The 56,350-nt window shown below is 62.3% G+C and carries 54 protein-coding genes and 2 pseudogenes (1 of these 56 cut by a window edge); 19 read left to right on the forward strand and 37 right to left on the reverse strand.

Going from position 1 to position 56,350, the window contains the following annotated elements; translation table 11 throughout:
• The coding region (locus AC30NL_RS00345) for a DUF484 family protein (protein WP_489462025.1) at nt 1–337 on the reverse strand (337 nt) is incomplete at its 3' end.
• The gene (gene dapF, locus AC30NL_RS00350) at nt 334–1,185 is read right to left on the reverse strand and encodes a diaminopimelate epimerase (protein ID WP_489462026.1); all 852 of its coding nucleotides are present in this window, start codon (nt 1,183–1,185) and stop codon (nt 334–336) included. The genes AC30NL_RS00345 and dapF, both read right to left, overlap by 4 nt.
• 414 nt (nt 1,186–1,599) lie before the next feature.
• Here dapF and AC30NL_RS00355 point away from each other — a divergent pair, with 414 nt between their 5' ends.
• Nucleotides 1,600–2,709: a TIGR03118 family protein gene (locus tag AC30NL_RS00355; protein ID WP_489462027.1), complete on the forward strand. Its 1,110-nt coding sequence runs from the start codon at nt 1,600–1,602 to the stop codon at nt 2,707–2,709.
• 336 nt (nt 2,710–3,045) lie between these two features.
• Here the strand turns inward: AC30NL_RS00355 and AC30NL_RS00360 are convergent, their stop codons facing one another.
• Genes AC30NL_RS00360 through AC30NL_RS00370 form a run of 3 tightly spaced genes read right to left on the reverse strand, consistent with a single transcriptional unit; the run spans nt 3,046 to nt 6,421 of the window.
• The gene (locus AC30NL_RS00360; RefSeq protein WP_489462028.1) at nt 3,046–4,032 is read right to left on the reverse strand and encodes a 2-dehydropantoate 2-reductase; all 987 of its coding nucleotides are present in this window, start codon (nt 4,030–4,032) and stop codon (nt 3,046–3,048) included.
• 32 nt (nt 4,033–4,064) lie between these two features.
• A complete protein-coding gene (locus AC30NL_RS00365) occupies nt 4,065–5,177 on the reverse strand; it encodes a YbdK family carboxylate-amine ligase (RefSeq protein ID WP_489462029.1) in 1,113 nt (370 codons plus the stop codon).
• Nucleotides 5,174–6,421 carry a cation:proton antiporter gene (locus AC30NL_RS00370; RefSeq protein ID WP_489462030.1) on the reverse strand — a complete coding sequence of 416 codons (1,248 nt, stop codon included), beginning with the start codon at nt 6,419–6,421 and terminating at the stop codon, nt 5,174–5,176. Before AC30NL_RS00370 ends, AC30NL_RS00365 begins: the two co-directional genes overlap by 4 nt.
• A 291-nt stretch (nt 6,422–6,712) precedes the next feature.
• Here AC30NL_RS00370 and htpG point away from each other — a divergent pair, with 291 nt between their 5' ends.
• Nucleotides 6,713–8,593 (forward strand): molecular chaperone HtpG, encoded by a 1,881-nt coding sequence (gene htpG / locus AC30NL_RS00375; RefSeq protein WP_489462031.1) that lies wholly within the window; start codon nt 6,713–6,715, stop codon nt 8,591–8,593.
• A 110-nt stretch (nt 8,594–8,703) separates the two neighbouring features.
• On the opposite strand, the gene AC30NL_RS00380 is transcribed toward htpG, so the two are convergent.
• The 3 genes from AC30NL_RS00380 to AC30NL_RS00390 all read right to left on the reverse strand — a co-directional run bounded on the left by AC30NL_RS00380 (nt 8,704) and on the right by AC30NL_RS00390 (nt 11,318).
• Entirely contained in the window at nt 8,704–9,315 is a 612-nt protein-coding gene (locus AC30NL_RS00380) for a PEP-CTERM sorting domain-containing protein (RefSeq protein WP_489462032.1), read from the reverse strand.
• Between the two features lie 132 nt (nt 9,316–9,447).
• Nucleotides 9,448–10,491 carry a serine/threonine protein kinase gene (locus tag AC30NL_RS00385; protein WP_489462033.1) on the reverse strand — a complete coding sequence of 348 codons (1,044 nt, stop codon included), beginning with the start codon at nt 10,489–10,491 and terminating at the stop codon, nt 9,448–9,450.
• A gap of 35 nt (nt 10,492–10,526) precedes the next feature.
• Entirely contained in the window at nt 10,527–11,318 is a 792-nt protein-coding gene (locus tag AC30NL_RS00390) for a DUF2726 domain-containing protein (protein WP_489462034.1), read from the reverse strand.
• 436 nt (nt 11,319–11,754) lie between these two features.
• Here AC30NL_RS00390 and rplM point away from each other — a divergent pair, with 436 nt between their 5' ends.
• From rplM to erpA, 5 genes are all read left to right on the forward strand, one after another.
• Entirely contained in the window at nt 11,755–12,183 is a 429-nt protein-coding gene (gene rplM / locus AC30NL_RS00395) for a 50S ribosomal protein L13 (protein WP_489462035.1), read from the forward strand.
• A 9-nt stretch (nt 12,184–12,192) separates the two neighbouring features.
• Nucleotides 12,193–12,585, forward strand: coding sequence for a 30S ribosomal protein S9 (gene rpsI, locus AC30NL_RS00400; protein ID WP_489462036.1), 393 nt, complete (start codon nt 12,193–12,195; stop codon nt 12,583–12,585).
• 294 nt (nt 12,586–12,879) lie between these two features.
• A complete protein-coding gene (locus tag AC30NL_RS00405) occupies nt 12,880–13,605 on the forward strand; it encodes a DUF6776 family protein (RefSeq protein ID WP_489462037.1) in 726 nt (241 codons plus the stop codon).
• 41 nt (nt 13,606–13,646) lie between these two features.
• Nucleotides 13,647–14,042, forward strand: coding sequence for a bactofilin family protein (locus AC30NL_RS00410; RefSeq protein ID WP_489462038.1), 396 nt, complete (start codon nt 13,647–13,649; stop codon nt 14,040–14,042).
• A 31-nt stretch (nt 14,043–14,073) separates the two neighbouring features.
• Complete coding sequence (erpA, locus tag AC30NL_RS00415; RefSeq protein WP_489462039.1) at nt 14,074–14,454, forward strand: iron-sulfur cluster insertion protein ErpA; 381 nt, start codon at nt 14,074–14,076, stop codon at nt 14,452–14,454.
• Nucleotides 14,455–14,518: 64 nt separating this feature from the next.
• Here erpA and AC30NL_RS00420 read toward each other — a convergent pair whose 3' ends face one another.
• The gene (locus tag AC30NL_RS00420; RefSeq protein ID WP_489462040.1) at nt 14,519–15,640 is read right to left on the reverse strand and encodes an anhydro-N-acetylmuramic acid kinase; all 1,122 of its coding nucleotides are present in this window, start codon (nt 15,638–15,640) and stop codon (nt 14,519–14,521) included.
• 74 nt (nt 15,641–15,714) lie between these two features.
• On the reverse strand, nt 15,715–16,923 hold the full coding sequence (locus tag AC30NL_RS00425; protein WP_489462041.1) for a M23 family metallopeptidase: 1,209 nt from the start codon (nt 16,921–16,923) through the stop codon (nt 15,715–15,717).
• A 423-nt stretch (nt 16,924–17,346) separates the two neighbouring features.
• Between AC30NL_RS00425 and tyrS the strand changes: the two genes are divergently transcribed.
• From tyrS to dtd, 3 genes and pseudogenes are all read left to right on the forward strand, one after another.
• A complete protein-coding gene (tyrS, locus tag AC30NL_RS00430; RefSeq protein ID WP_489462042.1) occupies nt 17,347–18,609 on the forward strand; it encodes a tyrosine--tRNA ligase in 1,263 nt (420 codons plus the stop codon).
• Between the two features lie 34 nt (nt 18,610–18,643).
• The gene (locus AC30NL_RS00435; protein ID WP_489462043.1) at nt 18,644–19,561 is read left to right on the forward strand and encodes a cation diffusion facilitator family transporter; all 918 of its coding nucleotides are present in this window, start codon (nt 18,644–18,646) and stop codon (nt 19,559–19,561) included.
• Nucleotides 19,562–19,566: 5 nt separating this feature from the next.
• Nucleotides 19,567–20,006 (forward strand): annotated as a pseudogene (dtd, locus tag AC30NL_RS00440) (D-aminoacyl-tRNA deacylase).
• A 57-nt stretch (nt 20,007–20,063) separates the two neighbouring features.
• On the opposite strand, the gene AC30NL_RS00445 reads toward dtd, so the two are convergent.
• The 9 genes from AC30NL_RS00445 to AC30NL_RS00485 form a co-directional block, all read right to left on the reverse strand.
• The gene (locus tag AC30NL_RS00445; protein ID WP_489462044.1) at nt 20,064–21,032 is read right to left on the reverse strand and encodes a tripartite tricarboxylate transporter substrate-binding protein; all 969 of its coding nucleotides are present in this window, start codon (nt 21,030–21,032) and stop codon (nt 20,064–20,066) included.
• A gap of 102 nt (nt 21,033–21,134) precedes the next feature.
• Nucleotides 21,135–22,394 carry a phenylacetate--CoA ligase family protein gene (locus AC30NL_RS00450; protein WP_489462093.1) on the reverse strand — a complete coding sequence of 420 codons (1,260 nt, stop codon included), beginning with the start codon at nt 22,392–22,394 and terminating at the stop codon, nt 21,135–21,137.
• Nucleotides 22,395–22,408: 14 nt separating this feature from the next.
• Nucleotides 22,409–22,699 (reverse strand): hypothetical protein, encoded by a 291-nt coding sequence (locus AC30NL_RS00455; RefSeq protein WP_489462045.1) that lies wholly within the window; start codon nt 22,697–22,699, stop codon nt 22,409–22,411.
• A 23-nt stretch (nt 22,700–22,722) separates the two neighbouring features.
• Nucleotides 22,723–23,538, reverse strand: coding sequence for an ABC transporter ATP-binding protein (locus AC30NL_RS00460; RefSeq protein ID WP_489462046.1), 816 nt, complete (start codon nt 23,536–23,538; stop codon nt 22,723–22,725).
• A gap of 36 nt (nt 23,539–23,574) precedes the next feature.
• A complete protein-coding gene (locus AC30NL_RS00465) occupies nt 23,575–24,849 on the reverse strand; it encodes an ABC transporter substrate-binding protein (protein WP_489462094.1) in 1,275 nt (424 codons plus the stop codon).
• A gap of 180 nt (nt 24,850–25,029) precedes the next feature.
• A complete protein-coding gene (locus tag AC30NL_RS00470; RefSeq protein WP_489462047.1) occupies nt 25,030–26,106 on the reverse strand; it encodes a branched-chain amino acid ABC transporter permease in 1,077 nt (358 codons plus the stop codon).
• A 14-nt stretch (nt 26,107–26,120) separates the two neighbouring features.
• Complete coding sequence (locus AC30NL_RS00475) at nt 26,121–27,050, reverse strand: branched-chain amino acid ABC transporter permease (RefSeq protein WP_489462048.1); 930 nt, start codon at nt 27,048–27,050, stop codon at nt 26,121–26,123.
• Nucleotides 27,051–27,060: 10 nt separating this feature from the next.
• On the reverse strand, nt 27,061–27,846 hold the full coding sequence (locus AC30NL_RS00480) for an ABC transporter ATP-binding protein (protein WP_489462095.1): 786 nt from the start codon (nt 27,844–27,846) through the stop codon (nt 27,061–27,063).
• Between the two features lie 83 nt (nt 27,847–27,929).
• Entirely contained in the window at nt 27,930–29,876 is a 1,947-nt protein-coding gene (locus tag AC30NL_RS00485) for an AMP-dependent synthetase/ligase (protein WP_489462049.1), read from the reverse strand.
• Nucleotides 29,877–30,020: 144 nt separating this feature from the next.
• On the opposite strand from AC30NL_RS00485, the gene AC30NL_RS00490 reads away from it, so the two are divergent.
• Nucleotides 30,021–30,740 carry a Crp/Fnr family transcriptional regulator gene (locus tag AC30NL_RS00490; protein ID WP_489462050.1) on the forward strand — a complete coding sequence of 240 codons (720 nt, stop codon included), beginning with the start codon at nt 30,021–30,023 and terminating at the stop codon, nt 30,738–30,740.
• Nucleotides 30,741–30,858: 118 nt separating this feature from the next.
• Here AC30NL_RS00490 and AC30NL_RS00495 read toward each other — a convergent pair whose 3' ends face one another.
• Complete coding sequence (locus tag AC30NL_RS00495) at nt 30,859–31,764, reverse strand: 5'-nucleotidase (protein ID WP_489462051.1); 906 nt, start codon at nt 31,762–31,764, stop codon at nt 30,859–30,861.
• A gap of 214 nt (nt 31,765–31,978) precedes the next feature.
• On the opposite strand from AC30NL_RS00495, the gene AC30NL_RS00500 reads away from it, so the two are divergent.
• Nucleotides 31,979–32,671, forward strand: a complete 693-nt coding sequence (locus AC30NL_RS00500; protein ID WP_489462052.1) for a choice-of-anchor K domain-containing protein — start codon at nt 31,979–31,981, stop codon at nt 32,669–32,671.
• A 68-nt stretch (nt 32,672–32,739) separates the two neighbouring features.
• On the opposite strand, the gene AC30NL_RS00505 is transcribed toward AC30NL_RS00500, so the two are convergent.
• The 12 genes from AC30NL_RS00505 to gspG form a co-directional block, all read right to left on the reverse strand.
• Nucleotides 32,740–33,735 carry an AAA family ATPase gene (locus AC30NL_RS00505; RefSeq protein ID WP_489462053.1) on the reverse strand — a complete coding sequence of 332 codons (996 nt, stop codon included), beginning with the start codon at nt 33,733–33,735 and terminating at the stop codon, nt 32,740–32,742.
• A gap of 337 nt (nt 33,736–34,072) precedes the next feature.
• On the reverse strand, nt 34,073–35,287 hold the full coding sequence (gene gspF, locus AC30NL_RS00510; protein WP_489462054.1) for a type II secretion system inner membrane protein GspF: 1,215 nt from the start codon (nt 35,285–35,287) through the stop codon (nt 34,073–34,075).
• A gap of 125 nt (nt 35,288–35,412) precedes the next feature.
• Nucleotides 35,413–36,834 (reverse strand): type II secretion system ATPase GspE, encoded by a 1,422-nt coding sequence (gene gspE, locus AC30NL_RS00515; RefSeq protein ID WP_489462055.1) that lies wholly within the window; start codon nt 36,832–36,834, stop codon nt 35,413–35,415.
• Nucleotides 36,835–36,847: 13 nt separating this feature from the next.
• Nucleotides 36,848–39,031, reverse strand: a complete 2,184-nt coding sequence (gene gspD, locus AC30NL_RS00520) for a type II secretion system secretin GspD (RefSeq protein WP_489462056.1) — start codon at nt 39,029–39,031, stop codon at nt 36,848–36,850.
• Nucleotides 39,032–39,033: 2 nt separating this feature from the next.
• Complete coding sequence (gspN, locus tag AC30NL_RS00525; protein WP_489462057.1) at nt 39,034–39,933, reverse strand: type II secretion system protein N; 900 nt, start codon at nt 39,931–39,933, stop codon at nt 39,034–39,036.
• Nucleotides 39,930–40,445, reverse strand: coding sequence for a type II secretion system protein M (locus AC30NL_RS00530; protein ID WP_489462058.1), 516 nt, complete (start codon nt 40,443–40,445; stop codon nt 39,930–39,932). The genes gspN and AC30NL_RS00530 overlap by 4 nt, the downstream gene beginning before the upstream one ends.
• On the reverse strand, nt 40,442–41,716 hold the full coding sequence (gene gspL / locus AC30NL_RS00535; RefSeq protein ID WP_489462059.1) for a type II secretion system protein GspL: 1,275 nt from the start codon (nt 41,714–41,716) through the stop codon (nt 40,442–40,444). The genes AC30NL_RS00530 and gspL overlap by 4 nt, the downstream gene beginning before the upstream one ends.
• Nucleotides 41,717–41,817: 101 nt before the next feature.
• Nucleotides 41,818–42,783, reverse strand: a complete 966-nt coding sequence (gspK, locus tag AC30NL_RS00540; protein WP_489462060.1) for a type II secretion system minor pseudopilin GspK — start codon at nt 42,781–42,783, stop codon at nt 41,818–41,820.
• Nucleotides 42,780–43,454, reverse strand: a complete 675-nt coding sequence (locus AC30NL_RS00545) for a prepilin-type N-terminal cleavage/methylation domain-containing protein (protein WP_489462061.1) — start codon at nt 43,452–43,454, stop codon at nt 42,780–42,782. Before AC30NL_RS00545 ends, gspK begins: the two co-directional genes overlap by 4 nt.
• Nucleotides 43,451–43,822, reverse strand: a complete 372-nt coding sequence (gspI, locus tag AC30NL_RS00550) for a type II secretion system minor pseudopilin GspI (RefSeq protein WP_489462062.1) — start codon at nt 43,820–43,822, stop codon at nt 43,451–43,453. The genes AC30NL_RS00545 and gspI overlap by 4 nt, the downstream gene beginning before the upstream one ends.
• Entirely contained in the window at nt 43,819–44,256 is a 438-nt protein-coding gene (locus AC30NL_RS00555; RefSeq protein WP_489462063.1) for a prepilin-type N-terminal cleavage/methylation domain-containing protein, read from the reverse strand. Before AC30NL_RS00555 ends, gspI begins: the two co-directional genes overlap by 4 nt.
• Before the next feature lie 49 nt (nt 44,257–44,305).
• A complete protein-coding gene (gene gspG / locus AC30NL_RS00560) occupies nt 44,306–44,740 on the reverse strand; it encodes a type II secretion system major pseudopilin GspG (RefSeq protein WP_489462064.1) in 435 nt (144 codons plus the stop codon).
• 63 nt (nt 44,741–44,803) lie between these two features.
• On the opposite strand from gspG, the gene AC30NL_RS00565 reads away from it, so the two are divergent.
• On the forward strand, nt 44,804–45,445 hold the full coding sequence (locus AC30NL_RS00565; protein ID WP_489462065.1) for a type II secretion system protein N: 642 nt from the start codon (nt 44,804–44,806) through the stop codon (nt 45,443–45,445).
• A 27-nt stretch (nt 45,446–45,472) separates the two neighbouring features.
• Here AC30NL_RS00565 and AC30NL_RS00570 read toward each other — a convergent pair whose 3' ends face one another.
• Together AC30NL_RS00570 and ilvA are read right to left on the reverse strand one after the other, a co-directional pair.
• Nucleotides 45,473–46,516, reverse strand: coding sequence for a nicotinate-nucleotide--dimethylbenzimidazole phosphoribosyltransferase (locus AC30NL_RS00570; RefSeq protein WP_489462066.1), 1,044 nt, complete (start codon nt 46,514–46,516; stop codon nt 45,473–45,475).
• 109 nt (nt 46,517–46,625) lie between these two features.
• Complete coding sequence (gene ilvA / locus AC30NL_RS00575; RefSeq protein ID WP_489462067.1) at nt 46,626–48,206, reverse strand: threonine ammonia-lyase, biosynthetic; 1,581 nt, start codon at nt 48,204–48,206, stop codon at nt 46,626–46,628.
• Nucleotides 48,207–48,543: 337 nt separating this feature from the next.
• Between ilvA and AC30NL_RS00580 the strand changes: the two genes are divergently transcribed.
• Nucleotides 48,544–48,966, forward strand: a complete 423-nt coding sequence (locus tag AC30NL_RS00580) for an OsmC family protein (protein ID WP_489462068.1) — start codon at nt 48,544–48,546, stop codon at nt 48,964–48,966.
• A gap of 18 nt (nt 48,967–48,984) precedes the next feature.
• On the opposite strand, the gene coq7 is transcribed toward AC30NL_RS00580, so the two are convergent.
• The gene (gene coq7, locus AC30NL_RS00585; protein ID WP_489462069.1) at nt 48,985–49,608 is read right to left on the reverse strand and encodes a 2-polyprenyl-3-methyl-6-methoxy-1,4-benzoquinone monooxygenase; all 624 of its coding nucleotides are present in this window, start codon (nt 49,606–49,608) and stop codon (nt 48,985–48,987) included.
• A gap of 292 nt (nt 49,609–49,900) precedes the next feature.
• On the opposite strand from coq7, the gene AC30NL_RS00590 reads away from it, so the two are divergent.
• From AC30NL_RS00590 to AC30NL_RS00605, 4 genes and pseudogenes are all read left to right on the forward strand, one after another.
• A complete protein-coding gene (locus AC30NL_RS00590; protein ID WP_489462070.1) occupies nt 49,901–50,962 on the forward strand; it encodes a porin in 1,062 nt (353 codons plus the stop codon).
• Nucleotides 50,963–51,125: 163 nt separating this feature from the next.
• Nucleotides 51,126–52,358, forward strand: coding sequence for a porin (locus tag AC30NL_RS00595; protein ID WP_489462071.1), 1,233 nt, complete (start codon nt 51,126–51,128; stop codon nt 52,356–52,358).
• Between the two features lie 320 nt (nt 52,359–52,678).
• Nucleotides 52,679–52,846, forward strand: a pseudogene (locus AC30NL_RS00600) (ABC transporter permease); the annotation flags it as partial.
• A 13-nt stretch (nt 52,847–52,859) separates the two neighbouring features.
• A complete protein-coding gene (locus tag AC30NL_RS00605) occupies nt 52,860–54,080 on the forward strand; it encodes a M20 aminoacylase family protein (RefSeq protein WP_489462072.1) in 1,221 nt (406 codons plus the stop codon).
• Nucleotides 54,081–54,251: 171 nt separating this feature from the next.
• Here the strand turns inward: AC30NL_RS00605 and lysA are convergent, their stop codons facing one another.
• Nucleotides 54,252–55,532 carry a diaminopimelate decarboxylase gene (gene lysA, locus AC30NL_RS00610; protein ID WP_489462073.1) on the reverse strand — a complete coding sequence of 427 codons (1,281 nt, stop codon included), beginning with the start codon at nt 55,530–55,532 and terminating at the stop codon, nt 54,252–54,254.
• Between the two features lie 227 nt (nt 55,533–55,759).
• Here lysA and cyaY point away from each other — a divergent pair, with 227 nt between their 5' ends.
• Nucleotides 55,760–56,119, forward strand: a complete 360-nt coding sequence (gene cyaY / locus AC30NL_RS00615) for an iron donor protein CyaY (RefSeq protein ID WP_489462074.1) — start codon at nt 55,760–55,762, stop codon at nt 56,117–56,119.
• Nucleotides 56,120–56,149: 30 nt separating this feature from the next.
• On the opposite strand, the gene AC30NL_RS00620 is transcribed toward cyaY, so the two are convergent.
• Nucleotides 56,150–56,350, reverse strand: the 3' portion of a protein-coding gene (locus AC30NL_RS00620) for a penicillin-binding protein 1A (protein ID WP_489462075.1). 2,169 nt of this gene lie beyond the right edge of the window; only the last 201 of its 2,370 coding nucleotides appear in the window; its start codon lies beyond the right edge, outside the window; it ends in the stop codon at nt 56,150–56,152.

Here is a 56,350-nt window from a genome sequence, read left to right on the forward strand (position 1 = left end):
ACTGGTGCATCAACTCCGACAACAGCACGCTCGGCAGATCGGCCACATTGGCCGTGAGCATGATGGCTCGCGTGAAGCGATGCAGGCGATCGGCGATGGCGACGTTCTCTTGTCCGTGACGGATCATCTCCATCACTTTCAGCTCCATGGCCTTGAGCTTGTCGCGCAGCATTTCCATTTGCCGCTCCTGCAGCGACACCGCCCGCTGGCCATGCGGGCTCGTGAGCTGGATGCTTGCGAGCAGCTCTGCCTGCCGCTCGAAAAATCCGGGCGTGTTGGCAAGATAGTTGGCGATGTCCAGCTCGGTGATCCCTTGTATGCCTGATGCCGTGCTCACAGTTCGATTTCTCCTTCAAAGACGGTTTGTGCGGGGCCGGTCATCAGCACATGGCTGTCGCCGCCTTGCCATTCGATGGTGAGGCGCCCGCCGCGCGTGTCGACGTCGACACGCTGGTTCAAGAGCCCGAGGCGGATTCCCGCGACCACGGCCGCGCAAGAACCTGTGCCGCAGGCGAGTGTTTCGCCGGCGCCGCGCTCATGCACGCGCAGCTTGATGTGATCGCGGTCCACGATCTGCATGAAGCCCGCGTTGACGCGTCGCGCGAATCGCGTGTGCGCTTCGATCATCGGGCCTTGCGACGCGACCACGCCGGAATCCACGTCCGCCACCACCTGAACCGCGTGCGGGTTGCCCATGGATAGCACGGCCAGGTCGACGTCGTAATCGCCGAGCGACACGGGCCATTGCTCGAAATTGCCCACGCGCCGCGGCGTGAGACCCGTGGGGTCGAAGGGAATCTTGTCGTGCGCGAACACCGGTGCATTCATATCGACCGTCACACGGCCGTCGGGCTGCAGGCGCAACTCGAGCAGGCTGTTCATGGTCTCGACGCGGATCGTGTCCTTGTCCGTCAGGCCCTTCGAACGCACGTAGCGCACGAAGCAGCGTGCGCCGTTGCCGCATTGCTCGACCTCGTCGCCGGTGTTGTTGAAGATGCGATAGCGGAAGTCGACGCCCGGCGTGTTGCTGCGCTCGACGACGAGGATCTGGTCCGCGCCTATGCCGAAACGGCGGTCGCCCAGGATGCGGTATTGCTCGGGGGTTAGATCGATGCGTGTATGTGTTGCATCGAGCACGACAAAGTCGTTGCCCGCGCCGTGCATCTTTGTGAAGTGGAGTCGCATGCCTGGATTATCCGGGAGCGACGCGGCCAGAGGGGGGCACGTGCGTCGCTTCAACGCATCGCACGGACTCGCTCCCTCTTTCCCGGTTGGGGTGAGGGCTGCGGCCGTTGAATCGATGGCCTCGTTCGTTCCACCTCCATCGCCCTCACCCCCGCCCTCCCAGAGGGTCCCAGAGGGAAAGGGAGCAATACAGGTCGATGGCTTGTCCGAGCCCATCTTTTTGATGGCTGCATGACAGCACGCGCGGGCATTCGACATGCCCGCCGAGCCCCCTCTCTTAGGGGGCCGGCATCCGGACAGCCGGTTTGACAGGGGTTCTCGCTGCCACTATTCATTGAATGTGGGGGCACGAACGGCAGCGAGCCGGTTGTGCTCCCTTTTTTGCCTGTGGGGTTTCGACAGGAGGAGAGCAACATGACATCACATCGATTGATCCAACTCGCCCTCGCCATGGGTGGCCTGTGCTGCCTGGTCGCGCCGGCCTACGGTGTCGAGTTCAGGGCCGATGGGCTCGTGAGCGATGACATCGCGTTGCACCCGGCCCAGGTGGAGGACAAAGGCCTTGTGAACGCCTGGGGAATGTCCTTTTCACCGATGAGTCCCTTCTGGGTCTCGTCCGCCGATGGCGGCAACTCCGGGGTCTACCGTGTGAATCCGACGACGCAGGCCACGACCAAGGAGCCTCTTACCGTCAGCATCGTCGGCAACCCGACCGGGCAGGTGTTCAACGGCAACACTGCAGCCTTTCATAACGATCGCTTCCTCTTCGTCAGTGAAGATGGGACCGTGTCCGGGTGGCGAGGTGCGCTGGGTACGACCGCCGAAACCCTTGTGGCGGGGAGTGCTGGCAACAGCTACAAAGGCGCGGCCTACGCCACGATCGGCCTCAACAGCTATCTGTACGCCACCAATTTCTCTGCAGGAAAGATCGACGTCTTCAAAGGCGACGGCGGGTCGCCGACGCTCACAGGCAACTTCACTGATCCGACAGTTCCCGCGGGATACGCGCCCTTCAACATCCAACTCCTGGGCAGTAGCCTGTACGTGACCTACGTAAAGCAAACCGCCGACAAAGCCGACGAGGTCGCCGGCGCGGGATTGGGGATGGTCGACGAGTTCGATCTGCAAGGCAACCTGGTAGGACGTGTCGCAACCGGCGGCACGCTCAATGCGCCCTGGGGTCTGGCTATCGCGCCCGGAACTTTCGGCTCCTGGGCCGGTGCGCTGCTCGTAGGCAACTTCGGTGACGGCCGCATCAATGCGTTCGATGCGAGCACACATTCCTTCCTGGGCCAAGTGCTCGCTGACGGTGGGGCGCCGCTCGAAATCGACGGTCTGTGGGCCATCTCTCCCGGCAACGGCATCGGGGCAGGAAGCATTCAATCGCTGTACTTCACCGCGGGGCCGGCCGAGGAAACGCATGGCTTGTTCGGCGTGCTCACGCTAGTGCCCGAGCCGTCGACCACCGCGATGGTCGCCTTGGGCCTGACGCTGATCGCCGCTTTCGCGCGACGTCGGCACTGACATGCCCGCATGGCGCGAACGATCCTCGTTCGCGCCATGCGTCTTTCGTTTGCATCCAAGGCAAAGCGCGTGTGTCTACCGCCTGCGGGTCAGCGTGTAGATGCTGCGTGCCCATTTCAGACCCGAGTTGCGCAAGCAGTCCGCGGATTAGGATCAGGCTTAGGCTTAGAGGCTGAGAGTATTTCGATCATGCCCGCTCATCACGCCAAAAGCCCCCTGCTCGTCGTTGCAAATGCTCGCCATAGCCCGCCATAGCCAAGCTATGGCTGCGCTTTGCGCCTAGATCAGGCGCCTTTTGACGTGCTGCTCGGACACGTTCGAAATACTCTCAGCCTCTTAGGCGAGACCGCGCACGCGGGCCATCAGGCGAACAAGTCCCAGCAGTGAATCGAGGTGCGGCGTCGCAAGCTTCAGATGGTCCCCGATCTCCTTGACCGAGCCCACCAGTGCATCGATTTCCAGCGGCCGACCTGCTTCCACGTCCTGCAGCATCGAGGTCTTGAACGCGCCCAGCTTGCGAGTCACCTCGTGCCGTTGTTGCGGGGTCTGGTCGATGGGAAGACCAATGCGGCCACCGATCGTGTTGGCCTCGATCATCACCGCACGGCAGAAGTCGCGTACCAGCGGATCGTCGAGCACGAGGTCGGCCGTTGCGCCGGTCAATGCCGACACAGGGTTCATCGTCATGTTGCCCCACAGTTTGAACCAGATGTCGCGCTGGATGCGATCGCTTGCCGTGACGGCGAAGCCGGCGCGCGTGAGCAAGGCTGCCAGGCCTTCGACACGCGAAGACATGCCACCACGCGGCTCGCCGATGACGAGCCCGTTCCCCATCACGTGATGCACCCGTGCAGGCGCCGGCGCGGCGCTGCTGGCGTGCACGACGCAGCCGATCACGTGGCGGATGGGGATCGCGTTGCGCACCACATCGCCCGCATCCACCGACTGCAGATGCAGCCCATCGCACTCGCCGCCCAGTCCGTCGAAGAACCACCAAGGCACGCCATTCATTGCGACAAGAACCATGGTGTCGGGATGAAGAAGTTGGCGCACTGCAGGCGCGACGGCGGCGAGTGCCGGGCCCTTTACGGCGACGATGACGAGATCTTGCAGTCCGAGTTCCGCGGGGTCTGCGCTGGCTCGCAACTCGACGCGCCTGGTCGTGCCGTCGCTGTCGACCTGCAATCCGTCGCGTTTCAATGCGGCCAGCGTGTCGCCACGGGCCAGCGCAGTCAACTCGATCTCCCCTGCTGGAATGCGCGACCCAAGCCATCCGGCGAACAAGCCGCCGATGGCGCCTGCGCCGACGATGCATATTTTCATGATCGGTTCTCCATCTGTCTTGAAAAGGCGGTTCAGCCCATCCAGCGCTCTGTCGCCCATTCGACCACGGCAGGCAAGGGCAGGCCGACGCGCCGTTGCTGCCGCAGGCCGGCAGCGTCGTTGCCCGCGAACAGGCTGTCGCGCAGCAAGTTGCTCGCGTTCAGTGCGCGCAAGTCGAGCGCATGTTCATCGATGCGCGCCAGGGTGCGCAAGATGTCATCGCGCAGCTTGTGGCGCTCCTTGGTCTTCGGGTCCACGATCTCGCCGTCGAGGCCGAAACGGCAGGCCTGGAAACGGTTGAAGGTGTAGACGAGGTAGTCGTCTTCTGCAGGTTCGAAGGGCTTTTCTTCGCGCAAATAGCGGCAAAGGCATTGCAGGTAGCACGCCAATGCCGCGGCCTTGTCGACCGTGAGAGGTGTGTCGCAGACGCGCAGTTCGATGGTGCCGAATTCGGGCTTGGGCCGGATGTCCCAATAGAAGTCTTTCATCGACTGCACGACGCCGGTGCTCGTCATCTTGTCGAAGTAGTGGCCGAAGTCGTCCCAAGTCAGCGCGAAGGGCGCGCGGCCCGACAACGGAAAGGCGAACACCGAGTTGAGCCGGGCCGAATCGAAGCCCGTGTCCGTACCCTGAACGAAGGGCGACGATGCCGACAGCGCGATGAAGTGCGGCACGTAACGTGACAGTGCATGCAGGAGCCACAGCGCCGTGTCGCCGTTCTCGCAGCCCACGTGCACATGTTGTCCGAACACAGTGAACTGTTTGGCGAGGTAGCCGTACAGCTCGCTGATGTAGTGGAAGCGCTCGGTCGGGTAGATCTGCTGCGCGCTCCAATGCTGGTAGGGGTGTGTGCCGCCGCCGGCGATTCCGATGTTTAGCTTGCGCGCGCCGTCAGACAACTGCCGGCGCAAGTCTTTCAGTTCGTCGAGCAGCGGGCCGTGCTCGGTCTGGATGGACGAGCCGATCTCGATCATGCTCCGCGTGATCTCAGGCTTTACATCCCAGGCGCCGCTGTGGTTGGCGAGGACGCGCAAGAGGTCCTCGGCCTGCGGCGCGAGGTCGAAGTCGTGCGTGCTGACGAGCTGCAGCTCGAGTTCGACGCCGAGCGTGAGTGGTGCAGACGGTGTAAAGGCGGCGAGGCTCATATGCTGGGCTCCGTCTCAGATTCGCGGGCGATTTGCTTGAGCGCGAAGGTGGTCCACAAGGGCCCTGTCAATTGCATCAAGGTGGTAGCGGCAAGCAAAGCCTGCAATGCCCATTTGTCCACACCCGGGAACTGCGACGCCCAGATGAAAGTATCAGCAGCCAGCAGCACAGCAAGACTGCTCATTGGTTGCAGCGCGAGGATGAGTGCGCCCGATTGGCGCCAGCCGAGTCCGCTGGGTTTGGCGAGCAGCAGCACGGCGATGGCCTTTCCGGCGGCGCGTGCCACGATGATCGCGAGCACCGAGGGCCACAGCGTCCCGATGTGATCGAGCGTGAGCAGCAGGCCCAGGGAAATGAAGAGCACGACACCGAGTGCGGCTCCTGCCGATCCGAGCTGCGGCTCGACAGTGAGGCCATGCCGCATGCGGGAGCGGGCCACCACGCCGGCGACGAGCAATGCAAGCAAAGGCGACAGGGTCCATTGCACAGCAAGCATGCTCGCGATGGTGACGACCGCGATTTGCAGCACAGGCATCGTGCCTGTACCGTGCACGCGCCTGGCCAGCAGGTCGAGCAACAGGCCGCACACGGCGCCGAGCAGGAAGGAACCGGCCACGACGTAAAGAGCACCAGTGCCCGTCGAGACGAGGTCGTGTTCAGCTGACGCAGCGAACACGCGCCAGACCCTGAGGCTCAGCATTGCCATCACGCTGTTGATTGCGGTCATGAGCAAGAGCCGCTCGGTGACTTGTCCGCGCGGTCGGATATCGTGCAGCACCGCGAGCGTGATAACGGGCGAGGTGGACATCGCGACGATGCCCGCCACGGCCGCAGAGAGCATCGGCACCCCGAGCCAGTTCAGCAAGAACGTCACGGCAGAGCCGGCGAGCGCGCCTTCGAGCAGGCAGGTCACGGCGAGCGATGGGTTGTCAATGAGCCAGCGTGGCCGAATGCGCGTGCCAAGCTCGAACACCAGGACGCCGATCGCGAGATCTATGAGCGGCTTCCAGGTGTCGAGCTCCGCGCGCTCGAGAATGCGCAGCACGAGGGGGCTCGCGAGCACGCCCACCAGCATGTGCCCACAAGGCCGCGGCAATCTTATGTAGCGGTGCAGCAAGTCGGCCAGCACGACGGCAAACACCATCAGCAAGGCCAGGCCCAGCACCGGGTCGGCCAGGCGCAGCACCTCTAGCATCCACGCAGGCAAGTCGGCAATGCTCGCCAGGAAGGTCAGGTCGGTCATAGGGGGCGCAGCTTACGCAAATTCGAGCCCCGCACGGTAACCGATGCCGTGACCAGCCGATGGGCACGCATCTCGTGCCGGGCTATCAATGTCCGGGAAAACTGTCTGGACGGACTGACAGGCGAAGCAGAAGGTCGCGTTGCCGCTCCGCTATCGGCGGCGATGCGCGCCACCTGTCAGCATGCCTGCGTTGTTTTATCGGACCTCAGGGACTCTTGAATCCTCCACAATCACCCTTATTTTGTCGTGCGCGGCCGGGTTTCTTGCGGCCATAGACATCACGGGACGATCATGGAAAAACAAACGCTTTCCTTCCAGGCCGAGGTCAAGCAGATCCTGCACCTCGTTACGCACTCGCTGTATTCGAACAAGGAGATCTTTCTACGCGAGCTGATCTCCAACGCGTCAGACGCCTGCGACAAGCTGCGCTTCGAGGCGCTGAACAAGCCCGAGCTCTACGAAGACCAGCCCAATCTTGAGGTGCGAGTGAGCTTCGACCCCGCGGCGAAGACGATCACCATCGTCGACAACGGCATCGGGCTGTCGTCGGCTGAGGCGGTGGCCAACCTGGGCACCATCGCCAAGAGCGGCACGCGCGAGTTCATGGCCGCACTCGAAGGCGACCAGAAGAAGAATGCGCAGCTCATCGGACAGTTCGGCGTGGGTTTCTACAGTGGCTTCATCGTGGCCGACCGAATCACGGTCGAATCGCGCCGGGCAGGATTGCCAACGGAAGAGGGTGTTCGCTGGAGTTCGGAAGGTGCCGGCGACTTCGAGGTGGAGACTATCGCGCGTTCAGCACGCGGCACATCCGTCACGCTGCATCTGCGCGACGGCGAGGACGAGTTCCTGAGCGGATGGAAGCTCAAGTCCATCATCGGAAAGTATTCCGACCATATCTCACTGCCCATCCTCATGCAAAAGGAAGAGTGGGATGCCGAGGCGCAAAAGCAGGTCACGCGCGACGAATGGGCGTCTGTGAACAAGGCGGCGGCGCTGTGGACGCGCAACAAGAACGACATCACGCCTGAGCAGTACAACGAGTTCTACAAGCAAATCAGCTACGACAGCGAGCCGCCGCTGGCCTATACGCACAACCGGGTCGAAGGCCGCAGCGAGTACACGCAGCTGCTCTTCATTCCTGCCAAGGCCCCATTCGACCTGTGGAACCGCGACAAGCGCGGCGGCGTGAAGCTGTACGTCAAGCGTGTCTTCATCATGGATGACGCCGAGGCGCTCATGCCGGTGTACCTGCGCTTCGTCAAAGGCGTGATCGACAGTGCCGACTTGCCGCTCAACGTCTCGCGCGAGTTGCTACAGGAAAGCCGCGATGTGAAGGCGATCCGCGAAGGCTCGACCAAACGCGTGCTGTCGATGCTCGAATCGCTGGCCGACAGTGAAGACTCTGCTGAAAAGGCCAAGTACGCCGCTTTCTGGAAGGACTTCGGCGGGGTCCTCAAGGAGGGCATCGGGGAGGACCACGCCAATCAGGAGCGGCTTGCCAAACTGCTTCGGTTCGCGTCCACGCATGCCGACCAAAGCGTAAGCTTTGCAGATTATCTCGGTCGCATGAAAGAAGGGCAGGAGGCCATCTACTACATCACTGCCGACAGCCTGGCGGCCGCCAGGAGCAGCCCGCAACTCGAAATCTTCCGCAAGAAGGGAATCGAGGTGTTGCTGCTCGTCGATCGTGTGGACGAGTGGATGCTGAGCCACCTCTACGAGTTCGACGGCAAGGCGCTGCAAAGCGTCGCCAAGGGCTCAGTAGATCTTGGCAATCTGCAGGACGAAGCGGAGAAGAAGCAAGCCGAGGAAGCAGCCACTGCGTTCAAGCCAGTGCTCGATCGCTTGAAGGAAGCACTGAAGGACAGGGCGAAGGACGTGCGTATCACCACCCGTTTGGTCGACTCACCGGCATGCCTGGTGGTAGTGGAGGGCGACATGAGCGGCCACCTCGCGCGGCTCCTGAAGCAGGCTGGCCAAGGCGCGCCTGCATCACGCCCGATTCTCGAAGTCAACGCCGAACATGCGCTTGTGAAACGACTCGACGGCAGTGCGCATTTCGACGATCTAGCTCACATCCTTTTTGACCAAGCCTTGCTGGCGGAAGGCGGGCACCTGGAAGATCCGGCGGCCTATGTGCGCCGGGTCAATGCGCTTCTGATGAGCTGATTTTGATAGGGGCCCGAGTCCGGGCCCGATGTCGAAATGAAATAGCTGATTCAGAAATGAATAGAGCCGACCCGAAGGTCGGCTCATATCCCAACTCGAGACTGGAATATTCAGTCAGCGCGGCGGCGACGGGCGACAAAGCCCATGATGCCGAGGCCAGCCAACATGAGGGCATAGGTCTCGGGTTCCGGAACAACCGAAACCTTGACGCCGACGACGAGGTCGTCATAGTCAGCGTCGACTTTGTAGCCGTCGTTGAAACCGAGGACGAAGTCGTATTCGCCGCCCTTGGTGTACTTTGTTAATGCGCCATGGTCGAAGGTGCCGAGAACGACGTAGCTTGCGAAGGCAAGCAGGTTGCCGCCGTTTGAAACTTCGCTGCCGTCATCGGCGTCCCGGAACTTGAAGTCCAGCGGCGAACTGGCGTAGAACGGGCCGTAGGTCGACGGTGCTGCTGCGAGGTTGTTGAAGACCAGGCTGCCGTTGACATAAAACTGATTGATGTGGGCGGCTTCTTTGCCCAGGAAGGTGGCGGTGATCTGGTCAAGCGGATTGTCCGAAACCAGCTTCGTGTCTTGCAGGCCTGAAGACTGCGGGGCGGTCAAGACCGGGGGCGCGTCGTAGTCATCGAAATGGTTTTCCTTCCCGCCGACGAGGCTCACGGTTGCGTTGGCACTGCCAACGATTGCCAGCAGTGCTGCAGCTAGGAGAGTACGTTTCATTTGGTGTGTCCCTTCTCTGAGTTAGTACTCGCATCGGGCTCCTCCCTTTGCGATGGGCGGATGTTAGGTATTACAGAGTCGTAGCACATCCCGTGTTCAGGGGGTTTGAAGGGTGTTATAGGGCGGCATCCCCTAGGTTGCAGGAGATGCGTGCATGGCGGCAATTTGCTCTCGCAGCACCTGTGCTTGCTGTTGCCAGTACGAGGCACCACCGAACCAGGGAAATGCAATGGGGAACGCCGGGTCGTCCCACCGCTTGGCGAGCCAAGCGCTGTGATGAACAAGGCGCAGTGTGCGCAAGGCCTCGATCAGTCCCAGCTCCCGATCGTCAAATTCCATGAACGATTCGTAGCCTGTAAGCAGTGCCCGCATCTGTTCCCGATTGGCGTTTGGTTCGCCGGACAACATCATCCACAAGTCCTGGACGGCGGGGCCGTTCATCGCGTCGTCGAGATCTACGAAATGGGGGCCTTCATCGGTCCACAGCAGATTGTTGATGTGGCAGTCGCCGTGCAGGCGAATCGACCGCGTCGGCGCCGCACGTTCGAATGCCGCGTCGGCCAAGTCGAGGGCCTCGTCGACGATCCCGGTCCATGTGGCTCGGATGTCGGGCGGCAAAAGATTGGATTCGATGATCCAGTTCCGAGATGCGCGACCGAGCGTAGCCACGCTCAATTTGAGGCGGTGCTCGAACGGCCTGCGGGCGCCGATTGAGTGCATGCGGCCGATGAATCGCCCGATCCACTCCAGATGCTCGATCGACTCCAGCGAGGGTGATCGCCCTGATCGTCGCGGCGAGATGGCGTAACGATGGCCCCCCGCAGCAGCCAGGGTGGGCGGATTGCCGACGAGGCGCACTGTAATGGCTGGATCGGGCGTTGACGCTAGCACCAGAGGCGCGACGACCGGCACTTCGGCGGCAGCGAGTTCAGCCGCGAATAGATGTTCTTCGAGGATTTGTGTATCGGTCCATCGACCCGGTCGATAGAACTTCGCCACGACCACCCTGCCATCCTCCAGAAAAACCTGGAAGACGCGGTTTTCATAGGAATTGAGTTGCAACAATCGGCCGTCCCCGCGCAGGCCGACGACCTCAAGCGCGTCCAGCACCATGTCCGGTGTCAGGCCGGTGAAGGGTGTCCGGGTCGAAATGGAAGACTCGTCGGATGCGCTCATGGCGCGCATCGTACGCGGCGTCTGAGCGGTTGAGCTTAGTGACGCGTCGGATTTGAATGACGCCGGCTATCCACCACCACGCCGTCAACGTCATCTGGTGAGTGACGCGGAACGTCGGGTCGCTGTTGAGCACCTGAGCCGCTCAGGTCTCCAAATTCAGACGAGCCGGAGCCGTCCAACCGGTTGTCAGGAGCGAAGAAGGAATCTTGGAAGAACGTGGAGTCCTGCCAAAGCGCTGTTCGCTCGGCCCGCCGGTTCGCGACGGTGCTGGACAGGAAATCCCGAGCTTCGTGAAGACTGGGGCTCGGGGCTGGCGCGGCCTGCGGCCCCCGAGGCGTGTTGGTGTGCTGTGGCACGAGCAATTGAAGCTCCGCGATAGTTGGCAGGCGGTCGGATGGGCATCGCAGGTAGCGCACTCGGCAGGCGGCGAGCGCCGACTGCTTGATTTGGGTGGTTCTGCGCGAACCAATTTGCTCGGCGTCAAGATCGATGGTCGCCAGTACGCGCCCATTGGCACTACAAACGGCGAACGCCACATGGATTGCGCCCAGCAGGTCGTACCAATAGCGAAGCTCATTCGCGTCCGTCGGGTGGCAAAAGCGCACCAGCGGAAGCTTGGACAGGATGATCTGATGAGGAAGAGCCTCTCTGAGAAGGCGGTAGAGCCGGCGCTCGTCGGTGTTGAAGACCAGCCGCGCTACGAGTGCCCAATCGGTAGGCAAAGATGCTTGTGGTGCTGCTGCGCGAGAGCGCAGCACCCACCCCCCCAATGCGATCGCAGCCGTGCCAAGCAAGGCACCAATGATGATCCACGGAACAGTTTGCATGGTAATGGCGTCGTCTGGCAGCCGGCGGCTCCGCAAAAGGTGAGGCGCCAGCCGAGAATTCCTCTCGGGGTGGGTCAATTGTCAGGCCCACTGTTGCTTTGCATCCCCATAATAAGGTGTGACCTGCAGATCGCTCAATCGAAGCGCAGGCAGCGAACCGGCACCCAGGACCATGGCTGGCGGCCTAGTTAAGGCCAATTGACCGGGGCGCACACCAAGACCTTAATTCGGTTCGATTTGCCTTGCGGGGTCATCTGATAGAATCCAAAGCTTTCCCACAACAGCCCCAGGAAAAAATGCGTTTTGGGTTCTGCCCAGGACGACCTGCCTAAGAGGCCGCCATCAAGAGAAGCGGCGCCGACCGCAGGACCGGTTGCGAGTTCGGAAACGAAGTCGTCAGCCAAAGCGGGGCTCGATTCTTAACCCAAGTCATTTCATGAAAACCTTCAGCGCAAAACCGGCCGAAGTGGAGCATGAGTGGTTTGTGATTGACGCAACCGACAAGGTTCTCGGACGGGTGGCCAGTGAAGTCGCCCTCCGCCTGCGCGGCAAACACAAAGCCATCTACACGCCTCACGTCGATACCGGCGACTTCATTGTCGTCGTCAATGCAGACAAAATTCGCGTCACCGGCAACAAGGCCAACGACAAGGTGTACTACCGTCACACGGGTTTTCCCGGTGGTATCTACGGCACCAAGTTCAAAGACATGCAAGCCAAGCATCCGGGCCGTGCGCTCGAAAAGGCCGTGAAGGGCATGCTCCCCAAAGGGCCGCTGGGCTATGCGATGGTCAAGAAGCTGAAGGTCTATGCCGGTGGTACCCACCCGCACACCGCCCAGCAGCCCAAAGTGCTCGAGATCTAAGGAGCGGTGATGATCGGAAATTGGAATTACGGAACCGGCCGTCGCAAGTCTTCGGTGGCACGCGTTTTCATCAAAAAAGGCACGGGGCAGATCCTCGTCAATGGTAAGCCGGTTGATCAGTATTTCGGCCGCCAGACGTCCATCATGGTTGTGCGTCAGCCGCTCGTGCTGACCGCTAACGACGCGGCCTTCGACGTGAAGGTCAACGTTCATGGTGGCGGCGAGTCGGGTCAGGCTGGCGCGGTACGCCACGGTATTACCCGTGCCCTGATTGACTACGACGCGGCGCTCAAGCCCGCACTGAGCCACGCTGGCTTCGTGACGCGTGATGCGCGTGAAGTTGAACGTAAGAAGGTCGGTCTGCACGGCGCGCGTCGCCGGAAGCAGTTCAGCAAGCGCTGACGCTTATTGTTCACCGAGCAAGAAAAAGGCCGCATTTATGCGGCCTTTTTCTTGCTCGGTGCATTGCACACAAGTGGACAGGTCCGATTTGGACGGCCTGAGAGGTTGAGAGTATTTCGATCATGCCCGCTCATTCACGCCAAAAGATCCCTGCTCGTCGTTACAAATGCTCGCCATAGCATGAGCTGCACTATGGCTGCGCTTTGCATCTAGATCAGGTGCCTTTTGACGTCCTGCTCGGACACGCTCGAAATACTCTCAGCCTCTGACCTGAAGCCATCGGACACATCGGACATGCGCTGGAAACTGATGCGTCGAAGACTGTCGATCAGTGCGCCGCGCATGATCGTTCGCAGTCACCTGCCCTGGCCACTGCGGTGGGCCGCGGTGGCGCTTGTTCTGGGCTTTTCTGCAGCCATTGCAGTGTGGGCCTTCGAGTTCGGCAAGGACATCGCGGGCCTTGATCGCGGTGCCAAAGCCGAGTTGGCCAAACTGCGAATCGAGGTGGCGCAACTGCAGGCGGAACGGGAGAGAAGTCTGTCGATCGCGAACACTGCCGACAGCCTGCTTAAATCCGAAAAGGCATCGCAAGAGCGGCTGGTGCAGCAGCTAAAGCAAATCGAAGCTGAGAACCTCTCGCTCAAGGCGAATCTGGGCTTCTTTGAACGACTGCTGCCTGCGGGTGTCAGCTCAGGGGTGAACATCCGAAGTCTTCAGGTCTATGCCAAATCTCCGGAGCAGGTGCGGTTCCAGTTCCTGGTGATGCAACCCGGCAAAAACGTGCCCGAGTTTCGTGGCAGTTACGACGTGACGCTTCAGGGCACGATGGACGGCAAAGCTTGGTCCTTACTGGCGCCTGGCGGCCCTAAACCATTGCATATGAAACAGTATTTACGGGTTGAAGAATTGATCGACCACCCAGCAGCGGCCGTGTTAAAAACCGTTCAAGTCCGGGTGTTGGACGCGAGCGGCGGGGTCAAGGCAACCCTTTCCGCCCCAGTTATGAAGTCTCGTCTGTGATCCCGCATCGATTACCGCAGACGACCATGTTGGGAGACATCATGTTCAGCAAGAAGAAGCAGCCGCCGATTCGTACGTTGATCGGCGAGGGAACCGTCATTCAGGGTGAATTGCGTTTCACCGAGGGGCTTCGCATCGACGGTGAAGTTCATGGCGATGTCGTGGCAACCGGTGAGGGCCACAGCATTCTCGTCATCAGCGAGAAGGCACGTGTCATGGGCAAAGTAAAGGCCGCCCACGTGATCATCAACGGCAGCGTGGCGGGCCCCGTGATTTCGGACGAATTGCTCGAATTGCAGCCCAAGGCCAGCATCGTAGGAGATGTTCGCTACGAGGTCCTCGAAATGCACCAAGGTGCCACCATAGATGGTGAATTGCGACCGCTGAAGGCCGATGAGAAACCCGCGTTGAAACTGGCGGCTTCGAACGGCGGATAATGCGGGTTCGCACGTTCCCGAAGGAATCCAGATGAGCGCAGTCGCCGACAACCGCACCACCGCCCCGCACTACGATGAACCGCCGCCTCCGCTGGTGTTCACCGACAGCGCCGCATCAAAGGTCAAGGAACTTGTCGACGAGGAAGGCAATCCCGACCTCAAGCTGCGTGTCTTTGTGCAAGGCGGGGGGTGCTCTGGCTTCCAGTACGGCTTTACCTTTGACGAGATCATCAATGACGATGACACGCAGATGCACAAGAACGGCGTCACCTTGCTGATCGACGCGATGAGCCTGCAGTATCTGGCCGGTGCCGAGATCGATTACAAGGACGACCTCCAAGGGGCCCAGTTCGTGATCAAGAATCCGAACGCAACAACCACCTGCGGCTGCGGATCGAGCTTCTCGGTCTGACCGCCTCTCTTGCTTGACAAGAGCCGCCTTCGGGCGGCTTTTTGCTGGGGGCGCGCAGGTCGAGTCAGGCTGGGTACAAGGCGCCGAGAACTCGTGGCCCTGCTGCTCCGGTGACGGCGACCAGATTGCCTGGCCGGCGATCCACAAAGGCCTTGGCGAGCCAGGCGAAGGCGGCTGCTTCGACCTCGCCTGCGGGGAGGCCTTCTACATCCGTAGGCAGCACCGATGCCGAACCCAGCCGGGATGCGATCAGGCGCATGACATGTCCATTCAGCGCGCCTCCTCCACACACGCGGACGCGGGACGCGCCGGGCGCGTGGTGCGAGATCGCTTCGGCTGCGGCCCACGCCGTCAGTTCGGCAAGCGTCGCCTGGATGTCCGTTGGATCTGTCGACGTCGGGCCAGCGTCGATCACGCGTTGCAGCCATGCGGCATTGAAGAGATCGCGCCCCGTGCTCTTTGGCGGCGACTTGTGGAAAAACGGGTCAGCCTGCATGCGCTGCAGTAACGCTGTATCGATATTGCCCGTCTCCGCCCATGAGCCATTTCGGTCGAAGGGATTCCCTCGGTGCAGTGAGCACCAATGGTCCATCAGGGCATTGCCCGGGCCGCAGTCGAAGCCGATGGTCCGACCATCTGGCAGCAAGGCGGTGAGGTTGCCGATGCCGCCGAGGTTGAGCACGGCCACCGCTTCTCCATCGCGGCCGAATACCGCTCTGTGAAACGCCGGCACCAGTGGCGCTCCTTGTCCACAGGCCGCAACATCGCGGGAGCGGAAGTCAGCCACGACATCGATGCCGCACAGTTCCGCCAGCAAGGCCGGGCTGTTCAACTGAAGCGTGTAGCCCGTTCCATCGAACTCCCCGGGACGATGCCTGACCGTTTGCCCGTGGGCACCGATAGCCCGAACGGCGAAAGCTGATATGCCAACTTTGTGAAGAAGATCGCTCACCATGGCGCCATACACGCGAGCGAGTGCGTTCCCGGCAAGGGCGGCCCGATGAAGCTCATCGGCCCCTGAAGAATTCAATGCCAGCAATTCCGCAGCCATCGCCGGATCGAATGGGCGATGCGCATGCGCCAGAACTTGCACCGCTGCAGGGCCGTCCGCGCCGAAGTCGCACAAGACGCCATCCACCCCGTCGAGCGAAGTGCCGGACATGAGCCCGATGAAGAGATTCGACATGCTGTCGATTGTGCCCGCTGAACAGAACAAGGCCCGCGTCGAGCGGGCCTTGTTCGGGTGACGAGGCGAATGATTTATTCGGCGTACATGCTCGCCCCGGCCACCGTCTGCGCCGCGTCGAGTTGTGCCCGAACGCCCTGCGCCATTTGCGCGAACTGCGCCTTGGCACTCGGCGAGATGGCCACGGTCTCGGAGGCCTTGGCGATGTTTAATGGATTCTGCTGCTGGCCATTGAGCTTTACCTCGAAGTGCAGGTGCGGGCCGGTCGCCCAGCCGGTCGCGCCGACCGCCCCGATGACCATGCCCTGGTCGACGCGCTGGCCCTTGTGGACATCGATGCGGCTCAGGTGCGCATAGACCGTCGAGCGGTTATTGCTGTGATTGATGCTGATGACGTTGCCGTAGCCGTTCTGCCAGCCCGCAAAGTCCACCATGCCGTCACCGACTGTGCGCACTGGAGTGCCGCTGGGCGCGCCGTAGTCGACGCCGTTGTGCTGTTTCCAGGTCTGCAGGACCGGATGGAAGCGCATCGCGAAGCCGGATGTGATCCGCGAGAACTCCATCGGACTCGCAAGGAACGAGCGGCGTTTGCTCTGACCATTCATGTCGAAGTACGCGCCCTTGCCGCTGGCCGGATCCTTGAACCAGACTGCCGCAAAGGTCTTGCCACCGCTTGTGAACTCAGCGGCTAGCACGCGGCCTGATGACTGGTTCCAGGTGATGGGCTCGCCGTCGGCGGTGAGCGCTTCATAAATCAGGCGGAAGCTGTCGCCGCGACGAAGTTCGCGGTGGAAGTCGATGTCCGTCGCGAAGATTTCCGCGAGCTGGCTCGCCACCGGATCAGGGATGTGGGCCTCGTCGGTCGCAGCGAAGAGCGAATTGCGGATGACCCCGCTGCCCATGCGCACTTGGGAGGACAGTGCGGCCGTCTCGATTTTGGCCTGGAACTGCTCGTTGACGCGCGAAACGTGCAGACGGGTGAAATGGGTACCGATTTGGTCGGGGCTTTCCGCCGCGGAGCGGGCGACCAGCTCTTCGAGTTCTCCGGATGCATCGATGCGAACCTGGACCATCTTGCCGGCGCGGCCGGTCAGAAGTTTTTTGGCAACCGCATCGCTGCGCAGGAATGCGGCTGCGCGGGGATCGTGGACGTTTAGCCGGGTTAGCAGCGAGTCGGCGGTGTCGCTGGCACGCGTCAAGTCGTTGCGAAACAACTCCAGATCGTTGGCGGCCAATGCTTCGAGTTGTGACGAAATGCCCTCGGGTGTGACGCTTTCTGTCACGATCCGACTGGGCAGGTCAGCCGCGTCCGGTGCCATTGACGAGACACCGAAAGCAGTTGCGCCAAAACCCGCCAACGCCAGGACGACTGCAGATGTGAGGCTGCGGGGGTGGCGGGTGACGAAACGTCCGGTGCGCTCGAGGGCTGAAGCCAAAGCGCTGTCAACAGAATCCAACGAACTCAATTTGATTTGGCCGGGCGTGGCCCGGATAGCTTGCTTGCGCCATGCGACGCTGCTTTGGTTGCTCTTCACGACCCGAGGCGTCCACTAGAATTCGTGACGCTTTCAAGTCCCGCCAGGATCGTGCGGAAGCCAGGCTCTTCCGCCCGGCTACAGCCGCTGCGCAGTATAGCGATCTGCCACTGCGCAAAAGTCCCTAATAGCCCCATTTCAGGCCCCCTTCCAGAACCGTTGACGTTCCCAATGAACCAGCCTGTCGATCAAGCCCCCAACACCACCCCCGGCGCCTCCGGGTACCCGATCACCGATCAGGTTCTCGAAGCGATGGCTGTCTCAAAGCGGAGTTGTGACGAGCTGTTGCCCGAAACTGACTGGCTCGCCAAGCTTGCACGTTCATATGCAACAGGTGTGCCACTTCGAATCAAATTAGGACTTGACCCGACCGCGCCGGACATTCATGTCGGGCATACGGTAGTTCTCAACAAGCTGAGACAGTTGCAGGACTTAGGTCATACCGTGATTTTCCTGATCGGCGATTTCACGTCGATGATTGGCGATCCGTCCGGCCGCAACACCACTCGCCCGCCGCTTACGCGCGAGCAGATTGAGGCCAACGCCAAGACCTACTACAAGCAGGCGAGCATGGTGCTCGACCCTGCGAAGACCGAGATCCGATACAACTCCGAGTGGAGCGATCCACTGGGCGCGCGAGGCATGATCCAGCTTGCCGCCAAGTACACCGTGGCGCGGATGATGGAGCGCAACGATTTCAGCGAGCGCTTCAAGGCCGGCACGCCCATCAGCGTGCATGAGTTCCTGTATCCGCTGATGCAGGGCTACGACTCGGTCGCGCTCAAGAGCGACCTGGAACTCGGCGGCACCGACCAGAAGTTCAACCTTCTTGTCGGCCGTGCGCTGCAAAGCGAATACGGGCAAGAACCACAGTGCATCCTCACGATGCCGCTGCTCGAAGGTCTGGACGGCGTCGAGAAGATGTCCAAGAGCAAGGGCAACTACATCGCCATCACCGACCCTGCCAATGACATGTTCGCCAAGATCCTGTCGATCAGTGACATCTTGATGTGGAAGTACTTCAAGCTCCTGAGCTGGCGCGCGGAAGACGAGATCGCAAAGCTCAAGGCCGAGGTCGACGCCGGGCGCAATCCGAAGGAAGCCAAGGTGCTGCTCGCCAAGGAAATCACGGCACGCTTTCACAGTGTGTCGGCGGCGGACGCGGCCGAGGCGGACTTCAACAATCGGGCCAAGGGCGGCGTGCCTGACGAGATTCCGTCGGTCGACCTCGGCGGAGCGCCACTGGGTATCGGCTCGTTGCTCAAGCAAGCCAATCTTGCTCCTTCCACGAGCGAAGCCATGCGTCTGGTCGATGGCGGGGGGGTACGGATCGACGGCAGCGTGGTCAGCGATCGCGGGCTCAAGCTCGATGCGGGCACCTATGTCGTGCAGGTCGGCAAGCGCAAGTTCGCACGCGTGACGGTGGCCGCATGATGCCTCTTGTGGACGCCGGGAAGTGAGCGGGGTCGTGGCGACATCTTCTTCGACCGGCGTGGGCGGCGGGTACTCGGTCCGCACTTTTCTCAAGCTCTCGGTGCTCGCAGCCATTGCGACCATCAGTTTGAAGACCGCGGCCTGGTGGGTCACCGATTCGGTAGGTCTGCTGTCGGACGCGATGGAGTCCTTTGTCAATCTCGCCGCGGCGCTCTTCGCGCTCGCAATGGTGACCATCGCCCAGGCGCCGGCTGACGACGGCCATCCCTATGGGCACAACAAGGCCGAGTATTTTTCCAGCGGCTTCGAGGCGATGATGATCCTCGTCGCCTCCCTCGCGATCATCTGGACGGCGGTGCCTCGGTGGTTCTCGCCGCAGCCGATCGAAAGCCTGGGCTGGGGCGTGGCCTTGTCGATCGGCAGTTCGGTGATCAACGGGGTGCTCGCCACCGCGATGCTTCGCGCAGCAAGGCGTCATGACTCGATCGCGCTGGAGGCCGATGCGCGGCATCTGATGACTGACGTGTGGACGTCCGTGGGCGTGGCGGGTGGCCTGTTGCTCGTGCCGCTCACGGGCCTGTTGTGGCTGGATCCGTTGCTCGCGGTCCTGGTCGCGCTCAACATTCTTCGCGAGGCTTTCAGCCTTCTCAGGCGATCGGTGGATGGACTGATGGACCGTGCGCTCTCCGACGAAGACCGTGGCCGCATCGACGCGGCCCTGCAGGCGCTGATGACGGACGACGTCCGCTTCGACCACCTTCGTACGCGCCGGGCGGCCGGTGCCAAGTTCTGTCAGTTGCACATGCACGTTCCCGCGCACTGGACGCTGGCTCGCGCCGCACGCGAGCGGGACCAGGCGGAGCGTCGTCTCATTCGCGCGGTGCGTGGCCTGCGCGTGACCATCGAGCTGCTCCCGGCGGGCGAAGAGCCGGTGGGTATGGTGGCGGACTGAAGAGGATGCTCGCGCTCGTTCAACGTGTCGCGCAAGCGCGTGTCGAAGTCGACAAGCGCGTCACCGGTGAAATCGGTCGCGGCCTTTTGGTCTTCGTTTGTGCCGAGCCCGATGACACGGAGTCCATCGCTGACAAGTTCGTCGCCAAGCTCTTGAAGCTGCGCATCTTCAGCGACGATGCCGGCAAGATGAACCGCAGCGTGGTCGACGTCAACGGCGGGCTCCTCATTGTCAGCCAGTTCACGCTGGCAGCCGATGTGTCCGGGGGCAATCGGCCGAGCTTCACGGGCGCCGCGCCTCACGCGCTTGGCAGGGCCTTGTACGAAGAGTTGTCGCTACTGCAGCTTCGCAGCACGCGTTCGTCGCCAGCGGCGAGTTCGGCGCTGACATGCAGGTGTATCTCGTCAACGACGGACCGGTGACCATTCCGATCACGCTGCGCTGATAGAGCAAAAAAGGCCGCCCGACGGCGGCCTTTCGGACCCGGGCAGCAGAACTTAGCTTAGTCAGCGTACTGCCCCGCGGCCTTGATCAGCGGGCCCCACTTGCTGATTTCGCTCTCGACAAACTTCTTGTGCTCCGGGCCATTGACGCGCGAATCGGTGATGATCATCGCGCCAAGCGCTTCTTCACGCTTGATGAAGTCGGCATCTTTCAAAGCCTGCTTCAAAGCGCCGTTGATCTTGTCGACCACGGCCTTGGGTGTGCCCTTCGGGGCATACATCGCGTGCCAGATCGTGACGTTGAAGTCCTTTAGTCCTGCCTCGTCCAAGGTCGGCAGGTTGACCAGGATCGGCGTCTTCAGGCGCTGCTTGCTCGTGACGGCGTAAGCCTTGATCTTGCCGCTCTCGATCTGCCCCGTCGTGTTGGTGGTCTGGTCGCACATGATGTCGACCTGGCCACCGATGAGGTCCGTCATGGCGGGGCCAGTACCCTTGTACGGCACGGTTTGCATGTCGATCTTGATGCTGCTCTGGAACATGAGACCGCACAGGTGCGATGCCGATCCGATGCCGGCGTTGGCAAGGTTGATCTTGCCCTTGTTGGCCTCCAGCCATTTCACCAGTTCGCCATAGTTCTTCGCGGGCATGGTCGGCTTGGCCACGATCGTCATGGGCACCTCGTTGATCATTCCAAGGTACTCGAAGTCCTCGAGCGTCTTGTACTGGAGGTTGCGATACAGGGCCGGTGCCGTCGAAATGCCTGCGTGGGCCAGCAGCAGCGTGTAGCCGTCGGGTGCGGACTTGGCGACTTTGGTCGCGCCGAGCGTGCCGCCCGCGCCGCCCACGTTCTCGATGATGATCGTTCCGCCCAGCGGCTTGCGCAGCGCCTCGGCCATGTCGCGCGCCACCTTGTCAGTCGGGCCGCCGGCAGCGAAGGGTACGACGATGGTGATCGGCTTGTCGGGGTATTCGGCGAATGCGGTGGTGGCGAAGAAGGCGGCCACGGTGGTGAGGAGCAAACGTTTCATGACGGACGGATCCTGGTTGTCGGTGCAGAAACAAATTGTCTGCGGCCCCCATGCGAGCGACATGCGGAAACTACGTAACACCGGGAAAGCACGAGGTCCGAACTACTCGTAGCTGCGCGCGTCCTCGATCACCTTTCCGTCATTGGGCAAGGAACCCGGTTCGCTGAACACCACCTCGGCGCGCAGCTTGGTCACGTCGCGAATGCTTTGCGCGATGCGCGCGTCGAGCCCGTCGGGCCGCTGCGCCACTTCGACATGCAGCGTCAGCTGGTCGTTGGCCATTTCGCCGCTCACGACCAGGCGGGCGCGACTGACTTCGGGGTGGCGCCGAGCGATGGCAGCAACCTGCGACGGATGGACGAACATGCCGCGCACCTTGGCTGTCTGATCGGCTCGGCCCATCCAGCCGCGGATGCGGGTGTTGGTGCGGCCTGTGAGGCACGTCCCCGGCATCACGGCGGATAGGTCGCCTGTGCCGAAACGGATCAGCGGGTAGTCGCGGTTGAGCGTGGTCACCACGATCTCGCCGACCTCGCCCGACGGCACCGGGTCGTTGGTGCCGGGTCGGACGATTTCGACGATGACATGCTCGTCGAGCACGAGCCCTTCGCGCGCTTCGGTTTCGTACGCGATGAGGCCGAGGTCTGCTGTCGCGTAGCATTGGTAACCCGCGATGCCCCGCGCCGCGAACCAGTCGCGCAGGCTGGGCGGAAATGCCTCGCCGGACAGCAATGCCTTGCGCAACGAGGACAGAGCGATGCCTTGCTCGCATGCCTTGTCCACCATGATCTTCAAGAAACTCGGCGTGCCGACATAGCCGTGCGGTTGCAATTCGGACGCCGCCTGCAGCTGCAGTTCAGTGTTGCCCACGCCGCCCGGGAAGACCGTGCAGCCCAGTGCATGCGCGGCGGTTTCCATCATCGAACCTGCAGGGGTCAGGTGATAGCTGAAGCTGTTGTGCACGAGGTCACCCGCACGAAATCCCGCGGCGAAGAGTGCACGCGCGCCCCGCCAGTAGTCGAGCTCCGAGCCCTCGGGTTCGTAGATCGGGCCGGGGGACGCGAAAACGCGGATTGCCCCGCTTCGCGGACGCCAGCCGATGGTGGAAAAGCCGCCGAATGGGTCTCCGTGCGCGCGCGCCGCCCTCTGCCGCTCGATGAGTTCGCTCTTGCGCGTGACCGGCAATGTCGCCAGCGCCGCGCGGGAGTCGATCTTGTTCGGCGTTACATCCTGCAGGATGGTCGCGTAGGCGGGCGCATTCGCGCGGGCATGCGCGATAAGCTCGGGCAGCGAGGCCATCAGTGCCTGCTCGCGCTGCTGCGGCAATCGCGACTCCAGGGCGTCATAGTGTGCGGCAGACATGGCGCTCATCCAGGTCATTCCTCCGTCCAGCGCACGAGGCGCTTCTTCGCCTCGTCGACGCACTTGCGCACATCGGCACTGTTCTTCAACACGAGCTTGTCCCACTGCGGCGTCTGCGACTGCCGCTGCGCGAGCCTGGCGATGATGGTCTGCCCTTCGACCAGCAGCTCGATCACGCGCTTGCCCTGCAATTCGAAGCCGTCGCCGCGCTCGGCGAGCGGTCGCAAGTCGCGCAGGCTGCGCTTGAGCTGGATCAAGGCCTCTGCGGGCTTGAAGGCGGGCGGTGCAAAGAAGTCATCACTCATGGTCATCAACTCCTGGTCCCGCCTCAAGACAACCAGCGCTTGCGGCGCTTGTAGCTCTTCACGTCGCGGAAGCTCTTGCGGTCGCTGCCGCCCATGCCCAGGTAAAACTCCTTCACGTCCTCGTTCTCGGCCAGATCCTTGGCAGCCCCATCCATCACGATGCGTCCGTTCTCGAGGATGTAGCCGTAGTCGGCATAGCGCAGCGCCATGTTGGTGTTCTGCTCGGCAAGCAAGAAGGTCACGCGCTCCTTGGAGTTCAAGTCCTTCACGATTTCGAACACCTCCTCGACGATCTGCGGCGCGAGGCCCATCGAGGGTTCGTCGAGCAGCACCATCTTCGGATTTGCCATCAGCGCACGCCCAATGGCGCACATCTGCTGCTCGCCGCCCGAGGTGTAGGCGGACTGTGAACCGCGCCGCGTCTTGAGGCGAGGAAAGTAGTTGTAGACCTTCTCAAGCGTCGCATCGATTGCGGCCTTGCCGTCGCGCCGCGTGTAGGCGCCGGTCATCAGGTTCTCTTCGATGGTCAGGTGGGCGAAGCAGTGCCGTCCTTCCATCACCTGGATCACCCCCCGATTGACCATGTCCGAGGTGCTGAGCGCCTCGATGCGTTCGCCGCGCAATTCAATGGAGCCCTTGGTCACTTCGCCGCGCTCGCCGGCAAGCAGATTGCTCACTGCCCGCAGGGTGGTCGTCTTGCCCGCACCGTTGCCGCCCAGCAGCGTGACGATGCTGCCCTCGGGTACCTGCAGCGACACGCCCTTGAGCACGAGGATCACGTGGTTGTAGATCACCTCAATGCCATTGACGTTGAGGACGATCGTTTGTTCGGTGGACATCAGTTTTCCTGTCTATTGGCAATGCCTTGCTTGGCCTCACGACTGGCAATCTTCACCAGTGCGCGGGATGAGCTTCTTTTCAGCCGCGTACTTCGCCGCCGTGGCCTTCACCAGCGGCTTGATGATCTGCTCGTCAGCCTGCATCCAGTCGGAGCTGAACTTCCATTGCTTGCCGTCCCAGGTGTGTATGCGTGCCCAGGCTGATCCCATGTGGTCCGAGCACGAGGTGCTGATGGGGCGCATCACGCCGGCAAAGCCGAGCGCATCGAGCTTGGGTTGCGTGAGGTTCAGGTTTTCCAGACCCCAGCGCACTTGTTCGCCGGTCATGACCTTGCCCTTGCCGAAGCGTCCCTGTGCCGAGCGGATGCCTTCGACGCCGAGCATCGCGCTCATCGCCCCGCGCATGTAGAGCACCTGGCCGACTTCTTCCTTCGGTCCCGTGCCCTGGCCCTTGGCGTGGATCATGTCGAGGATGTCCTTGACCACCTTCGACTGCGGTTCCGCACCGTGCTGCATGGTCACGGCGTTGTAGCCCTTGGCTCCGTCGGCAACGTCCTTCACGTCCGGCTCGGCGCCGGCCCACCATACGCCGTACATCTTTTCGCGCGGATAACCGGTGGCCTGAGCTTCCTTGATGGCGGTGGTGTTCATGATGCCCCAGCCCCACAGCGTCACATAGTCGGGACGCAATTGGCGAATCTGCAGCCAGGTGGATTTCTGATCGACGCCCGGCGCCGTGACCGGCAGCAGTATCAGCTCGAAGCCGTGCAGTGCGGCACGCTCCCTCATCAGCGCGATCGGCTCCTTGCCGAAGGGGCTGTCGTGATAGACCAGGGCGATCTTCTTGCCCTTGAGCTTCGCCCAGCCGCCTTCCTTCTTCGCGATGGCCTGCAAGATGGTGTCGCTCGCGACCCAGTAGGTGCCGGCCAGCGGGAAGTTCCACTTGAAGACGGTGCCGTCGGCGGCTTCGCTGCGGCCGTAGCCCACCGTCACGAGCGGAATCTTGTCCGTGGGCGCCTTTTCCGTGATGGCGAAGGTGCCGCCGGTGGACAGCGGCTGCACGAACGATGCGCCACCGTTCTTTCCCTTGAGGCGCTCATAGCACTCGACGGTGCGGGCGGTGTCGTAACCGGTCTCGCATTCTTCCCAGACGAGCTTGACGCCGTTCACGCCACCACGGGCATTCACGAGCTTCAGGTAGTCCACGAAGCCGTTGGCCCAGGGCACGCCATTGGGGGCATAGGGCCCGGTGCGGTAGGACAGCACAGGGATGAACTGTTCTTTGGTCTGCGCGACAGCGCCGAAGCACATCACCGACGATGCGGCGGCCAGTGCCAGAACGAGGGGTAGAAGCCTTTTCATTGAATGTCTCCTGTCATGAGAATCGAACCGCAGCGCAACGAGTGAGAGGCTGGGAGTATTTCGAACGTGTCCGAGCAGCACGTCAAAAGGCGCCGGATCTAGGCGCAAAGCGCAGCCATAGCTTGGAGATCAATGCGGGAAGGGCCACAGCCGCAGCTTCTGTTTGCCTGTCGACCAGAGTTTGGCCAGGCCGTGTGGTTCAACGATCAGGAACCACACGATCAAGCCGCCGAAAATCATCAGCTCGGCATGCGAGATGCCAGCGGTTGAGATGGTGATGCCGAACGCGCCGAGCAGGGCGGGCAGGAACTGATTCAGGGCAATCGGCAGCACGACGATGAAGGCCGCGCCGAAGAAGCTGCCCATGATCGAGCCCAGCCCGCCGATGATCACCATGAAGAGCAGGCGAAATGATTGGTCCACGGAGAAGGCCGCCGGCTCCCAGGCGCCGAGATACACAAAGGCCCACAGGCCGCCGGCCACGCCGATGACGAAAGAACTCACGGCGAAGGCACTGAGCTTGGCGTACATCGGCCGAATGCCCAGCACCGACGCGGCCACATCCATGTCGCGAATGGCCATCCATTCGCGGCCAATGGCGCTGCGCACCAGGTTCTTGGCAAGCAGTGCGATGACGACGAGCATTGCCAGGCAGAAGATATATTTGCTTGCGGCGCTTTCGATCGGAACGCCGAACACCTGCAGGTTGGACACCGATACCGAGCCCGAGGGCGTGTCGAGCGTGAACCACTTGATGCGCAGGAACATCCAGTCGGCGAAGAACTGTGCCGCGAGTGTTGCGACTGCAAGGTACAGGCCCTTGACGCGCAAACTGGGAAGCCCGAAGAAGATGCCGAAGAGGGTTGCGCACAGCCCGCCGAGGACTAGCGCGGGGATCAGCGGCAGGCCCGGCATGCGCAAGAAGAAGTTGTAGGCACCGTAGGCGCCCACCGCCATGAAGGCGCCCGAGCCCAACGAGATCTGGCCGCAGTAGCCCACGAGAATGTTCACGCCCAGCGCCGCCAGCGACATGATGAGGAACGGGATCAGGATCGCGCGGATCAGGTAGTCGCTGGCCAGCCCCGGCACGACCACGAAGGCCACGATGAGAAGCAGGGCGATGAAGAGGCGGTCCTGCGAGATTGGGAAGATCTGCTGGTCGGCGCGGTAGCTCGTCTTGAACTGGCCGTTTTCGCGATAGATCATGATGAGGCCGTCCTTCAGACGCGGTCGATGATCTTCTCGCCGAACAGGCCTTGTGGCCGCACGAGAAGGAAGCCGAGGGCGAGCACGTAGGCGAACCAGATCTCGATGCCACCGCCGAGCATGGGTCCGACGAAGACCTCGGCGAGTTTTTCGCCGACGCCCAGGATCAACCCGCCCACGATCGCGCCGGGGACCGAGGTGAGCCCGCCGAGGATCACGAGCGGCAGCGACTTGAGCGCCAGCACCGATAGCGAAAACTGCACGCCCAGCTTGCTGCCCCAGATGATTCCAGCCACGAGCGCGACGAAGCCGGCCACGCTCCACACGATGACCCAGATGCGGCGCAGCGGAATGCCGATGGATTGAGCAGCTTGGTGGTCGTCGGCCACGGCGCGAAGTGCGCGGCCGGTGCCCGTGTACTGAAAGAAGGCAGCAAGGGCAGCAACCAATGCCGCGGCTATTCCCGCGGCCATCAGGTCTTCCTTGTTGAGCAGCAACCCGCCCTGGAAAGTGTTCTCGAACAGGAAGATCGGGTCCTTGGGCATGCCCACGTCGATCTTGTAAATGCTGGAGCCAAAGATCGTCTGGCCGAAACCGTCGAGAAAATACGAGACGCCTAGCGTCGCCATCAAAAGCGTGATGCCCTCCTGATTGACGAGCTTGCCCAGCACGAAGCGCTCGATCAACCAGGCAACGACGATCATGAGCCCCATGGTGACTATGAAGGCGAGTGCATTGGCGAACAGCTTGTCCTCGATGGCGGTCCACTGCGGAATCCATTCGGACAGGCGTGCCATGGCCAGCGCGGCGAAGAGCACCATCGCGCCCTGCGCGAAGTTGAAAACGCCCGAGGCCTTGAAGATCAGCACGAAGCCGAGTGCGACGAGCGAATACAGCATGCCTGTCATCAGGCCGCCGAAGATGGTTTCGAGAACTGGACCCATCGCGTGTGCCTTAATGGCTCGTGCCGAGATAGGCCTTGATGACCTCTGGATTGCTTCTCACCTTGTCGGGCGTGCCGTCGCCGATCTTCTTGCCGTAGTCGAGCACCACGACGCGGTCGGAGATATCCATCACCACGCCCATGTCGTGTTCGATCAGAACGATGGTCGTGCCGAACTCGTCATTCACGTCGAGGATGAACCGGCACATGTCCTGCTTCTCTTCCAAGTTCATCCCGGCCATGGGTTCGTCGAGCAGCAGCACCTTGGGTTCCATCGCGAGGGCGCGGCCCAGGTCGACGCGTTTTTGCAAGCCGTAGGGCATGCGGCCGACCGGTGTCTTGCGATAGGGCTGGATCTCGAGAAAGTCGATGATGCGTTCGACGAATTCCCGGTTTCTGATTTCTTCTTTTTCAGCCGGACCGATGCGCAGCGCCTGCAGCAGGATGTTGCTCTTCATGTGCAAGTTGCGACCCGTCATGATGTTGTCGAGCACGCTCATGCCCTTGAAGAGCGCAAGGTTCTGAAACGTGCGCGCGACGCCCATTTCCGCGACCTGCCGCGAGTTCATGTGCTTGAAGGTCTTGCCGCGGAAGGTGATCGATCCTTGTTGCGGCCGGTAGACGCCGTTGATGCAATTGAGCATCGAACTCTTGCCCGCACCGTTCGGTCCGATGATGGCGCGGATCTCATGTTCGCGAACGTTGAAGCTGATGTCGGTAAGCGCCTTCACGCCGCCGAAGGACAGGCTGATGTTCTGCACGTCGAGGATGACTTCACCAGTGCGGCATTTGGTTATCGTCGGCGGTGCAGAGATGATCTCGTCGTTCGACGCATCCACCACGATGCGTGTGGACTTGAGGGTGTTGATGGTGGCGGCAGTCATGCGGCGCTCCGGACAGGAGTGAAGCCCTTCGCATCGACGATACGCAGCTCGGCGGACACCAGCCCCACGCGACCGTCTTCGAACATCACCTGGGTTTCGATGTACTGCGATGAGCGGCCAGCGTAGAGTGCGTTGACGAGCACGCCGTACTTGTCGGCAATGGCACCGCGGCGAACCTTGCGTGTGCGCGTGAGTTCGCCGTCGTCGGCATCGAGTTCCTTGTGCAGCACGAGGAAACGGCTGATCTGGCTGCCGGCCAGTCGTTCGTCTTGCGCGAGGTCGGCGTTGACTTTCTCCACGCATTCGCGAACGAGTTCGAGCACTTCAGGCTTTGCCGCGAGATCGGTGTAGCCCGCATACGGCAGGTTGCGCCGCTCGGCCCAGTTGCCCACCGCCGCGAAATCGATATTGATGAATGCGCAGACCTTCTCCTTCTTGTCGCCGAAGGCCACCGCTTCCTTGATGAAGGGGAAGAACTTCAGCTTGTTCTCGACGTACTTGGGGGCAAACATGGCACCGTCGTTCGCGCCGCCCGATAAGCGTCCCACGTCTTTTGCGCGGTCGATGATCTTGAGGTGCCCGCCAGCATCGAGAAAGCCAGCGTCGCCGGTGCGATACCAACCGTCTGCCGTCAGCACCTCGGCAGTCGCTTCCGGATTCTTGTAGTAGCCCTTGAGCAGGCCCGGCGATCGAACGAGGATCTCGCCCGAGTCGAGCACGCGCAGTTCCACCCCATGGATCGGCACGCCGACCGTGTCGGACTTGGCTTCGTTGTCGGGCTGCAGGCAGACGAACACGGCGGTTTCGGTCGAGCCGTAGAGTTGCTTCAGGTTGATGCCGATGGCGCGATAGAACACGAAAAGATCGGGTCCGATCGCCTCGCCCGCGGTGTAGGCCACGCGCACGCGGCTCATTCCCAGCGTGTTGCGCAGCGGGCCGTAGATCAGCACATTGCCGAGGGCATATGACAAGCGATCACTGAAGCCGAGCGGCTTGCGGTCCATGCGTGCGGGTCCGACGCGACGCGCCACGTCCATGAAGCGCTTGAAGAGCCAGCGCTTGATCGCGCCCGCGTCTTCCATGCGGATCATCACCGAGGTGAACATGCCTTCGAATACGCGCGGCGGTGCGAAGTAGTAGGTCGGGCCGATCTCTTTCAGGTCAATGCTGACCGTCTCTGCCGATTCCGGGCAGTTGACGACGTAGCCGCAAGCGAGCCATTGCGCATACGAGAAGATGTTCTGGCCGATCCATGCAGGTGGCAGGTAGGCCAGCACTTCTTCATCGCTCGTGAGCTTGTCGAAGGCGGCGCCTGCCAGTGCACGGTCGATGAGCGTGAAGTGCGTGTGCACCACGCCTTTGGGATGGCCCGTGGTGCCGGACGTGAAGAACATCGCGGCCACATCACTCGGCTTGACGATGGACACCCATCCCGAAAATCGGGCCGGATGTTTCTTATCGAGGTCGGCGCCTTGTTCCATCAGCGAATCGAGCGATGCAAGGCCCGGCTCGCTGTAGTTGCGCAATCCGCGCGGATTGTCGTACCAGATGCGCGCGAGTTGAGGGCATTCGGGGCGCAACTCGATCAACTTGTCGACCTGCTCCTGGTCTTCGGCGATGGCGAATGAGACCTCGGCGTTGTTGATCGGAAAGACGAACTCCGCGCTCACCGCGTCCTGGTACAGCGGAACCGGAATCGCACCCAGCACCTGCGCCGCAATCATCGATGCGGACAATCGCGGCCGGTTGTCGCCGATCACCACGACGTGCTGGCCTCGCTTCAATCCGGCAGCAGACAGGCCGGCGGCCAAGAAGCGCACCCTTTGCAGCAGAACCGCCCAGGTGGTGGTCTGCCAGATGCCGTATTCCTTTTCGCGCAGTGCCGCTGCATGCGGACGCTTTTCGGCGTGGTCGAGCAAGAGCCGTGGAAATGTCGTGGACAACGGGACCTCCTGACTGGACACCTCGCACTGGAAGAGCGTGCAAGTTGTCACGTTGAGGTCGATGGTAGAGAAGAGTTTGACGCTATGTTGTCGTTCTGACGACAATCCACGGGTCACCCCGCTGAGGACTTTCCCGAGGGTCCGATGACTGCATCAAACATGTCCGTGCCCTTGTGGCAGCGCGCTCGCCCGCTGTCGGAAGCGGAGCTGTCGGACATTCCCTGGCTCGCTTCCCTTAGTTCGCAAGAGAAAGGCCAGGCGGTGTCGTCGATGCGCGCGGCGACGGCACAAGCCGGTGACGTTCTGTGCCGGATCGGCAAGCCGCCGACATATTGGTTCGGTGTGATCGACGGGCTGCTCAAGATGAGCAACGACAACTCCGCCGGCCCTCCGATCACCTTCACCGGCGTGCCGCCCGGTGCGTGGTTTGGCGAAGGCACCTTGCTCAAGCGCGAGCCGTATCGCTACAACATCCAGGCGCTGAGACGAAGCACGGTGGTGGGTCTGCCTATCGACACCTTCCACGAGTTGCTTGACACGAGCCTGGCCTTCAACCGCTTTGTGTTGCGGCAATTGAACGAGCGGCTGGGGCAGTTTATTGCGGCGGTGGAAATCGACCGCTTGAACGATACCGATTCACGCGTGGCACGCGGGCTGGCGGCGATGTTTCATCCGGAGCTGTATCCGGGGGTGGGGCAGGTGCTGCGGATCACGCAGCAGGAGCTGGGGTATGTCGTCGGTTTGTCGCGACAGCGGGTGAACGAGGCGCTGAAGGGGCTGCAGGACATCGGCCTGATTCGGATCGAATATGGCGGTGTGCGTGTGCTGGATCTTGAAATGTTGCGAAACCACCGGGTCGGGTAGTCGGATATGTGTCCTGCTACGTCAAGATGTTGCCGGACTCCGGGCACAGCACTCCGGGCACAGCACAAATAGACGGGTGATTTAGCTTTAGTCGCTCGGACGGACTACGAACTCAGAATCACTCTGCGATCACATTGCTGACGCCTGCCGCCACATGCCCCGCAGGCACATGTGCCATTGCGTTCTCGACGTGCCCTGTCTGGTCATCGAAGAAGAAGTCCGGTTCGAACTCGCGCAGGAACTCACCTTTCGGCAAGCCGCCGAGGAACATCGCCTCATCCACATCGATGTGCCAATCCATCAGCGTTCGAATTGCACGCTCATGCGCCGGCGCACTGCGGGCCGTGACGAGAGCGGTGCGGATGCGCATCGTGCCCGACGGGTCACGCTGCAGGCGATGCAGGGCTTCCAGCAGAGGCTTGAACGGGCCGGCAGCCAGCGGCGTCTGAGCCTGATCCATCTCGTGCGACTGAAACGCATCCAGCCCGTCGCGTCGGAACACACGTTCGGCCTCGTCGGAGAACAGCACAGCGTCGCCGTCGAAGGCGATGCGAACTTCATTCGGATGCGCATCCGAAGCCCGGGCCGAATGCGGGTACACGCGCGCCGCAGGCACTCCCGCCGTCAGCGCGGATCTCACGTCGGGCTCGTTGGTCGACAGAAACAAGTTAGCACTCAGCGGTCGTAAATATCGCCACGGCGACTGGCCTCGCGTGAACACGCCGCGCTGAACTGGGAGGCCGTAGTGCTTGGCCGAGCGGAAGACGCGCATGCCCGAGACGGGATCGTTGCGCGAGAGGATCACCACCTCCACGCGCGGCACATCGCCGACGTTGAACGCCAGCAGCTTGTTGACCAGAGAGAATGCGACGCCCGGCTTGGCGGGGCTGTCGACGCGCGCCAGTTGGAGCTGCATGTAGGCGCGATCGTCAGAGGCTTCGAAGACTTCGTTTTCCTCTTCGAAATCGAACAGGGCGCGCGATGAAATCGCGACGACAAGTTGGCCGTCGAGTGAGATGGGCATCGGGTCATCATACGAGGACGCCCGCGGTCGATCCTCACAGGCTTGACTCCTGTGCATGGGTGGCCACTTGAGCGGGGCATCTCCCGTGAACACAGGATCGCCCATGGGTCGCCCCCCCAAACTAGGGATACGACGCAAGCCCCGCGTCGATACAGTGGCGCTCGCGTCGCGGAGGCGCGATTCCAAAAAACTTCACTAAATCCGAAGACTTTTCATGAAACTAAAAACTATCGTTCTGGCATCTGCCTTGTGCCTTTCCTTTGCGCAAGCCCAGGCTGCCGACGTCGAGGGGAGCACGTCAGGCAAATGGGTCAACCCCGTGCCAGGCACCGCCACCATGACTGGCGTGGGCACATCCGCCTTCACCTGGGGCGATAGCAGCGCCTTCGGCGGACCACCCAACAAGCTCAGCTTCACCGGCGACGCCTTCTCGAGCGCCTTCGAAACCAAGTTCAAGGTTGGCACCCTCAGCTACTTCAACGGCACGACGACGAACGGCACCACCGCCGACACCGTCGATCTGGCCTTGGCGCTCAACTTCACGGCGCCGGCATTGGGCAATGTGTCGGGCAACTACGGCTTCCTCCTCAACAGCACGCCCAACTCCGGCACGCCCGACCAGAATGCCGACTTCGTGTCGCTCCCCAGCCTTTTCAGCGCCACGTCCTTCCTGATCGGCAGCACCGAGTACCGCGTGAAGCTGACGGGCTTTGAGAACGTGGTGGGCGACGGATTCCTCGCATCCACCGCCACCGAATTCCATGTGCGTGAGGGCGGGACTGCCACTGCCGATCTGTACGCGGTCGTCACGACGGCGCCGGTTCCCGAGCCCGAAACCTATGCGCTGATGCTCGCGGGCCTCGGCGTGGTGGGCATGATGGCTCGTCGTCGTCGCCAGCAGGCTTGATCGAAGCTTCGCTGCGAACATGAAGAAGGGGCGCCCAGGCGCCCCTTCTTCATCGAGCATGCAACGCTCTATTGCATGAACCCGATGCTCGTCTTGCGCAGCCCCGGGTCCGGCAGGTCCCCCGGGATCACGCGCTCGCGGTGGTCGAGTTTCGCGTTTCCGAAAGCCGTCATCCACGCACGTCGCATTTCCCGCGGTGCCAGTTCGCACATGCGATCGAGTACGTCCGCACAGGGCTCCTCTTCGAAGCGTGAACCCCAGTCGTGATCGGCACGGATGCCGCGATAGAGCTTCGCTGCAATTTGCCTCGCCGCTTCGCGATCCGGCGCCTGAACTTCGTAGACGTTCATCCGGTTGAGGATGGGGTCGGGAATGTTGCGCGCGTCGTTGGCGGTCGCGACCCAGATCACTTGGCTCGCATCGATCGGCACCTCGGCGAATTCGTCGGTGAAGGCGCCCGCAGTGTCGTGCTCCAGCAGGCTGTAAAGTGCCCCCAACGGGTCATAGGCGTGCTCGCCGCCCGCCTTGTCGATCTCGTCGACCACCATCACTGGGTTGGCGTATTGGCCGTCGACCAGCGTCTCGAATACTTTGCCGGGGCGCGCGCCCTTCCATTGGCTGGACGCGCCACTCAGCACCCATCCGGCTGTCATCGAACTCATCGAGACGAAGCCCATGCCGGTGCCGAGCAGCAAGGACAGTTCACGGGCGAAGCGTGTCTTTCCGACGCCGGGAGGGCCGAGGAGAAGCAGCGGGGTGATCTCGAGCGCATCGCGGCTGTCTTCGCACAGTGCGAGCTGGCGGCGAACGTCGTCGAGAACTTCGGAGAAATTGGGCAAGTCGTCGTAGAGGTGGTCCATGACCGGCAGGCCCGACGGCTTCACCTGGAAGCGTTCGGAACCTTTTTCGAGCATGCGCTCGTAAGTGGCGCGCAAGCTTTCATGTTCCTTGGGAAGCAGCTTGTCCAGCTTGCGGCCGACCTCGTCGACTCGATACACATGCCGCATGCGGGCGATGGGGATGCCCTTGCGTGCGAGGGGGACCAGCTCTTTGGAATCGCCCATGTGAAACTCCGAACATCAGTTCTGACTTGATTGAATCAGAAGAATTGCCCGAACAACAAGTGAATTTGCCCGGCAATCGACGCCAATTACTATGCAGATTGCGTGCCCGCGGTGTCAGAGGCTGTGTCAGGGGCTGAGAGTTTTTCGATCCATGCCCGCTCGTCACGCCAAAAGCCCCCTGCTCGGACATGATCGAAATACTCTCAGCCTCTTCAGTTCCGTGGCGTAAGGGCGTCCGGAGGAAATTCGTGGCCTTCATTTCAGTGCTGTCGTAGCCGGGTGAAACCGGGGGGCCTTGATCCACAGGCCCATTGCGGAATTCACCCGGACTACATAGTCAACGCACCCAGGTGTTGAGCTGGATGATTGGCAGCAACACCGCCAGCACGATCAACATCACCACCCCACCCATCGCCACGATGAGCAGGGGTTCGAGGATGGTGGCCAGTTGCATGGCCCGGCGCTGCACTTCTGCCGATAGCTGCTTGGCTGCCCGATCGAGCATGCGTGGCAACTGGCCCGTTTGCTCGCCCAGGCGGCAAAACATGGCAAGCAGGCCCGGAAAGCGCTTTTTGCCGGCAAGCGCCGAGGCAAGAGGGGCGCCTTCACGCACCTGCACCAGCGCCTCGAGTGCATCAGCCCGCATGGCGCGGTTGGACAGGGTCTCCGCTGCTGCCTGAAGGGCTTTCAGGATCGGCACCCCCGCACCTGCCAGCATGGCCAAGGTTCCGGAAAAACGGGCCGCGTTATAGCCGCGTGAAAGCCGGCCAACGAGCGGCAGGCCGAGCCATCCGGCGTCGAAGCGTTCTCGGAAAGCCTCGTTGCGCAACATCATCCCGAGCGTCACACCCCCGGCGATCAGCAAGATCAGCAGCAGCCAGCCGTAGTGACGCAGAAAGCCGCTGATGGCGAGCATCGCGACCGTGAGGCCGGGCAATGCGCGTTTGGAGCTCGCGAATACCGACGCCACTTGCGGCACGACGTAGGTCACCAGAAAGATCACGATGACAACCGCAATCAACGAAACAATGGCTGGGTAGAGCGTGGCCCCGATCAGCTTCGAGCGAAGCGCCTGGCGCTCCTCGAGGTCGTCTGCCAAGCGTTCGAGCACCTGGCCCAGAGCGCCACTTTGCTCGCCGGCGGCCACCACGCCGCGGTACACGTCGTCGAATTCGCGTGGCGCACCTGCCAGGGCTCGGGCGAAGGGCGAACCTGCATTCACTTCGGAGCGCAGGTGGGCGATGAGTTCACGGTGTTTCGGGTCTTCGGCCTCATCGCTCAGGGCGGTGAGCGCGCGCTCCAGCGGCAACCCGCTGCCGACGAGACCGGCGATCTGGCGTGTCCATACGGCGAGGCCTGTCGACGAGAACACGCGACGCTGAAAACGGGAGGGCGAGCCGACGCGGTTGCCGGCTGCGACCTGAGCCACGTCCAGCGGCACCAGCGATTGCGCACGCAACTGCGCACGCGCTGCACGCACGTTGTCGGCTTCCAGCAGGCCGGTGGTGGCCTTGCCGGCGGCATTGAGTGCTTCGAATTTGTAGGCAGGCATAGAGCGCGCGTAGCGAGGGGCCGGGTGCCCGGTTTACGGAGATCGACCAGCGAAGCGATCGGCAAGTGGTTCGGGATCAATGCCCGAATCACGAGGCTGCGATGGTTGCAGATGGCGTCTCATGATCATTCGCGGGTCACGCGCATCACTTCTTCGGGCGATGTGATTCCCTCGGTCACGAGCCGCTCGCCGTCCTCGCGCATCGAGCGCAGGCCGCCCTGTTCGGCAGCCACGAAGAGCTGCGATTCCGCAGCGCGGCTGTGGATCAGCGAACGCACGCGGTCGTCGGCCACCATCAGTTCGTAGACGCCTGTGCGACCCTTGTAGCCGCTTTGTGCGCAGGCGTCGCAGCCGACAGGGTGGTAGCGGCCGCGCGCATCAGGCTTCTTGCAGACCGGGCACAGCTTGCGCACCAGCCGTTGCGCAAGGACGCCCAGCAAGCTCGAACTGAGCAGGAAGGGTTCCACGCCCATGTCGGTGAGGCGCGTGACGGCCGATGGCGCGTCGTTGGTGTGCAGCGTGGCGAGTACCAAGTGACCGGTCAATGAGGCCTGGATGGCGATCTGCGCGGTTTCGAAATCGCGGATTTCACCGATCATGATGACGTCCGGATCCTGGCGAAGAATCGCGCGCAACGCCTTCGCAAAGGTGAGATCAATCTTCGGATTGACCTGCGTCTGCCCGATGCCGGCGAGTTCGTATTCGACCGGGTCTTCCACCGTCAGCACGTTGGTGGTCGCGGTGTCCACGCGGCTGAGCGAGGCATACAGCGTTGTCGTCTTGCCAGAGCCCGTCGGCCCGGTCACGAGAACGATGCCGTGCGGCTGCTGGACCAACCTGTCGAACTTGTTCAGCACATCGCCGTCCATGCCCAGCGATTCGAGGGTGAACTTGGATTCGCCCTTGTCCAGGAGACGCAGCACGGCGCGCTCACCGTGTGCTGACGGCAGCGTGGAGACCCGAACGTCCACCGCCCGCCCGCCGATTCGCAGCGAGATGCGGCCGTCTTGCGGAAGCCGCTTCTCGGCGATGTCCAGCTCGGCCATGATTTTCAAGCGCGAGATCAAGGCCGCGTGCAGTGCCTTGTTGGGCTGCACAACTTCGCGCAGCGTGCCGTCCACGCGGAAGCGCACTGAACTCGAGCGCTCATACGGCTCGATGTGGATGTCCGACGCACCGTCCTTTGCCGCCTGAGTCAACAGAGCGTTGAGCATGCGGATGATTGGCGCGTCGTTGGCGGCTTCCAGCAAGTCTTCGACCGCAGGAATCTCCTGCATCATGCGGCTCAGGTCCACCGCACTTTCGACCTCGCCGATGACGGTGGCCGCGCTTGATTCTCCGCCCGCATAGGCCGCGGCGATCCGTTTCGTGAGCGTGCTCGCCGATTCGCGTTCGAGCGAGTCCACGTCGTAGATGCGCAGCACTTCACTCAGCGCCGGCAAGCCCACCGTTTCAGGCGCCCACAGGACGAGCTGCGAGCCGTCGTCTTCGAGCAGCAGGGTGTGCGCCTTCGCGAAGGCGTAGGGAAGGGGATGACGGGCGCCCATGGTATGCAGAGCCCTAGTTCTTCGGAGTCGTGGCCGGGGCGGAACCCGGCGCAGAGGCTGGCGCCGTTGGCGGCAGCAAGGTCTGCAACGGTGGCACCACCGGCGCTTCGTTGATGGGCACGACCACGCTCTTCGATGGCTGGGTATTCTGCTGCAGCGCGCGGATCGCGTCGTAGCGGTCGAGCGTGAGCGTGTTCGACGCATCCTGCGTGCGAACGATGATCGGCCGCAGGAAGACCATCAGGTTGCTCTTGGTGCGCGAACGGGTGTCGGTCTTGAACAGGTTGCCGACCACGGGAATGTCGCCGAGGAAGGGCACCTTGCTGACGCCGCCGCTGTATTCGTCTTTGAGCAGGCCGCCGAGCACCATGATCTGGCCATCGTCCACGACAACGTTGGTCTCGATGTAGCTCTTGTCGGTGGTGAGGCCTTGCGGCGAAGACTTGCTGGACGCGTCGACCGAGGAGTTTTCCTGGTAGATCGTCATGCGCACCGTGCCGGCTTCGCCCACCTGTGGCTTGATGCGCAGCGTGAGACCCACGTCCTTGCGCTCGATGGTCTGGAAGGGGTTGGCTGCGCTGCCGCTCGCGCCGGTGTTGGTGAACGAGCCGGTAATGAACGGCACGTTCTGGCCGATGACGATCTTCGCTTCCTCGTTGTCCAGTGTGACGAGGTTCGGCGTGGACAGCACGTTGCCATCGGTCTTGGTTTCGAGGAAGTGAGCCAGCGCCGCCAGTGTGTAGACGCCGCCGAACTGTCGCACGATGCCTACGTTCAGTCCGTTGGACGGCGCAGAGGTGAGGTTGCCTGTGCCGATCTGCGTGGCCAGCCCGATGATGTTATTGCCGCTCTCTGACGCGCCGAAGTTGGTGCCTCCGATGCCAACGGTCTTGCCGCCCGTGCTGTTGAACGGGCCTTGCCACTGGAAGCCGAACTCCGCAGCCTTGGTCGCGTCGACCTTGATGATCATCGACTCGATATAGACCTGTGCACGGCGCGAATCGAGCTGGTCGATCACGGCACGAAGCTGCCGGTACATCGGCTCAGCCGCGGTGATGATGAGGGAGTTGGTCGACGGATCCGCCTGCACGAAGCCGCCAGTGGAAGGGCCCGCCGACGCGGTGATCGGTGCCGTGGCCTGAGGCGAGCCGCCCATGCCGGACTGCGTGGTCTGCGTGGTCTGGAGTGTGTTGCCTGCCGGCGTGGTCGACGTGGTCGAACTCACGCTCGACGAGCCGCCACCGCCGCTGCTGTAGGCAGCGCGCAGCACTGCAGCGAGCTTCACGGCGTCGGCATTCTTCAGGTACACGACCCAGATGTTGCCCAGCGGGTTGTTCCCCGCGATCGGTCGATCGAGCTTGTCTACCAGGGCACGAATGGCCGACAAGCGCGCCGGATTCGGGGCTCGCACCAGCAGCGAATTGCTGCGCGGATCGACGAGGATTGACGCAGCGCCAGCCCCTGCAACGCCTGGCACATTGGGGCCGCCCGCCGACGGGTCGGTGAGCCGCTGCACCAGTACCGCGATGTCTGAGGCCACCGCGTGCTGCAGCGGAATCACCTCTACGTCGCCGGACACTGGCGTGTCCATGGCCGCAATGATCTTCGCAATGCGCAGCAGGTTGTCCGCGTAGTCGGTGATGACCAGCGAGTTGTTGCCCGGGTTCGCGTTGATCGTGTTGTTGGGGCTGATGAGCGGGCGCAGCACCGGCACGAGGTTGTTCGCGTTCTCGTGGTTGAGCTTGAAGATCTGCGTAATGACCTGGTCGCCGCGGCGTGCCACGTCGCCGATGGATACCGTGCTCGCCTGAAGCTTCGCATCGGCTTCCGGCACGACCTTGTAAATGCCGCCCGACTCCACGACGGTGAAGCCGAGGCCACGCAGCGCGGCGAGGAAGTTGAGGTAGGCCTCGCGCGGCGTCAGCGGCTCTTCGCTGTAGAGCGTGATAGTGCCCTTGACGCGCGGATCGACCACGAACTGCTGCTTCAGGATGGCTGCCATCGCGCGAGTGACGCCTTCAATGTCGGCATTCACGAAGTTGAGCGTGACGGGTTCCCCCTTGAACTTGCTGTTCGCCGACTGCGCGTAGACAACGGGCGTGACGGCCATCGACAGGCACAGTAGTGCGGCAAGGCTGCGCGTCCCAAGCCGTCGCGGCAGCGTCTGCCAGTAGGTCGATGGTTTGCGATGCTTCATGGTCATCCGATCGAAATGACGGACCGCGCGCCTTCGCGCCGTCCGATGATGTTCAAGAGATTCGAGAGTGCGGCATCGTCGCCGGTGGCTGCGCGCGCTTCGCCGCGGAAGCGCACCTTGCCGGCGGTCCAGGTGCCGTTACCCGAGAGTTGCAGCGCACCTTCAAGCGTCGAAAGGGTCATGGTCGGCGCGCCGGAGGCGCCATCGCCCGCGAGGTGCAGCCGGTAGCTGCCCAGGGAGTCGAGCGTGGAGACGCGCGAAGATGCATTGATGAATTCGATGTCCGTGCTGCCCTTCATGCTCGATCGGCCCTGCGCCGTTTCGATCGTGAAGCCGGGCGAGGTGAGCCGCACCGAGCCCCCTAGCTGCAAGGTGTTGAACGGCGTGCCAAATCCAGCGAGCCACGCGCTCGGCCACTGCCCGATCCAGTTCCCTGGCGGCGGGTCCATTTTGATCGTCGTGCTCCCGATGCCTGGACGAAACTGCAGTGCGACAGTGCCATTGAGACAACAGTCATGCCGGGCGCGAAGTTCGAACGCCAGGCCCTTCATGCCCATGGTCCATTCGAGCCGGCCGGGCAGGGCGCTGGCGTCACGGCTTTCCATTCCGCCGCTGAGCACCGGCACGGCACTGCCGGACCAGACCGTGCCGCGCGCTTCGGCGAGCAGCAGTCGCTGGTTCGTGGCCGAGGCAACGGCACTCGCAAGCCATGCCGCAGGTGCAAACGCAACAAGTCCCACGACCGTGCCGACCATGCCGCCGAAGATGCCCCAGCGCAGTGCCGCGCTGCGCGACTTGTCCCATGCAATTTCAGCGAATGTGGATTCACCCCATCCCGTGGCGGCGACGGTATTACTCCAGCCGCGGCGCGAGCCTTTGCGGCGCAAGATGGAACGAATCACGAGCCGGCTCCTATCGTCACGATCACCGTTCCGGCGTAGCCCTGCGGATTTCGCGTGAGCGTTACCTCGACCGGTCGTGCGCGCGATGCGCTTCGCGCCTCGCTCAACCAGTCACGCAAGGCATCTCCCGACACCCCGGCAAGCGTGAGCGTTGCGCGATCGCCCTGGACGCTGATGCTTGCACCGGCCCCAAGTCGCCCCGTCGCCGCCTTGAGCGGCTCGACGGCTTGCGCGACAGACACCTCGGGTGCGCCGCGAAGCGTCTTGGACTCGATCGCGAGTCTCTGCATGTTCTGCAACTGTCCCTCGAGGCGGTCGAGCGCAGCGGGCGCCTCCCGCGCGGTGCGCCATGCGGGCGCTACGAAGATGAGCCAGACGATGAAAGCCACCAGCACTGTCACGCCAAGGCCGACCGCCAGGCGTTCACGCTGGCCCATCCCGCGCCATTTGGCGGTGAGTTGAGTGTGCGCGGCGGCGATCGCCGGCGGCAGGGTCAGGGCACGCGTGTTCATGACGCCGCTCCGGTGGGGCTGCGGGACAAAGTCACGCGGCCGTCGTTGGTCGATTCGGCCTTCCACCCCAGCGGGCGCAGGCGGCTCTTGAACTGCTCCAGTTGCGGCTCCTTCCAACCCACGGTTGCAAGCGTCAGCTTGCCGTTTTCGTATTTCAAGTTCTCGACCGGCGGCTGATCGGCCGGCCACGCGGCGGCGGCGGCTTGCAGCATGGGTTCGAAATCGGTGTCGCCGGGTCTGCCTGCGCGCAGGCGCAGAAGGTCGGTTTCGCGTTGCATCACGAGTCCGGGATCCAGGCGGATAGAGTTTTCGGGTACGCGCGGGAAGGTCGACTTGACGATGCCGATCGCCGCTTCGCGCTTGGCATTGATGGCCGCCTTCAGGTTCCAGGACCAGAGGTTGAGTCCGACGATCTGCGCGATCACGAGGGCCGCCATGCCCACACGCACGGGCCGCCATGCCGGGCTCAGGAACTTCTTCCAGCTGTCGCGAAGTGCACGCGTGCCGCGATTGCGCCGGGCCAGGGTGAACTGACGCAGGTTCCACAGCGTACGAGCCGCCTGAAGCAGCCGCTGAGCCGGCGGCATGACATTGACGGGGGTACCGAGCCACCGCTCCGCGGCCGCTGCCGCGCCGGGCGTGGCGCTCCAGCGCGTACCGTGTGGCGTGGGGGCCGGGACGAGAGTTCGCGCCAGCCCGCCGTGCAGACTAAGGCAGGCCACGCCGTCAGGATGCGACCAAGTGAGCAAGATGCCATCCTCGCCGCCGCCGTTGTCATGCGAATCGGTTTCCGCGAAATGCCCGCCGGGCGGATCGTCCGGCCAGGCGTTGGGCACGACGCGGTCGACGAAGACGTTGGCCTTTTCGAGCGCGGCCAGCTCGGCGCGCAGCCAGCCGTGGTCCATCGCTGCAATCCAGGTTGGCTGCCCGGGTGCCGCTTCCGGGGCCACCGCGAAGTGCATCAGATCGGCGTCCTCAAGGACATGTTCTTCAAGTACGCCCACCAGGGCCGTGCGCATCCGCGCGGCAGGGGCTTTGGGCAGGGTGATGCGGTGCCAGCTCACATCAGCGTCGGCCAGCACTGCAACGATGGTCTCTGCCTTCGGCAGAAGCGATGCGGCGCACTGCCCCTGGGACTCCAGGAAAAGGCCGTCCGGACTGAGTGCGTAGACGAACTCTTCGGTCAGGCGCGTGCCTTCGCTGCTGCTGCCGAGCGAACCGCTCGCGCGCAACCTGCGGCGGGGAGAAATCTGAATGACGAGGATCGACATGGATGGTGCAGCCGGGCGGGGCGAAGACTACCGCAAATCAAGGACTTACGGCATGTTGTTGTAGCACGGTCGCAGCATTGTGACTTGTGTTACGCGGGGCGCTATTCCGAGGAATCCCGGCTATTTTCACGCTGACGAGACAAGACAGCGATGGTCGTACCCCGGCGCTCCATGAGAGAACTCTCTTCGAGCATGCGATCGGCCAAGCGCAGCCGGCCGCGGACTTCGAAGAATGCCGAGGAGACACTGACCTGGGATGGGAGCACGGCGTCGGCAATGCTCTTGGGCACGAGGGCCAGCATTTCCGCCGTGCTCTTGAAGTAGTTGCGCTGGCGAGTCTGGACAATTCTTTGAGCCGTTCCCCGGTCAAGGCCCGGGATGGCCGCGAGCAAGACTTCAGGCGATGCCGTGTTGACGTTGACCGGCGTGGGCATTGGCAGGATGGTGATATAGGGCTTCATGAGGTGAATGGAGTCGGCATCAACGCCCAGCCAGGCGAGTTGAGACACGTCGCGCGGCAAAAGTGGCGCGGTTTGCGAAGTATTGCCGCTTGCGGACGGGCTGATCGAGTCGTGCAGGCCGGCGGCAATGCGGTCGGCCACACCCGCCCCGACGTTGAGGGCTTGCAGGAGGTTCTTCAGCGCGTTGACCTCGGTGGCCGACACCTTACCCGTGCTGTCGACCAGATTGCGCAGGTTGTAGCGCGACTGCACGTCGGTGATGCTGCCCGACAGGAAGGCCTCGGGCCCGGTGTCGGTGTTGTTGTCCTTGTCTGCTGCGAGAAATGTGGACAGCCGGGCCTCGGCCAGAGGCACAGCCCAGGGTTCGCCGAGATGGTCCACGCCGCCGGTTTTGGCGTCTTCTGCCAGGATGAGCTTGGCCCAGTCGGCCGCCCCGGAGAGGATCCAGGACGATTGGAGGCGAGCACGTTCGGCCACCTCGACCTGAACGGCGCGCCACTGCTGCCACACCATGGATGCGGCGAGAGTGGTGATGAGCGTGACGATGATCATCGCGGTGAGCAAGGCCGCGCCGCGTTGATTGCGAGGGTGGATCGTGCGCATCATGGTCCGAGCGCCACGTCGCGCATGAGGCTGCCATTCATGTCGCCGCCCGAGAATTCGAGCACCAGGCGCACGCCGCTCGGCAAAGCCTGCCGTTGTGTGGGGGCGGGTGCGCTGGCGCTTCCCGCCGGTTGCCCCGCCTGCTGGTCGCCAGTAGATTGGCAGTTGCTCCAGGAGCCCCAGTAGCAGTACATCTGCCATTGGTTGATCCCCTTGAGCGTTTTTAACTGCCCGGTTTCCAGGCCCTGGAACTGCTGTGTGCGCATCCAGAGATCCTGCAACTCGCCGTTCGTGACGACGGCAGGGCTCGCCCAACGCAACCAGGTGCCGCCTCCGGATGTGCCTTCTGCGGCCGGCTTCAGCGACCAGGTGACGATCTGCAAGCCGCGTTCAGCGCGGCGCGTCATGCGTGCGGTGCTGCCATCGAAGGTGAGTCCGGGAACGGCAGTCGTCTCCTGGATCGCGGCGAGATCCTGCTCCCATTGGGCGATGACGGTGTTCAGCCGCAGGGTTTGTTCGAGCCGTGCCTGGCTGAATCCGCGTGCCTTCACGATGCCGTCGACGCCTTGCCACGCCATGACGGCAAGCATCGCCATGATCATCATTGCGACCATCACTTCTATGAGGGTGAAGCCGCTCGATGCGCTTGCCGTTGAGTGAGGCGTCGTGCTCATTTCCGCATCACCGTCGAGACAGTGAGAATTGGTTGCCCACCATCGGTGAACATCTGCGCGTCGACGCGGCGGAAGTTGATGTTCGGCGTCGGACGGATGATGAGTTTGCCCTTGTATGTGCGCCCCATCTGCTCACAGGTGAAGTCGCTGTCGCCAATGGACAGGCCCGGGTGCAGGAGCTTGAGGCTGATCAGCTGGTTGTCGGCGCACCATTGGCCGAAGCTTGCATCGGTCAGCCGCTCTGCGTTGTAGGCGAGCGAGCCGGCTGCCTTGATGCCGGCGCCGAGGGTGATCGCCACGATGGCGAGGGCAACCAGCACTTCGATGAGCGTGAAACCGCGCGAGGAGACGGGGTGACGGAGTTTCATTCGTTCACCACTTCGAATGGGCCGAGTCCATCAGTGACGAGCGTGAGGTGCCGATCTTCCAGGTTCAGCACGATGCGCTGTGCGCCGATCAGCGGCTCAGGGCCGAGCACCACCGCGCCCCCGCCGACGACTTCTGCCGAAATGCCGGGTGCGAGCCAGTTCTGCGGCATCTCGGCCGAAAGGGGCAGACCCAGGAAACGGAACTCGCTCGAACCAGCACTTCCATGCGGCTCCCATCGGACCAGGAGGCCCGAGGCGCGCGCTTCGGCGCGGGCCGATTCGAGCAGGGCGGCGAGCCGTGCGGCCTCTTGTTCCAGTGCGGTGGCGTTGGGATCGCGGATTGCCAGACTCACAAGGCCCGAGGCCACGGCGATCAACGCGAGGACAACGAGCAACTCGATGAGGGTGAAACCGCGGTGCCGTCGAGCGTTCACGTCAAGACCGTTTCGCGTGGGGCATGGCGACCATCGGCACGAATTGCTGCTACTGCCAGGAGCCGATGTCGGCGTTCTTGCCTTCGCCGCCCACCACGCCGTCTGCGCCCAGGCTATAGACGTCGATCTCCCCCTTGACGCCTGGATTTGCATATTGATATGCATGGCCCCAGGGATCGTTGGGTAGTTTGTCGAGGTAGGGCCGCCAATTCGACGGTACCGGGCCGGCAGTGGGCTTGGAGACCAGCGCCTGCAGACCTTGTTCGGCTGTCGGGAAGCGCTGGTTGTCGAGCTTGTACATCTTGAGCGACTGCACCAGTGTGTTGATGTCGCTCTTCGCCCCAGTGACCTTGCCTTCATCGAGACGATCGAGCACGCTGGGCACGATCAGCGCGGACAGCACGCCGATGATGAGCAGAACGACCATCAGTTCGATCAGAGTGAAACCGCACTGGCGGCGTTGAATTGCAGGCGTTGTTCTCATGGTGGCTCGTATCATGTATCGATTTCCGGGTGCGCATTGAGTTAGTTGAATCATAATCGTCGCATGCCGGCAAGACTGTCCGCTTTTGTCATCTGGGCCATTGTGGCCGCGAGCATCGCCTTTTGGGGCCTTCGGCTCTTTGTAAAGCCGCCCGTGGCGCCCGCCCACACGCAACTCGCGTCCGACTCCGGCCCCGCCCGCGTCGATCTCACACGGCTGCTCGGTGCGCCGCCGCCCGTGACAGTGGCTTCGGTTCAGGCGCCGGCCATCAGTTCCCGCTTTCAACTCACCGGTGTGATGGCGCCCAAGGAGGCCGGCCAGCAAGGCATCGCGCTCATTGCGGTGGACGGCAAGATGCCGCGTCCTTACCGCATCGGGGCGCCGATCGACGGCGAATTGGTGTTGCAGTCGGTCAGTTTGCGCACTGCATCCATCGGGCCGTCGCGCGGTTCGCCAGCTGTAGTGCTCGAATTGCCGGTGCTGCCGCCGCCTGCGACCGGGGCCTTGCCGCCTGTCGCATCGATGGTGCCGCCCACATCCGGGCCTGTTCCGCCTGTCGTCGCGGCACCCATGCCGGTGGCCCCTGTGGCTCCGGCGATGCCAGCAGTGGGCGCTCAGGGCCAGCAGCCTCCGCCTGACAGCAGATTTTCTCGAAGCGCACGTGGCATGCAGCAACAGCAGACGCAGCCGAGCTTGACCCGGTAAAACGTCACCCAGGCGTCTCGCGCCGATTTAAATGCTCGCCGGCTGAGACGGCCCCGGATCTTCGCCTTCCGCCACTTCGGTCAGCAAGGCGGCAGCGCTTTTCACAAGAGGCCAGGCGAGTGTGGCTCCTGTGCCGTCCATGCTTTCCATGCCAAGCTCGAGCAGGGCGGTCGTGTGGAACAGCGACAGTGCGATGTCCAGACCCTGGTGGCTGTGGCTGCGGCAGTAGATGCAGTAGTCGGTGACTGCGGGGGCGATGCGCGAGGCGACCATCAATGCGGCGCAAGCGGCCATGCCGTCCACGATGACGAGATGCCGCTTGCTGCCGGCAACCAGCATTACCCCGACCATCACCGCGACTTCGAAGCCGCCGAATGCAGCCAGCACCTCGACCGGGTCCGTGACGTCTTTGTGGCGGCCCTGAGCGCCGAAAAGCACAACCTGGAGATGAGCGAGGTCATCGGGCTTCATCGCCGGGCCGGCATTGACGAGGTCGCGTACGTTCGCACCGGTGAGTCGCGAGAGCACCAACGCTGAGCTTTCGTTCGACCCGATACCCAGGCCCGCGCAGGCGACCACGTTGCCGGGCAGCGCGTCGCCGATCTCCATGCCCGCGCGAATTGCGGCATGAGCCTGCTCGATGGACATGGCCGACACCACGCGCGAATTGCGCGTGCCGTGGGCGATCTTGCGAGCCAGAAGTCGGGCATGCGGGATCACCGGTTCCGACACGCCGCAGTCCACAACCGACAGCTCTAGACCCTGGATGCGCGCAAACACCGACACCGGCAACTGCGAAGTGAGCAGGCTGTGAACGATCTTGCCCGTGGACGCACGCCCCGGCGCGCTGATGCCGTCAACCGCGAGCCCGTGGTCGGCAGCGAACAATGCAAGCTGCGGTGCGCGAAAACGTGGCTTCAGCGTGTTCTGGATCAAGCCCAGCCGAATCGCAAGCGGCTCGAGTTCGCCCAGGGCGCCGGTCGTTTCACTGCGGCGCTTGAGCTTGTCCGCCAGCGCTTGCTCGAGCGTCGGGTTGGTCGTCGGGGCGATGAGCGAACGATTGACGGACATGGGTCGGGTGTTGATCGGGTGAAGCCAGTTGCGCAGCGCCGATTGTGGGGCCGGCGACTTGCTGGGCGCAAACCGCCTCCCCGCCGTCGGGAGGATATGCAGGGTGACATCAACGCAGGAACAGTCGATACACCGGGTTGTCGGTTTCGTCTTCGCACGGGTAAGCGAGCGTGTCCACGAACTCGCGGAATGCCTGTTTGTCCTGCTTCGGAACCTGGATGCCAACAAGGATTCGCCCGTAGTCGGCGCCCTGGTTGCGGTAATGGAAGAGGCTGATATTCCACTCGGGGTGCATGCTGGACAGGAAGCGCATCAGCGCGCCCGGCCGTTCCGGAAAGATAAAGCGGAACAGGCGCTCGTCGCGTGCCAGTTCGCTTCGACCACCGACCATGTGTCGCAAATGCTGCTTGGCAAGCTCATCGTGCGTGAGGTCGATGGCGGGGAAGCCATGGCGCTCGAAATTGCGGGCGATCTTGTTCGACTCGCCGCGGTTGGAGGTCGCAATGCCCACGAACACGTGCGCCTGCTTGTCGTCGGAGATGCGATAGTTGAATTCGGTGACCGATCGCGGGCCGATCAATTCGCAAAAGTGCCTGAAGCTGCCGCGCTCTTCGGGAATGGTGACTGCGAACAATGCTTCACGCTCTTCACCGACTTCGGCGCGTTCCGCGACGAACCTCAGCCGATCGAAGTTCATGTTCGCGCCGCAGGTGATGGCCACGAAGGTCTTTCCCTTGAGCTTGTGCTGCTCCACGTATTGTTTGATAGCGGCCACGCCGAGCGCGCCGGCGGGCTCGAGAATGCTCCGCGTGTCCTGGAAGACGTCCTTGATGGCGGCACAGACTGCGTCGGTGTCGACGACCACGAAGTCGTCAACGAGCTTGCGCGTGAGGCGAAAGGTCTCTTCACCGACCGTCTTCACTGCCGTCCCGTCGGAGAACAGTCCCACATCCGCGAGCGTGATGCGCTTGCCCGCCTTGACCGACCGAACCATGGCGTCCGAATCACTGGTCTGCACGCCGATGACCTTGATCTCCGGGCGCACCGCCTTGATGTAGGCCGCGACCCCCGAGATCAATCCGCCGCCGCCGATGGCCACGAAGACTGCATCCAGCGGGCCCTGGTGCTGGCGCAGGATTTCCATCGCGATCGTGCCCTGACCGGCGATCACGTCCGGGTCGTCGAAAGGGTGCACGAAGGTCAGGCCGTGCTCGTGCTCGAGTTCGAGAGCGTGGAGATATGCATCCGAGTAGCTGTCACCGTGAAGCACGACATCACCGCCGAAGGAGCGGACGGCATCGATCTTCAGTCGTGGGGTCGTCACTGGCATGACGATCATTGCCTTGCAGCCGAGGCGTTTCGCGCCCAGCGCCACGCCTTGGGCATGGTTGCCGGCAGAGGCGCAAATGACGCCGCGTGCGAGCTGCTCGGCCGACAGGTGGGCCATCTTGTTGTAGGCGCCGCGCAGCTTGAAGCTGAACACGGGTTGGCTGTCCTCGCGCTTGAGCAGCACGTGATTCGACACTCGCTTGGAGAGGCTGCGCGCGGGTTCCAGCGGGGTCTCGATGGCCACGTCGTAGACACGGGCGGTGAGAATCTTCTGAAGGTAGGCGCCCAGGGGGAGCGGCGTGGATATTCCGGCGTCCCTGCGCTTCTTCGCGCTCTTCGAGGCGCCTTTCGCGGCGATCATCTGTGTCTCCTGAGTTGCAATCCTCGCGAGCGCGGGATGATACGTGAGGGGGCTTTCCAAGCTGTCTTGTTCGCTTTTCCCCGCACCAAAGAAAAAAGCCCGAGGTCTTGCAACCTCGGGCTGAATCCACCAAGAGGAGGTGGAGGAGACAATCGGTTGGCCCTCAAAAACCGCCAATGAGAATCAGTGTAGTCGCTCATTTGCTGCACTGCAATATCAAATGCGGAAATCCAGTAGATACGCGACGTAAGTGTGACCCGTTGCACAATCCCGCCTGTCTCGGAATCGAGTCGCCCCGTCCTGCGCTTCGCGCATAAGAACGCCACAGGAATTACTCATGGAATGCACAGTCAATTGGTTGCCTGCCTCAGGCATGGGGTTGGTCGCCGAAACCGGCAGCGGTCACGTACTGATGATGGACGGCGCGCCCGATGGTGGTGGGCGAAATCTTGCGCCGCGTCCCATGGAGACCGTGCTCGCAGGGACGGCGGGGTGCACCGCCTATGACGTGGTGCTAATCCTCAAGCGTGGCCGTCACGAGGTTTCCGGGTGTCAGGTGAAGGTGACATCAGAACGGGCGACTGCCGATCCGAAGGTGTTTACGAGGATTCACATGCATTTCATCGTGAGCGGCAAGGCGCTCGCCGATGCAGCGGTGGCGCGGGCAATTCAAATGTCGCATGAGAAGTACTGCTCCGCGAGCATCATGCTCGGCAAGACCGCGGAGATCACGACGTCGTTCCAGATCGAGGCGGCTTGATCAGCGCTCGCGACGATTTCAGATGTGGTACGCAGTCGTAGTCATTACTTTCGCGGCGGCGCGCATCACCCATTTCACAGGCGCTGGCAACTCGACAGCGCCCGCTTGTTCTGCGCTCAGCGCGTGGCGTGCCTCGTCTTCTTTCATCTGCCGCACGATGGCTTGTGATCTCAGATCGGCTGCAGGCAGCGCGTCGAGGTGGCTCTCCAGGTGTTGTTCGACTTGGCGTTCCGTCTCGACGACGAAACCTAGGCTCATCGCGTCGCCTACGCGACCGGCAATGAGGCCGATGCCGAATGCGCTCGCGTACCACAGCGGATTCAATGCACTCACACGCGAGCCGAGTTCATCGAGGCGCTGTTGTGTCCATGCAAGGTGGTCGGTCTCTTCGCACGCTGCATGTTCGAAATGCTTCCGAAGCTTCGGATCGCGCGTGCTGAGCGCTTGCGCCTGATAGAGCGCCTGGGCGCAAACTTCGCCGACGTGATTGACGCGCATCAGGCCAGCTGCGCGCTTGCGATCTGCGTCTGCCAGTGATTCGCTCTGCAGGCACGCTTCCGCAGGATTTGGTCGAGACGCGTGACGCGTCCCCGCGAGTGTTCGCAATGCGTTGTCCGCGGCGACGAGCATGTGATCAAGCATGTTTTCGAATAGTCCGATGATGGATTGTCAGGATAGCGCAGCAAGCCTTTTCAACCTCTCGATTGAATGGGGTCTGCATGCTCGATCCGATCGCAACTGTCGCGATAAAGCTCGCTTCAATGCTCGTTGTGCACAGACAACATAAAGGCCTTATTCAAAGGCCGAATCCTTTGCAATGGGAAGGTCGTCTGTTGCAATACGCCCAACTTCCGCTGAGGGGGTTTGGCCTGATCAGCCCTCGAGGCAGGGTGCACGCATCGGGACCTCTTGTTTAACCTAGGAGATAGTCGCAATGAAAAAATCTCTGCTCGCTCTCGCAGTTCTGGGCGCGTTCGCTGGTGCCGCATCGGCCCAATCGTCGGTCACCATTTACGGTTCGCTGGATTTGGCCGTGCAGAAGGGCAACGGCGGCACGGCTGCCAACAATGGTGCCCTGGGCACATCCAAGGCTTGGCAGGAGAGGCAGTCGAACGCCTCGCGCCTCGGCTTCCGCGGCAATGAAGATTTGGGCGGCGGTCTTTCGGCTCAATTCCAAATTGAACATCGCTTCACTCCGGACGACGGCGCTGCGGCCACGAATGCACCGTTCTGGCAGGGTCGTTCGTACGTCCAACTGTCAAGCGCTACGCTGGGTCGCGTCTACCTGGGCCGTGAATACACGCCTGCCTTCTGGGTCCAGAACAAGTCCGATCCGTTCGGCAATGACGGTGTGGCTCAATTCGGCGCTTCGTTTAGCTGGGCTGGTTTCGCCACTCCGTCGACTGTCGTTACCAACAGCGCGACCACCTCGAACACTCGCGCCTCAAACACCGTGGGCTACAAGTCGCCCAACCTCAGCGGATTGACCGTTAATGCAGCGGTGGGCCTCGGCGAAGCCGCTGTTGCACGTGACACCGGCTTCAATGTCGAATATGCCGCGGGCCCGATCTACGCTGCGATGGCTTACGAAAAGCTCAACGGCGGCTCCGCAGAAGATGGCAACTCTTTGATCAACCTTGCGTTGCACTACGACCTCGGCATGGTCAAGCCGATGCTGTACTACGCACGAGCCAAGCTGAACGTCGGCACGGCAACCCCGACAACCAACAAGATGCTCATGATCGGTGCTCTGGCTCCCATCGGTAGCGGGAAATTGAAGGTCGCTTACGGTCGCGAGACGATTGGTGCGGTTGCCCCTGACACCAAGGGCAACATTTCGAAGTTTGGCCTTGGTTACGACTATCCTCTGAGCAAGCGGACCAATGTTTACGCCGACGTCGGGTTTGGTCGTCAAGGCGACGATGTGACGGCGGGTGTCGTCAAAAGCTACACCAATAACACTGCTTACGCCGTCGGCCTCAAGCACACGTTCTAATTCAAGACTCAATCAACGGTTAGCGAAGAGAGGTCGCCTTTGGGGCGGCCTCTTCTTTTTGGGGGCGCGTCGGTGCGCTGCGTGAGGGAATTGAGCTGGCCACCTCGCGCGCGAGCAACCGACAGGATTGCCCCATATCACTAAAAGAATCGGAGGGACATCAATGAAGGAAATGATCGCAGTAGCCGCCCTGGTGGTGGCTTCTCCCGCAGCGCTGGCGCAAAGCAGCGCCCAGGTCTATGGCATCGTCGACGCTGGTGTCAGCCGGACAACAGGCATATCCGGTGGAACCAAAACTCTTCTCGTCAGCGGCATCATGGAAGGTTCGCGTCTGGGCTTCAAAGGCAACGAAGACCTCGGTGGTGGTTACCGCGCTTTGTTTACGATGGAGCATCGCTTCGAGGCCGACACGGGTGGCATTTCTAACCGTCCGGAATCCGGCACACAGATGCCCGACAGGCTCTCCCAGGCAACGCTGTTGGGTCTGCCCGGTGCGTTGCAGCCCGTCGTCAACAGCGTTTCCGCGACGCTTGGCAACTCGATCGGCGTCAACCTGGCCGGGAACATGTGGGACCGTCAGGTGTACGTCGGGCTCGTGACGCCGTTCGGCGGCGTGCTTGCGGGGCGGCAGTACACGCCAGCCTATGAAATGGCAGCCACGTTCGACACCCTCGGTGCCCAGTCGAGCCTGTCGACCGGCCAAGTCTCATCATTTCCGCCTTCCATTGACATCCGCGTGAGCAATGCACTGGTCTACCGGATTCAGCAGGGTCCGGTGTCGGGCGCGTTGATGTACGCGCTTGGCGAAGGCAGCGCTACGACAGGCAGTCTGATCGGTGTCAACGGCATGTACAAGACCGATGCGTTTTCATTTGGAGTGGGCTACAACACGCGCAACAACGAGCTGGCCAAGAAGTCGCTGACGTCATTGGTCATCGGCGCGTCGGCGAGCGTCGGGCCGGGCACTGTTGTCGCGGAAGTTGCGTCCGTGAAGGACGACAATCCGACAGGCCTGTCTTCCATCGCCGCCGCATTGACGCCGGTGGTTGGGGCGCCCACGGCGGGTGTTGTGCAGAACGCCTATGTGGAGGGTCTCAAGCAGGACGCCCGGCTCATGCACATAGGCTACCGGCTCACCACCGGACCGAATACGTTCTATGTCGCCTACACCGCCTGGAACGATCGTCGTCCGAACAATGCGGATGTCGCGACTTATGGCGGCGTCTACACCTACTCGTTGTCGAAGCGGACGGACCTGAACCTCGTCATGACGCATTTCAACAACAAGAACCTCGCGCAGTCGGCCCCAGGTCAGGCGGGCTTCCTCGGCGGCGTGACGGCAAGTGCAGGGACCGATTCCAACAACGTGGCAGTCGGCATTCGTCACCGCTTTTGAGCGGCATCGAGCGCAGTCCAAATTCACGACTTCTCCGAGTTTTGCTTCAAGGCCGCCTTCGGGTGGCCTTTTTCTTGGGGCTCGAGCAGAAGCGTGCTCCGCGTCTTCGATTTGCGCCGATGACCCTGTTCTGGCATTTCCCTTTGACGGGTGGTGCCCGTTTTTCTCAGATAGTTGCCACTCTATCTGACCCATCCCTCGTTTGAATTCAGTCGTCGGCAGCCCGATGGCTGCCATGCACCAGCCTCTACCCATGCCTCGTTTTAGTCCTGCGTCGTTTCGTCCAAGCCGCCATCGTGATGCTCGCGGTCGCGTTCATGATGGGGCTGCTGTTCATCCAGCCAGTGCAGTTTGCCGACACCCCTGTCATGGCCGCTTATCTTTGCCTGATCGCACTGATCTTCGTGTGGATCAATCTCGTGGTGGACTTGCTGTATTTCGCCGTCGATCCATGGCTTCGAATCGAACGTCGCGTAGGAGCACACTGAAGTGTTGCTAGCGGTGGATCCAGCCAAGTCGGGTGCGTACCGGCGCTTGGCCAGCTGGCATGCTGAGCTGACCGCCTTCCGACGGGACCTGCATGCACATCCGGAATTGGGATACGAAGAAGTTCGCACCGCGGGACGTGTCGCGGAAGCATTGAAGCTCTTCGGTGTCGACGAGGTCCACGTCGGCATTGGCAAGACCGGCGTGGTCGGCGTGATCCGCGGTGCCGCGCCAGCCATATTGAACACCGATGACGGCTTGCAGCGTGTGCGAAGCATCGGCTTGCGTGCAGACATGGACGCCCTGCCCATGCGCGAGGAGAACGACTTCGCGTGGCGCTCGTCATCGCAGGGGTTGATGCACGGCTGCGGTCACGACGGGCACACTGCCATGCTGCTCGGAGCGGCGCGCTACCTCGCCCAAACGCGGCATTTCAGAGGCACTGTCGTACTCATCTTTCAACCCGGGGAAGAAGGCTTCGCAGGTGCAAAGGCCATGATCGATGACGGCCTCTTCGATCGCTTTCCTGTCGATGCTGTTTACGCGATGCACAATTGGCCGAGCCTCCCGCCCGGGACCATTGGACTCAATAGCTGGCCGATGATGGCCGCCGCGGATCGATTCGAGATCACGGTGCAGGGTCGCGGTGGACACGGTGCGCATCCCTACATGGCCATCGACCCGATTCTCGTCGCGGGCCATATCGTTATCGCGGCACAAAGCCTTGTTGCTCGCAACATCAATCCACTCGACAGCGCGGTGGTGAGCATCTGTGCCATGCATGCCGGCGAACTCGGCGCCTTCAGTGTGATACCGCGCCAGGCGCAGTTGATCGGCACCGCCCGCAGCTTCAAGCGCGAAGTGCAGGACATGATCGAGGAGCGCCTGGGCCGTCTCGCGGAATCGATCGCGCTCGGGTTCGGTGCCACCGCGCGACTCGACTATCACCGCATGTATCCGGCCACCGTCAACACGCCCGACGAAGCGGCGTTCGCTGGTGACGTTGCGGCATTGCTCGTCGGCGAAGACAAGGTGATCCGCGACCTCACGCCGAGCATGGGCGCGGAAGACTTCTCGTTCATGTTGCAGTCCAGGCCAGGCGCGTACCTGCGAATCGGCCAGGGAGGCGAAGGCGGGTGTTTTCTGCACAGTCCGCGCTACGACTTCAACGACGACATCCTTCCGCTCGGAGGCGCGTTGATGGCGGAGCTTGCAGAACAAGCCATGCCGCTGTGACAGACCCAAGTACTCGGAGGTTCGCGCAGGAGAAAAATGAAACTGAAATCGACGACCACACCGTCGAGATCGAGGAGACCGCCATGCCCACCCCATCCTGCCGGACACGCTGTCCATCGTTTACATGATGGGCAAGAAGTGGTCCGTTTGCTGCGCGGCAGAGCGGCCGGCTCAGCGTGAGCGAGGCGGCAACAGGTGTTCGCCGCGGAACAGATCTGAAGGCGTCTCGCGGTCGCGAATCAGCCACGATTCGCTGCCCGACACCATGACCTCGGCGGCCCGGCCGCGGGTGTTGTAGTTGCTGGCCATGGACATCGAATAGGCGCCCGCCGACAGCACGGCCACCATGTCTCCCGTCTTGACGTCGAGCATGCGGTCATGGCCCAGCCAGTCGCCCGATTCGCACACCGGCCCAACGACGTCGTACTGCACCGGGGAGCCGCCGTGAATTGCGCATGGCACGATGCTCATCCAAGCTTGATACATCGAGGGCCGCATCAGGTCGTTCATGCCAGCGTCGACGATGCAGAAGTTTTTCGCCTCGCCGGGCTTCAGGTAAAGCACTTCGCTCACCAGCACGCCAGCATTGCCGACGAGTGAGCGACCCGGCTCGAAAAGAATCTTGCGATGACCATGGCCGCGTGCATCGATGCGTTCGAGAAGTGCTGCGACGAGTGCATCCGCGGCCGGCGGCTTCTCGTCGGTGTAAGTGATGCCGAGCCCGCCGCCGAGGTCGAGGTGATGCAGTTTGATGCCATGAGATTCGACCGCTTCAATCAAGTCGAGCACGCGATCGAGGGCGTCGACGTAGGGCCTGACCTCGGTGATCTGCGAACCGATGTGACAGTCGATGCCCGCCACATCGATGCCTCGGAGAGAGACCGCGTGCAGGTACACCTTGACGGCACTCAGGTGCGCAACGCCGAACTTGTTGCCCTTGAGTCCCGTCGAGATGTAGGGGTGCGTTCCCGCGTCGACGTCGGGGTTCACGCGCAGGCTGACGCGCGCAGTGCGACCGGCTTGCGTGGCGACGGCCGAGAGCACATCCAGCTCGGCTTCGCTCTCGATGTTGAAGCACATCACGCCAGCGTCGAGCGCTTGGCGCATTTCTGCCCGCGTCTTGCCCACGCCCGAGAAGACGATCTTGGCCGGATCGGCGCCGGCAGCAAGCGCGCGATCGAGTTCGCCGCCTGACACGATGTCAATACCGCAACCTGCCTCGACGAAAGTCTGCAGTACTGCGAGGCTCGAATTGGCCTTCATTGCGTAGCAAATGAGGTGATCTCGTCCACGCAGTGCGCGCTGATACGCGTCAATCGCCTCGAGCATCGACGCCTGCGAATACACATACAAGGGCGTCCCGTGGCGCGTGGCCAGGTCGGAAAGGGCACAGTCTTCGAGATGCAGCGTGTCGCCGCGATAGGCGACATGCGGCGAACCAGGCAGCATCATTTTGAGGGGGAAGGTGAGGAAGCGGAGGAGGGTGGCTCGACTGCGGTCGAAGCCGAGGCGCGAACCGGCTGGATACCGGTGGAGACGGGTTGAGCAAGTGTCAGTGGGCCCTTTTGCCCGCAGGCACCAAGCACCAGGATAGCGGCGAAAGAGCCTGCTGCCGTCATCGTGACAACCCTGGGGGATAAACTGCGACGGCATTTCAACATCCCGCAATTTTACCGACCATGCCTGCCCAGATTGCCCCGACTCCGCTGACGGACAGCGAATACCACGTCAAGACTGCCGCTGTGCTCGCGTGCATCGAGGTGGCGGTGGATAGCTTTCTGCAGAACGACGTGGTCGATATCGACGCGAATCGGGCTGGTGGGCTTCTGGAGCTGGGATTTCCGAATGGCAGCAAGATCGTGCTCAATACGCAGCCGCCCCTGCATGAGCTGTGGATGGCAGCGCGCTCCGGCGGCTACCACTACAAGCATGCGAACGGCCAATGGCTCGATCGCGAGGGCCGAGAGTTCTTCGAGGCGCTGTCGACTTGCGCGAGCGAACAGGCCGGAGTCTCGTTGAGGTTCGCGCCACCGGCTTGATGCGTTGCGAAGGCGCCGCTCGGTTGTCGATCAGCGCTTGAACAAATCGAGGATGCTCTTGCGCTCCTCCTCGGTCGGCATCGTCGGCAGTTTGTCTTCGAGACCCACGCTGCTCACCCCGGTGCCGTGGGTGTATTCCTCGTAGTACCACTCGCCATTGATATTGACGACGCCTTCGGGCGCGGGTGGTTCTTCGATGGGAATGCCTTTCAAGGCATAGCGCATGTAGTC

The sequence above is a fragment of the Rhizobacter sp. genome (assembly GCA_021153565.1).
Taxonomy (GTDB): domain Bacteria; phylum Pseudomonadota; class Gammaproteobacteria; order Burkholderiales; family Burkholderiaceae_C; genus Albitalea.

Bases quoted from the DNA above. Each gene is read 5' to 3' on its own strand.
- lysA (WP_489462073.1), bottom strand. From the start codon at position 55,532: ATGATGCTGCCTGGTTCGCCGCATGTCGCCTATCGCGGCGACACGCTG.
- AC30NL_RS00450 (WP_489462093.1), bottom strand. From the start codon at position 22,394: ATGTCTGCCGCACACTATGACGCCCTGGAGTCGCGATTGCCGCAGCAG.
- cyaY (WP_489462074.1), top strand. From the start codon at position 55,760: ATGCCTGCCCAGATTGCCCCGACTCCGCTGACGGACAGCGAATACCAC.
- AC30NL_RS00390 (WP_489462034.1), bottom strand. From the start codon at position 11,318: ATGCAAACTGTTCCGTGGATCATCATTGGTGCCTTGCTTGGCACGGCT.
- gspD (WP_489462056.1), bottom strand. From the start codon at position 39,031: ATGAAGCATCGCAAACCATCGACCTACTGGCAGACGCTGCCGCGACGG.
- AC30NL_RS00445 (WP_489462044.1), bottom strand. From the start codon at position 21,032: ATGAAACGTTTGCTCCTCACCACCGTGGCCGCCTTCTTCGCCACCACC.
- AC30NL_RS00385 (WP_489462033.1), bottom strand. From the start codon at position 10,491: ATGAGCGCATCCGACGAGTCTTCCATTTCGACCCGGACACCCTTCACC.
- gspK (WP_489462060.1), bottom strand. From the start codon at position 42,783: ATGATGCGCACGATCCACCCTCGCAATCAACGCGGCGCGGCCTTGCTC.
- AC30NL_RS00455 (WP_489462045.1), bottom strand. From the start codon at position 22,699: ATGAGTGATGACTTCTTTGCACCGCCCGCCTTCAAGCCCGCAGAGGCC.
- ilvA (WP_489462067.1), bottom strand. From the start codon at position 48,206: ATGATCGCCGCGAAAGGCGCCTCGAAGAGCGCGAAGAAGCGCAGGGAC.
- gspL (WP_489462059.1), bottom strand. From the start codon at position 41,716: ATGTCGATCCTCGTCATTCAGATTTCTCCCCGCCGCAGGTTGCGCGCG.
- gspE (WP_489462055.1), bottom strand. From the start codon at position 36,834: ATGGGCGCCCGTCATCCCCTTCCCTACGCCTTCGCGAAGGCGCACACC.
- AC30NL_RS00365 (WP_489462029.1), bottom strand. From the start codon at position 5,177: ATGAGCCTCGCCGCCTTTACACCGTCTGCACCACTCACGCTCGGCGTC.
- AC30NL_RS00465 (WP_489462094.1), bottom strand. From the start codon at position 24,849: ATGTGCTTCGGCGCTGTCGCGCAGACCAAAGAACAGTTCATCCCTGTG.
- gspI (WP_489462062.1), bottom strand. From the start codon at position 43,822: ATGAAACTCCGTCACCCCGTCTCCTCGCGCGGTTTCACGCTCATCGAA.
- AC30NL_RS00460 (WP_489462046.1), bottom strand. From the start codon at position 23,538: ATGTCCACCGAACAAACGATCGTCCTCAACGTCAATGGCATTGAGGTG.
- dapF (WP_489462026.1), bottom strand. From the start codon at position 1,185: ATGCGACTCCACTTCACAAAGATGCACGGCGCGGGCAACGACTTTGTC.
- erpA (WP_489462039.1), top strand. From the start codon at position 14,074: ATGAGCGCAGTCGCCGACAACCGCACCACCGCCCCGCACTACGATGAA.
- AC30NL_RS00475 (WP_489462048.1), bottom strand. From the start codon at position 27,050: ATGGGTCCAGTTCTCGAAACCATCTTCGGCGGCCTGATGACAGGCATG.
- gspG (WP_489462064.1), bottom strand. From the start codon at position 44,740: ATGAGAACAACGCCTGCAATTCAACGCCGCCAGTGCGGTTTCACTCTG.
- gspF (WP_489462054.1), bottom strand. From the start codon at position 35,287: ATGCCTGCCTACAAATTCGAAGCACTCAATGCCGCCGGCAAGGCCACC.
- AC30NL_RS00410 (WP_489462038.1), top strand. From the start codon at position 13,647: ATGTTCAGCAAGAAGAAGCAGCCGCCGATTCGTACGTTGATCGGCGAG.
- AC30NL_RS00545 (WP_489462061.1), bottom strand. From the start codon at position 43,454: ATGAGCACGACGCCTCACTCAACGGCAAGCGCATCGAGCGGCTTCACC.
- AC30NL_RS00470 (WP_489462047.1), bottom strand. From the start codon at position 26,106: ATGATCTATCGCGAAAACGGCCAGTTCAAGACGAGCTACCGCGCCGAC.
- AC30NL_RS00495 (WP_489462051.1), bottom strand. From the start codon at position 31,764: ATGCCCATCTCACTCGACGGCCAACTTGTCGTCGCGATTTCATCGCGC.
- AC30NL_RS00500 (WP_489462052.1), top strand. From the start codon at position 31,979: ATGAAACTAAAAACTATCGTTCTGGCATCTGCCTTGTGCCTTTCCTTT.
- coq7 (WP_489462069.1), bottom strand. From the start codon at position 49,608: ATGCTTGATCACATGCTCGTCGCCGCGGACAACGCATTGCGAACACTC.
- AC30NL_RS00420 (WP_489462040.1), bottom strand. From the start codon at position 15,640: ATGTCGAATCTCTTCATCGGGCTCATGTCCGGCACTTCGCTCGACGGG.
- AC30NL_RS00355 (WP_489462027.1), top strand. From the start codon at position 1,600: ATGACATCACATCGATTGATCCAACTCGCCCTCGCCATGGGTGGCCTG.
- AC30NL_RS00595 (WP_489462071.1), top strand. From the start codon at position 51,126: ATGAAGGAAATGATCGCAGTAGCCGCCCTGGTGGTGGCTTCTCCCGCA.
- AC30NL_RS00590 (WP_489462070.1), top strand. From the start codon at position 49,901: ATGAAAAAATCTCTGCTCGCTCTCGCAGTTCTGGGCGCGTTCGCTGGT.
- AC30NL_RS00370 (WP_489462030.1), bottom strand. From the start codon at position 6,421: ATGACCGACCTGACCTTCCTGGCGAGCATTGCCGACTTGCCTGCGTGG.
- AC30NL_RS00380 (WP_489462032.1), bottom strand. From the start codon at position 9,315: ATGAAACGTACTCTCCTAGCTGCAGCACTGCTGGCAATCGTTGGCAGT.
- AC30NL_RS00505 (WP_489462053.1), bottom strand. From the start codon at position 33,735: ATGGGCGATTCCAAAGAGCTGGTCCCCCTCGCACGCAAGGGCATCCCC.
- AC30NL_RS00530 (WP_489462058.1), bottom strand. From the start codon at position 40,445: ATGAACACGCGTGCCCTGACCCTGCCGCCGGCGATCGCCGCCGCGCAC.
- AC30NL_RS00565 (WP_489462065.1), top strand. From the start codon at position 44,804: ATGCCGGCAAGACTGTCCGCTTTTGTCATCTGGGCCATTGTGGCCGCG.
- rplM (WP_489462035.1), top strand. From the start codon at position 11,755: ATGAAAACCTTCAGCGCAAAACCGGCCGAAGTGGAGCATGAGTGGTTT.
- AC30NL_RS00490 (WP_489462050.1), top strand. From the start codon at position 30,021: ATGACTGCATCAAACATGTCCGTGCCCTTGTGGCAGCGCGCTCGCCCG.
- htpG (WP_489462031.1), top strand. From the start codon at position 6,713: ATGGAAAAACAAACGCTTTCCTTCCAGGCCGAGGTCAAGCAGATCCTG.
- AC30NL_RS00580 (WP_489462068.1), top strand. From the start codon at position 48,544: ATGGAATGCACAGTCAATTGGTTGCCTGCCTCAGGCATGGGGTTGGTC.
- AC30NL_RS00360 (WP_489462028.1), bottom strand. From the start codon at position 4,032: ATGAAAATATGCATCGTCGGCGCAGGCGCCATCGGCGGCTTGTTCGCC.
- rpsI (WP_489462036.1), top strand. From the start codon at position 12,193: ATGATCGGAAATTGGAATTACGGAACCGGCCGTCGCAAGTCTTCGGTG.
- tyrS (WP_489462042.1), top strand. From the start codon at position 17,347: ATGAACCAGCCTGTCGATCAAGCCCCCAACACCACCCCCGGCGCCTCC.
- AC30NL_RS00570 (WP_489462066.1), bottom strand. From the start codon at position 46,516: ATGTCCGTCAATCGTTCGCTCATCGCCCCGACGACCAACCCGACGCTC.
- AC30NL_RS00405 (WP_489462037.1), top strand. From the start codon at position 12,880: ATGCGCTGGAAACTGATGCGTCGAAGACTGTCGATCAGTGCGCCGCGC.